General features: G+C 70.8%; 49 protein-coding genes and 2 pseudogenes (2 of these 51 running past the window's edge). 25 read left to right on the plus strand and 26 right to left on the minus strand.

Annotation, left to right across the window (positions count from 1 at the left end; genetic code table 11):
- Positions 1–129: the end of an AsnC family transcriptional regulator gene (locus ACIBK5_RS32525; protein ID WP_399025182.1), read on the plus strand. 849 nt of this gene lie to the left of the window's left edge; 129 of the gene's 978 nt are visible here — the last part of the coding sequence; the start codon falls outside the window, past its left edge; its stop codon occupies positions 127–129.
- Between the two features lie 93 nt (positions 130–222).
- On the opposite strand, the gene ACIBK5_RS32530 is transcribed toward ACIBK5_RS32525, so the two are convergent.
- From ACIBK5_RS32530 to ACIBK5_RS32550, 5 genes are all read right to left on the minus strand, one after another.
- The gene (locus ACIBK5_RS32530) at positions 223–900 is read right to left on the minus strand and encodes a response regulator (protein ID WP_399025184.1); all 678 of its coding nucleotides are present in this window, start codon (positions 898–900) and stop codon (positions 223–225) included.
- Positions 901–923: 23 nt separating this feature from the next.
- Positions 924–2,105, minus strand: a complete 1,182-nt coding sequence (locus tag ACIBK5_RS32535) for a sensor histidine kinase (protein ID WP_399025185.1) — start codon at positions 2,103–2,105, stop codon at positions 924–926.
- A 92-nt stretch (positions 2,106–2,197) separates the two neighbouring features.
- Entirely contained in the window at positions 2,198–4,390 is a 2,193-nt protein-coding gene (locus ACIBK5_RS32540) for an MMPL family transporter (RefSeq protein WP_399025188.1), read from the minus strand.
- Between the two features lie 134 nt (positions 4,391–4,524).
- Positions 4,525–5,505, minus strand: coding sequence for a LacI family DNA-binding transcriptional regulator (locus ACIBK5_RS32545; protein WP_399025190.1), 981 nt, complete (start codon positions 5,503–5,505; stop codon positions 4,525–4,527).
- A gap of 145 nt (positions 5,506–5,650) precedes the next feature.
- On the minus strand, positions 5,651–6,955 hold the full coding sequence (locus ACIBK5_RS32550; RefSeq protein ID WP_399025192.1) for an MFS transporter: 1,305 nt from the start codon (positions 6,953–6,955) through the stop codon (positions 5,651–5,653).
- A gap of 335 nt (positions 6,956–7,290) precedes the next feature.
- Between ACIBK5_RS32550 and ACIBK5_RS32555 the strand changes: the two genes are divergently transcribed.
- The 5 genes from ACIBK5_RS32555 to ACIBK5_RS32575 are packed head-to-tail and all read left to right on the plus strand — an operon-like array spanning position 7,291 to position 12,387.
- Positions 7,291–8,022, plus strand: a complete 732-nt coding sequence (locus ACIBK5_RS32555; protein WP_399025194.1) for an SDR family NAD(P)-dependent oxidoreductase — start codon at positions 7,291–7,293, stop codon at positions 8,020–8,022.
- Positions 8,019–9,587, plus strand: a complete 1,569-nt coding sequence (locus ACIBK5_RS32560; RefSeq protein WP_399025196.1) for a CoA-transferase — start codon at positions 8,019–8,021, stop codon at positions 9,585–9,587. Before ACIBK5_RS32555 ends, ACIBK5_RS32560 begins: the two co-directional genes overlap by 4 nt.
- Positions 9,588–9,605: 18 nt before the next feature.
- On the plus strand, positions 9,606–10,397 hold the full coding sequence (locus ACIBK5_RS32565; protein WP_399025198.1) for an enoyl-CoA hydratase/isomerase family protein: 792 nt from the start codon (positions 9,606–9,608) through the stop codon (positions 10,395–10,397).
- Positions 10,397–11,566: a dihydrodipicolinate synthase family protein gene (locus tag ACIBK5_RS32570; protein WP_399025200.1), complete on the plus strand. Its 1,170-nt coding sequence runs from the start codon at positions 10,397–10,399 to the stop codon at positions 11,564–11,566. The genes ACIBK5_RS32565 and ACIBK5_RS32570 overlap by 1 nt, the downstream gene beginning before the upstream one ends.
- Positions 11,563–12,387: a sugar phosphate isomerase/epimerase family protein gene (locus ACIBK5_RS32575; protein ID WP_399025202.1), complete on the plus strand. Its 825-nt coding sequence runs from the start codon at positions 11,563–11,565 to the stop codon at positions 12,385–12,387. Before ACIBK5_RS32570 ends, ACIBK5_RS32575 begins: the two co-directional genes overlap by 4 nt.
- A 20-nt stretch (positions 12,388–12,407) precedes the next feature.
- Here the strand turns inward: ACIBK5_RS32575 and ACIBK5_RS32580 are convergent, their stop codons facing one another.
- Both ACIBK5_RS32580 and ACIBK5_RS32585 read right to left on the minus strand, forming a co-directional pair.
- Entirely contained in the window at positions 12,408–12,863 is a 456-nt protein-coding gene (locus ACIBK5_RS32580; RefSeq protein ID WP_399025204.1) for a CoA transferase, read from the minus strand.
- Positions 12,845–13,084: a hypothetical protein gene (locus tag ACIBK5_RS32585; protein WP_399025206.1), complete on the minus strand. Its 240-nt coding sequence runs from the start codon at positions 13,082–13,084 to the stop codon at positions 12,845–12,847. Before ACIBK5_RS32585 ends, ACIBK5_RS32580 begins: the two co-directional genes overlap by 19 nt.
- A gap of 193 nt (positions 13,085–13,277) precedes the next feature.
- On the opposite strand from ACIBK5_RS32585, the gene ACIBK5_RS32590 reads away from it, so the two are divergent.
- Together ACIBK5_RS32590 and ACIBK5_RS32595 are read left to right on the plus strand one after the other, a co-directional pair.
- Entirely contained in the window at positions 13,278–17,975 is a 4,698-nt protein-coding gene (locus ACIBK5_RS32590; RefSeq protein WP_399025208.1) for a cation-translocating P-type ATPase, read from the plus strand.
- Positions 17,976–18,008: 33 nt separating this feature from the next.
- Positions 18,009–18,170, plus strand: a complete 162-nt coding sequence (locus tag ACIBK5_RS32595) for a hypothetical protein (protein WP_399025210.1) — start codon at positions 18,009–18,011, stop codon at positions 18,168–18,170.
- A gap of 149 nt (positions 18,171–18,319) precedes the next feature.
- Here the strand turns inward: ACIBK5_RS32595 and ACIBK5_RS32600 are convergent, their stop codons facing one another.
- Positions 18,320–19,342: an ArsR/SmtB family transcription factor gene (locus tag ACIBK5_RS32600; RefSeq protein WP_399025211.1), complete on the minus strand. Its 1,023-nt coding sequence runs from the start codon at positions 19,340–19,342 to the stop codon at positions 18,320–18,322.
- Between the two features lie 457 nt (positions 19,343–19,799).
- Here ACIBK5_RS32600 and ACIBK5_RS32605 point away from each other — a divergent pair, with 457 nt between their 5' ends.
- The gene (locus ACIBK5_RS32605) at positions 19,800–20,207 is read left to right on the plus strand and encodes a VOC family protein (protein WP_399025213.1); all 408 of its coding nucleotides are present in this window, start codon (positions 19,800–19,802) and stop codon (positions 20,205–20,207) included.
- Positions 20,208–20,664: 457 nt separating this feature from the next.
- Here ACIBK5_RS32605 and ACIBK5_RS32610 read toward each other — a convergent pair whose 3' ends face one another.
- The 6 genes from ACIBK5_RS32610 to ACIBK5_RS32635 all read right to left on the minus strand — a co-directional run bounded on the left by ACIBK5_RS32610 (position 20,665) and on the right by ACIBK5_RS32635 (position 28,439).
- Positions 20,665–23,949 carry a family 78 glycoside hydrolase catalytic domain gene (locus ACIBK5_RS32610; protein WP_399025215.1) on the minus strand — a complete coding sequence of 1,095 codons (3,285 nt, stop codon included), beginning with the start codon at positions 23,947–23,949 and terminating at the stop codon, positions 20,665–20,667.
- 201 nt (positions 23,950–24,150) lie between these two features.
- Positions 24,151–24,942 carry an SDR family oxidoreductase gene (locus ACIBK5_RS32615; RefSeq protein ID WP_399025217.1) on the minus strand — a complete coding sequence of 264 codons (792 nt, stop codon included), beginning with the start codon at positions 24,940–24,942 and terminating at the stop codon, positions 24,151–24,153.
- Positions 24,943–24,987: 45 nt separating this feature from the next.
- Positions 24,988–25,824, minus strand: coding sequence for an SDR family oxidoreductase (locus ACIBK5_RS32620; protein ID WP_399025219.1), 837 nt, complete (start codon positions 25,822–25,824; stop codon positions 24,988–24,990).
- 73 nt (positions 25,825–25,897) lie between these two features.
- Complete coding sequence (locus ACIBK5_RS32625; RefSeq protein WP_399025220.1) at positions 25,898–26,782, minus strand: aldo/keto reductase; 885 nt, start codon at positions 26,780–26,782, stop codon at positions 25,898–25,900.
- A gap of 29 nt (positions 26,783–26,811) precedes the next feature.
- Positions 26,812–27,846, minus strand: a complete 1,035-nt coding sequence (locus ACIBK5_RS32630) for a zinc-binding dehydrogenase (protein WP_399025222.1) — start codon at positions 27,844–27,846, stop codon at positions 26,812–26,814.
- 152 nt (positions 27,847–27,998) lie between these two features.
- Positions 27,999–28,439: an aldo/keto reductase gene (locus ACIBK5_RS32635; RefSeq protein ID WP_399025223.1), complete on the minus strand. Its 441-nt coding sequence runs from the start codon at positions 28,437–28,439 to the stop codon at positions 27,999–28,001.
- A gap of 266 nt (positions 28,440–28,705) precedes the next feature.
- Here ACIBK5_RS32635 and ACIBK5_RS32640 point away from each other — a divergent pair, with 266 nt between their 5' ends.
- Together ACIBK5_RS32640 and ACIBK5_RS32645 are read left to right on the plus strand one after the other, a co-directional pair.
- Complete coding sequence (locus ACIBK5_RS32640; protein ID WP_399025225.1) at positions 28,706–29,623, plus strand: helix-turn-helix transcriptional regulator; 918 nt, start codon at positions 28,706–28,708, stop codon at positions 29,621–29,623.
- A gap of 116 nt (positions 29,624–29,739) precedes the next feature.
- Positions 29,740–29,901 (plus strand): hypothetical protein, encoded by a 162-nt coding sequence (locus tag ACIBK5_RS32645; RefSeq protein WP_399025227.1) that lies wholly within the window; start codon positions 29,740–29,742, stop codon positions 29,899–29,901.
- Between the two features lie 61 nt (positions 29,902–29,962).
- On the opposite strand, the gene ACIBK5_RS32650 is transcribed toward ACIBK5_RS32645, so the two are convergent.
- Positions 29,963–30,853: a helix-turn-helix transcriptional regulator gene (locus ACIBK5_RS32650; RefSeq protein WP_399025229.1), complete on the minus strand. Its 891-nt coding sequence runs from the start codon at positions 30,851–30,853 to the stop codon at positions 29,963–29,965.
- A gap of 301 nt (positions 30,854–31,154) precedes the next feature.
- Here ACIBK5_RS32650 and ACIBK5_RS32655 point away from each other — a divergent pair, with 301 nt between their 5' ends.
- The 5 genes and pseudogenes from ACIBK5_RS32655 (at position 31,155) to ACIBK5_RS32675 (ending at position 36,587) form a co-directional block, all read left to right on the plus strand.
- Entirely contained in the window at positions 31,155–32,591 is a 1,437-nt protein-coding gene (locus ACIBK5_RS32655; RefSeq protein WP_399025311.1) for an MFS transporter, read from the plus strand.
- The gene (locus tag ACIBK5_RS32660) at positions 32,588–32,767 is read left to right on the plus strand and encodes a DUF2255 family protein (protein WP_399025231.1); all 180 of its coding nucleotides are present in this window, start codon (positions 32,588–32,590) and stop codon (positions 32,765–32,767) included. The genes ACIBK5_RS32655 and ACIBK5_RS32660 overlap by 4 nt, the downstream gene beginning before the upstream one ends.
- 59 nt (positions 32,768–32,826) lie before the next feature.
- A pseudogene (locus tag ACIBK5_RS32665) lies at positions 32,827–33,872 on the plus strand (NAD(P)-dependent alcohol dehydrogenase).
- A gap of 225 nt (positions 33,873–34,097) precedes the next feature.
- Positions 34,098–35,684 carry a Na+/H+ antiporter gene (locus ACIBK5_RS32670; protein ID WP_399025232.1) on the plus strand — a complete coding sequence of 529 codons (1,587 nt, stop codon included), beginning with the start codon at positions 34,098–34,100 and terminating at the stop codon, positions 35,682–35,684.
- Between the two features lie 387 nt (positions 35,685–36,071).
- Positions 36,072–36,587, plus strand: coding sequence for a TetR/AcrR family transcriptional regulator (locus ACIBK5_RS32675; protein WP_399025234.1), 516 nt, complete (start codon positions 36,072–36,074; stop codon positions 36,585–36,587).
- A gap of 325 nt (positions 36,588–36,912) precedes the next feature.
- Here the strand turns inward: ACIBK5_RS32675 and ACIBK5_RS32680 are convergent, their stop codons facing one another.
- Complete coding sequence (locus tag ACIBK5_RS32680) at positions 36,913–37,812, minus strand: alpha/beta hydrolase (RefSeq protein WP_399025236.1); 900 nt, start codon at positions 37,810–37,812, stop codon at positions 36,913–36,915.
- 26 nt (positions 37,813–37,838) lie between these two features.
- On the opposite strand from ACIBK5_RS32680, the gene ACIBK5_RS32685 reads away from it, so the two are divergent.
- Positions 37,839–38,048: a hypothetical protein gene (locus tag ACIBK5_RS32685; protein ID WP_399025238.1), complete on the plus strand. Its 210-nt coding sequence runs from the start codon at positions 37,839–37,841 to the stop codon at positions 38,046–38,048.
- A gap of 47 nt (positions 38,049–38,095) precedes the next feature.
- Here ACIBK5_RS32685 and ACIBK5_RS32690 read toward each other — a convergent pair whose 3' ends face one another.
- From ACIBK5_RS32690 to ACIBK5_RS32700, 3 genes are all read right to left on the minus strand, one after another.
- Entirely contained in the window at positions 38,096–38,866 is a 771-nt protein-coding gene (locus ACIBK5_RS32690) for a DeoR/GlpR family DNA-binding transcription regulator (protein WP_399025240.1), read from the minus strand.
- A gap of 195 nt (positions 38,867–39,061) precedes the next feature.
- The gene (locus tag ACIBK5_RS32695) at positions 39,062–39,781 is read right to left on the minus strand and encodes a cation transporter (RefSeq protein WP_399025242.1); all 720 of its coding nucleotides are present in this window, start codon (positions 39,779–39,781) and stop codon (positions 39,062–39,064) included.
- The gene (locus ACIBK5_RS32700; RefSeq protein ID WP_399025244.1) at positions 39,781–40,116 is read right to left on the minus strand and encodes an ArsR/SmtB family transcription factor; all 336 of its coding nucleotides are present in this window, start codon (positions 40,114–40,116) and stop codon (positions 39,781–39,783) included. Before ACIBK5_RS32700 ends, ACIBK5_RS32695 begins: the two co-directional genes overlap by 1 nt.
- Before the next feature lie 107 nt (positions 40,117–40,223).
- On the opposite strand from ACIBK5_RS32700, the gene ACIBK5_RS32705 reads away from it, so the two are divergent.
- Complete coding sequence (locus ACIBK5_RS32705; protein WP_399025246.1) at positions 40,224–40,997, plus strand: MerR family transcriptional regulator; 774 nt, start codon at positions 40,224–40,226, stop codon at positions 40,995–40,997.
- A gap of 57 nt (positions 40,998–41,054) precedes the next feature.
- Positions 41,055–41,390, plus strand: coding sequence for a YnfA family protein (locus ACIBK5_RS32710; protein ID WP_399025247.1), 336 nt, complete (start codon positions 41,055–41,057; stop codon positions 41,388–41,390).
- A gap of 188 nt (positions 41,391–41,578) precedes the next feature.
- Here ACIBK5_RS32710 and ACIBK5_RS32715 read toward each other — a convergent pair whose 3' ends face one another.
- The 6 genes and pseudogenes from ACIBK5_RS32715 to ACIBK5_RS32740 form a co-directional block, all read right to left on the minus strand.
- On the minus strand, positions 41,579–41,944 hold the full coding sequence (locus ACIBK5_RS32715) for a hypothetical protein (protein WP_399025249.1): 366 nt from the start codon (positions 41,942–41,944) through the stop codon (positions 41,579–41,581).
- 100 nt (positions 41,945–42,044) lie between these two features.
- On the minus strand, positions 42,045–44,000 hold the full coding sequence (locus ACIBK5_RS32720) for an APC family permease (RefSeq protein ID WP_399025250.1): 1,956 nt from the start codon (positions 43,998–44,000) through the stop codon (positions 42,045–42,047).
- Positions 44,001–44,347: 347 nt separating this feature from the next.
- Positions 44,348–44,410 (minus strand): annotated as a pseudogene (locus ACIBK5_RS32725) (50S ribosomal protein bL37); the annotation flags it as partial.
- A gap of 31 nt (positions 44,411–44,441) precedes the next feature.
- Complete coding sequence (locus tag ACIBK5_RS32730; protein WP_399025252.1) at positions 44,442–45,251, minus strand: SDR family NAD(P)-dependent oxidoreductase; 810 nt, start codon at positions 45,249–45,251, stop codon at positions 44,442–44,444.
- Positions 45,252–45,377: 126 nt separating this feature from the next.
- On the minus strand, positions 45,378–46,019 hold the full coding sequence (locus tag ACIBK5_RS32735; RefSeq protein ID WP_399025254.1) for a hypothetical protein: 642 nt from the start codon (positions 46,017–46,019) through the stop codon (positions 45,378–45,380).
- 64 nt (positions 46,020–46,083) lie between these two features.
- Entirely contained in the window at positions 46,084–46,800 is a 717-nt protein-coding gene (locus ACIBK5_RS32740; RefSeq protein WP_399025256.1) for a cation:proton antiporter, read from the minus strand.
- 421 nt (positions 46,801–47,221) lie between these two features.
- On the opposite strand from ACIBK5_RS32740, the gene ACIBK5_RS32745 reads away from it, so the two are divergent.
- Positions 47,222–49,786 carry an ATP-binding protein gene (locus tag ACIBK5_RS32745; protein WP_399025258.1) on the plus strand — a complete coding sequence of 855 codons (2,565 nt, stop codon included), beginning with the start codon at positions 47,222–47,224 and terminating at the stop codon, positions 49,784–49,786.
- Positions 49,786–50,565, plus strand: coding sequence for a DUF4118 domain-containing protein (locus ACIBK5_RS32750; RefSeq protein WP_399025260.1), 780 nt, complete (start codon positions 49,786–49,788; stop codon positions 50,563–50,565). Before ACIBK5_RS32745 ends, ACIBK5_RS32750 begins: the two co-directional genes overlap by 1 nt.
- Positions 50,566–50,580: 15 nt before the next feature.
- On the opposite strand, the gene ACIBK5_RS32755 is transcribed toward ACIBK5_RS32750, so the two are convergent.
- The gene (locus ACIBK5_RS32755; RefSeq protein WP_399025262.1) at positions 50,581–51,111 is read right to left on the minus strand and encodes a hypothetical protein; all 531 of its coding nucleotides are present in this window, start codon (positions 51,109–51,111) and stop codon (positions 50,581–50,583) included.
- 246 nt (positions 51,112–51,357) lie between these two features.
- Between ACIBK5_RS32755 and ACIBK5_RS32760 the strand changes: the two genes are divergently transcribed.
- The 4 genes from ACIBK5_RS32760 to kdpB all read left to right on the plus strand — a co-directional run.
- Positions 51,358–53,199, plus strand: a complete 1,842-nt coding sequence (locus ACIBK5_RS32760; protein WP_399025264.1) for an APC family permease — start codon at positions 51,358–51,360, stop codon at positions 53,197–53,199.
- A 259-nt stretch (positions 53,200–53,458) separates the two neighbouring features.
- Complete coding sequence (kdpF, locus tag ACIBK5_RS32765; protein WP_380968522.1) at positions 53,459–53,548, plus strand: K(+)-transporting ATPase subunit F; 90 nt, start codon at positions 53,459–53,461, stop codon at positions 53,546–53,548.
- 8 nt (positions 53,549–53,556) lie between these two features.
- Positions 53,557–55,221 carry a potassium-transporting ATPase subunit KdpA gene (gene kdpA / locus ACIBK5_RS32770; protein ID WP_399025267.1) on the plus strand — a complete coding sequence of 555 codons (1,665 nt, stop codon included), beginning with the start codon at positions 53,557–53,559 and terminating at the stop codon, positions 55,219–55,221.
- Positions 55,218–56,827: the 5' portion of a potassium-transporting ATPase subunit KdpB gene (gene kdpB, locus ACIBK5_RS32775; protein WP_399025268.1), read on the plus strand. It continues 514 nt past the right edge of the window; 1,610 of the gene's 2,124 nt are visible here — the first part of the coding sequence; the start codon lies at positions 55,218–55,220; the stop codon falls past the right edge of the window. Before kdpA ends, kdpB begins: the two co-directional genes overlap by 4 nt.

Raw genomic sequence — 56,827 nt, forward strand, 5'->3', positions numbered from 1 at the left:
GACCTCGACGCGCTCTACCACTTCATGAGCGACACCGTCGGCGCCCTCGCACACATCTCCACCGTCGAGGTCGCCCCCATCCTGACCGGCGTCAAGAGGACCGGCCTGGTACGCCCGGGCAGCCTCTGAGCTGTCGCAGAGAAGGGCCGTCAGACCCTCACGGTCCCGGGCCGTCGGGCGTGCCCCGGAGAGCCAAGACCGCGGCGACGGCCGGGCGGGCCCTCAAGCTTGTCGTTCTCCCGGGCGAACGAGGCCGGTCTCGTAGGCGATGACGACGAGTTGGGCGCGGTCGCGGGCGCCGAGTTTGGCCATGGCCCGGTTGGCGTGGGTCTTGACGGTGACCGGTGTGACGAAGAGCCGCTCGGCGATCTCGTCGTTGGCCAGACCGGTGCCCACCAGGGTCAGTACTTCTCGTTCCCGTGGGGTGAGCGTGGCCAGCCGCGCGGGGTCGACGAGGTCGCCGGGGGAGGGGTGGGTGAGGACGCGGGCGATGAGGCCCTTGGTCGCTGCCGGGGAGAGCAGCGCTTCGCCGGAGGCCACCAGACGTAGGGCGTCGAGCAACTGCTCCGGTTCCACCCCCTTGCCCAGGAAGCCGCTCGCCCCGGCCCGGAGGGCCTCCACGACCAGGTCGTCCTCCTCGAAGGTGGTCAGGACGAGGACCTTGACGCCGGCCATGTCCTCGTCCTGGGCGATCAGCCGGGTGGCTTCGATGCCGTCGACTTCGGGCATCCGGATGTCCATGATCACCACATCGGCGCGCTCGGTCCGGGCGAGGTGCGCCGCTTCCCGTCCGTTGGACGCCTCCGCGACGACCTCCAGGTCCGGCTGGGCGTTGATGAGCAGCCGGAAGGTGCCCCGGAGCAGGGCCTGGTCGTCGGCGAGCAGGACGCGGATGGTCATGGGCGGTCTGTCCTCACGGGGTGTCAGACGATGGTGGGGGTGAGCGAGAGCGGCAGTTCGGCGATGACCTGGAAGCCGCCCTCGGGGCGTGGCCCGGCGGTGACGGTACCGCCGATGGCGATGGCCCGCTCGCGCATACCGATCAGTCCGTGGCCGGTGCCTGCGCCCTTGGGTGTGCCGGGGCGTCCGTCGTCGGTCACGGTGACCCGGAGCGCGTGGGCGCCGTACTCGAGGACGACTTCGGTCCGGGTCGCGGAGGCGTGCTTGTGGGTGTTGGTGAGGGCTTCCTGGATGATGCGGTAGGCGGTCAGTTCGGTGGCCGGCGCCAGCGCAGCGGGATCTCCGGTCCGGGTCACGCATACAGAGAGCCCGCTCGCCTCGAACCCGCCCACGAGGTTGTCGAGATCGACCAGGCGCGGAATGGGGGCCCGGGAGCCGGGCGCGTCGTCGGGCTGGCGCAACAGGCCGACGGTGGCGCGTAGTTCATCGAGTGCGGCGCGGCTGTTGTCCTTGATGTGGGCCAGCGCCTCGTACGCCTGCTCGGGGTTGGCGCGCATGAGGTGGTGCGCCACCCCCGCCTGGGCGTTGACGAGCGTGATGTGGTGGGCGACGACATCGTGCAGATCGCGCGCGATACGCACGCGTTCCTCGGTGACCCGGCGCCGGGCCTCCACTTCCTGCATGCGCTCGGCACGCTCCACGCGGGCCCTGGCCTCCGCGAGATTCTCACGGCGACTGCGCACGGCACGGCCCAGCGCGGTGGCCGCGATCGCGAAGTCCAGCCGCAGCAGACTGGCCCCTCCCACCAGGGACTCCGTGTGGGTGGCGGCGTAGACCCCCGTGATCGCCACGGCGGCGGCCACGCCCACGGTCCACGCGGTGCGTCGGCTGCCGAGGAGGGCGAGTGTGTACAGGGCGATCAGGCTCGCCGCCGGGGTCGGCGCGATGTGCGAGGCGACGGCCATCAGTGTGAGGTCGCCCGCCAGGGTGAACAGGGCGATCCCCAGCGGCCAGCGGCTGCGGAAGGCCAGCGGCACGCACGACAGCGCCGTCCACACGACCTCGCCCCACCGGGGCTCGTGCCAGTTGGACTTGCCGACGGCGGTCGCCGCAGCGGCGATCACGAGCAGCGGCACCGCGGGCAGGGCGTCGCTGATCCGGTCATGACGGGCCAGCCACTGTCGCCACACCATGGGCAGTTCCATTCCCTCACTCTAAGCAGCCTCGAGCCGGTGGAAAGCGAGGTCACCGCCTTCCACCGGCCCGCGTGCGGTGTCGGTCCGTCGATTGCTGACGGTCAGTTGGCCAGGCCGGCGGTCTCCGGCTCCCGCACGTCGTGCCGCGGGTGCGCGGGCTCGTCGGCGGGGCCTTCCACGGACACGTTGGGCAGGGCCTTGTCCAGCCGGCGGGGCAGCCACCAGTTGCCCCGGCCGCACAGGTGCATCAGCGCGGGGACGACGACCATGCGGATCAGCAGGGCGTCCACGGCGACGGCCACCGCGAGGCTCACCCCGAACTCCGAGATGACCCGCATGCCGCCGAAGACGAAGGAGCCGAAGACACAGACCATGATGGTGGCGGCGACGGCGATCACCTTGCCCGTCTCGGCCTGCCCGACCCGGATCGCGCGCTGGTTGTCCCCGGTGTGGGTCCACTCCTCACGCATCCGGCTGACCAGGAAGACCTGGTAGTCCATGGACAGCCCGAACATGATGCCGACGACCAGGATCGGCACGAACGACTCGATCGGTCCGGCGGCCCCGAGACCGAGGAGTCCGGCGCCGAAGCCGTACTGGAAGACCACCACGATGGCGCCGAAGGCCACGCCGATGCTGAGGATGTTCAGCAGCGCGCCGACCGCCGGGATGAGCAGGCTGCGGAAGGCGATGGTCAGCAGCAGGAAGCCCAGTGCGGCGATCACCAGCACGAAGACCGGGAGCTTGCCCATCAGGACGGACGCGAAGTCGTCGTTGCTCGCGGTGACGCCACCCACGTAGACCCTCATCGACGTCCCCTGCTCCGCCTCGGGGATCACGTCGTCGCGCAGGTGGTGGATGAGGTCGGAGGTGGCCGCCGACTGCGGGGAGGTCGTCGGCACGACCTGGATCACACCGACGGTCTGGCCGTCCTTCATGGGCGCGGCGCCGGCACTGGCGACACCGTCGACCTTCTCGAGGGCGCTGACCAGCTTCGTCTCAGCGGCCTTGTCGGCGGCGGTGGGTGCCTGGACCGCGAGGACGAGCGGGCCGTTGAAGCCCGGGCCGAAGCCGTCCGCGATCATGTCGTAGGCCTGGCGGTTCGTCGAGGTGGTGGGCAGGTTGCCGTCGTCGGACGCGCCCAGGCGCAGGGAGAGCGTCGGGAACGCCAGCGCCGTCAGCACGGCCAGGGCGACCAGACCCAGGGTCTTGGGCCGGGCCTGGACACGTTCGGCCCACCGGCCCCACAGCCCGGTCCGGTCCGCGGACGGCCACGCCTGACCGGCCACTTCCCGGCGTTCCTTCTTGCTGAGGACGCGCGGGCCGATCATCGCGAGCATCGCCGGCAGCAGTGTGATGGCGGCCAGGACGGTCAGCACCACGGTGACGGCGGCGCCGATCGCCATGCCGTTGATGATGCCGACGTTCAGGGTGAGCATGCCGAGCAGCGCGACGACGACGGTGAGCCCGGCGAAGACCACGGCCCGGCCGGAGGTGTTGAGGGACTTGGCTACCGACTCGGCCACGCTCATGCCGGACATCAGGTTGCCGCGGTGCCGGTTGACGATGAACAGGGCGTAGTCGATGCCCACACCCAGCCCGATCAGCGAGCCGAGGGTGAGTGTGGTGTCGGAGAGCGTGATGACGTGGCTGAGCAGGATCACCGTCACCGCGGAGGTCCCGACGCCGACGATGGCCGTGATGATGGGCAGCGCCGCCACCCAGACCGCCCGGAAGACGAACAGCAGCACGATGAAGGCGAGCACGATGCCCATGGCGTCCGCGACCGCGTTCGGCTCCGGGTTGATGGTGAAGGCCTGCCCGTTGAGGGCGATGTGCAGGCTCCCCGACTCCGGTGCGGTGGCGAGTTCCGTCACGTGATCGATCTGGGCGTCCGAGACGTCCCGGTCGAAGGCGACCGTGGCGTAGGCCGTCCTGCCGTCCTTGCTGATCTGGCTCTTGCCGACGGGGGTGTAGGGGCTGCTCACGGAGGCGACGCCGGGGGCGTCCGCGATGTCCTTCAGCGTGCCCGTCATCTTCTGCTGGGCGGCGGGCTCGGTGACCGTGCCGCCCTTCAGCTGCCAGACGACCCGGCCGCTCTTGCCCGCCGCGCTGTTGGAAGCCTGCTGGAGCAGGGCCGTCGCCTTGGCCGAGTCGGTGTCCTGCGAGGTCGGGCTGTTGCCGAAGGCGTTGCCGGCCGCACCGACTCCGGCACCGAGAGCGAGCAGCAAGCCCACCCAGACGAGAACGACGGCGAGCCGGTGCCTGTGGCACCACCGGGCGAGAGGGGACATCGACGAGCCTTTCGAGGGACTGCCATGTGCGGGTGGGCCGACGATCACGGCCCACCCGAACGCTCGCAGTTCTCCGGCCTCTCGTCGTTGGCCGTCCGCAGACACTTTCGTCTACTGCGATCGCAGCAGACGGGTCACCGAGGGGTGGCCTGGTCGCGCTGTCGCGGCTGAGGCGGGGCGACGGAGTCGCGGATCCGGACCTCGGCGCTGATCGTCTGGAATCCCTCGGTCCGTTCCCCGGCGAGCAGGGCTTGGAGGATCTTCCAGGCCTGGGCGCCGAGTGCGCCCTGCGGGCTGTACACAGAGGTCAGCGGGGGCGCGGCGAGTCGTGCGTAGGGGATGTCGTCGAAGCCGGTGACCGAGACGTCGTCGGGCACTCGCACACCGCGCTCCCGCAGCTGGGACAGTGCGGTGAAGGCGACCAGGTCGTTGAACGCGATCAGGGCCGTGGCACCGGCCGCAAGCGCCTGGTCCACGGCCTGCCCCACCTCTTCGGCTGTGGTCCCGACCGGCACCACGGTCACCTCGGCGCCGAAGTGACGGGTCGACTCGACGGCGCGCCTGCGTTCCTGGTTCGACCACGAACTCTCGGGGCCTGCCAGATAGGCGAGCCGGCGATGCCCCAGCCGCATCAGATGGCCGGTGAGCTCCAGGGTCGCGCTGTGCGAGTCGACCGCGAGTTGCGGAGCGGGCACCGAGGGCGCGCAGCGGTTCACGATCACCACGGGGCTGAGCTGGGCGACTACCTGCATCAGGACATCCGGTGAGGAGTAGGGCGCGCACAGGATGATGCCGTCGCAGCGCTGGCGGACGGCGCGCCACACCTCGCGTTCGGAGGAGATGCCGCTGTCGCCGACGAGCAGCTGGTACCCGGCGGCCTGCGCCTCGCGTCCGATGCCCTTGAGGATGCTGGTGAAGTAGGGATTGTCCAGATCAGGGACGCTGACCCCGATCGTGCGGGTCCGCCCCTGGGCGAGGTCCTGGGCGCTGGCGTTGGGCTGGTAGCCCATCTCCTCGACCACGGCCCGGACACGCGCCGCGGACTCGGGGCGCACTGTCTTGCCCGCCAGCACGCGGGAGACGGTCGCGGGTGACACGCCGGCGGCGGTGGCCACGGCGCGGATCGTCACCGTCCCGTTCTCAGGTCCCCTGGGCCTCGCCACCTGTCAGGTTCCTTTCCCCGTACCGCGTGCCGCCCGCTGCGAACGCCGTCGCGTGGCCGTCCGCCGTCCGGCAGATGGCCACGCGGACGAGATCACCCTAACCGACCGTGATGTCACAGCCCTTGGTCTCGGGGACGATGAACGTCGACGCGAAGGAGATCGCCCCCAGGACGGCGATGTAGGCGGCCAGGGCCCAACCGCCGCCGGCCCACAGCAGCAGGGACGCGCCGAGGATGGGGGCGAGACCGCCGCCGAGGACCGCACCGATCTCCTTGGAGATGGTCAGCGCCGAGTAGCGGTGCCGGGCGCGGAACAGTTCGGGGAAGTACGCCGCCTGCACGCTGTACATGCCCCACACCCCGATCGACATGGCCAGGGTGAAGGCCAGGTACACCAACGCCGGGACGCGGGTGTCCAGGAGCCAGAAGAACGGGAAGGCGAACAGAGTGAGGAACAGGGCACACCCGCGGTAGACGACGCGCCGTCCGACGCGGTCGGACAGCCAGCCCCAGAACGGAACCGCCGCCAGCCCCACCAGAGAGGCGACGACCAGGGCCTGGGTGCTGACCGACTTGCCGAGGTCGAGGTCCGTGGCGACATAGCTCAGCGCCAGCACGCTGACCAGGTAGGAGGTGCCGTTCTCGCCGACCCGCAGACCGAGCACGGCCAGGATCCGGCCGCCCTCGCCGCGCACCGCCTCCTTGAGGGGGTTGCGGGCGACCTCGCCGGACTTCTTGACCTCTTCGAAGACCGGGCTCTCGCCGATGCCGAAGCGGATGTAGACGCCCGCGGCGACGACGACGATGCTCAGCAGGAACGGGACCCGCCAGCCCCAGGACAGCAGTGCCTCCTCGGGAAGACGCGTGATCAGCGCGAAGACTCCCGCGGCGAACAGGGTGCCGAGGATGATGCCGGCGAAGGCGAGGGAACCGATGAGGCCGCGTCGGTGCCGTGGGGCGAACTCGGTACAGATCAGGGAGGCTCCCGCCTGCTCGGCGCCGCTGCCGAAGCCCTGGAGCACCCGGAGCAGGAGCAGCAGGATGGGCGCCCAGATCCCGATCTGGCTGTAGGTGGGCAGCAGGCCGATCAGCAGCGTCGCGGCGCCCATCAGCATCACGGTGGACAGGAGCACCAGCTTCCGGCCGTAGCGGTCGCCGATGTAGCCGAAGAAGAGGCCGCCGATGGGGCGGGCGCAGAATCCGACGGCGTAGGTGCCGAGGGTGGCGAGCAGGCCGGTCTTGCTGTCCAGGCCGGGGAAGAAGAGCTGACTGAACACCAGCGCTGACGCGGTGCCGTAGATGGAGAAGTCGTACCACTCCAGGGCGCTGCCGGCGGCGCTCGCCGTGACCACACGGCGCAGTTCCTTCGGGGGCACCTCGCGTGTGGATTGCTGCGTGGACATGCCTGGCGTCGTTGTCGGCATGATGCCTCCAGGTCGGATTTGTCCATGGAAACGCCCGAAGTCCGATCTGTCTGCCACCACGACTGGTGGGGCCGGTCACTCGGCGTTCTGGGGGACGGTACGCCTCTCTGACTGAAACCGGTATCCCAAGACGCGAGATCTCTCGCCGGTGTGCTGAAGGGGCTGTGTGGCCATTTCGCGGATAGGGCGCCATAAGGGCAGCTCAGAGGCGCATTGACTCGTTCCGTAGTTGCCCTCTTGTCAGGTCCGACCCGTCCGTGCTCAACTGAAACCAGAGCTGAAACCGCTTTCAGCAATCTGGAGCTGAGATGAGAATGACCGGGAAGACCGCCGTGGTGACCGGCGGCGCTTCGGGAATCGGACGGGCCGTGGTCGAGGCGTTCCTCAGGGAGGGCGCGCGGGTCGGAGTCGTCGACCGGGACCCGCCGGCCGCCGGGCCCGGCGATCTGGACTTCACCGTCGTCGGTGACGCGGGGGCGCCGGACACCTGGCAGCAGGTCCACGACCAGGTCGCGGAGCACTGGGGCGGACTGGACGTCCTGGTCAACAACGCCGGCTACGGCATCCGCGCCTCGGTGACCGACACCTCGTGGGAGGACTGGCAGGCGATCGTGACGACCAACGTCAGCAGTGTCTTCCTCGGCTGCCGCACCGCGATCCCGCTCATGCGCAAGACGGGCGGCGGCAGCGTGGTCAACATGGCCTCCGTAGCCGGGCACATCGGCATGTCCGAGCGGGCCGCGTACTGCGCCACCAAGGCGGCGGTCGTGGGCCTGTCCAAGGCCATGGCCGTCGACCACGCCAGCGAGGGCATCCGGGTCAACTGCGTCGCGCCCGGCACGACCGACACCCCGTACTTCTCGAAGATCTCCGCGCACCTGGCCGATCCCGACGCCTACCGGGCGGATCTCGCCGCCCGGCAGCCGCTGGGGCGTCTCGGCCGGCCCGAGGAGATAGCCGCGGCGACGCTGTTCCTGGCCTCCGACGAGTCCTCGTTCGCGACCGGCTCCGTCCTGACCGTCGACGGCGGAATGAGCATCTGGTGACCACCGAACCCAGGACCCCGAACCCCGCGAGGACAGCGTCCCCGCGCCTGTGCGAGCCCGCCGAGCTGGCAGGGATGGTGCCCGACGGGGCAACCGTCGCCATCACCGGCGCCGGTGGCGGAGTGATCGAGGCGGACGCGATCTTCGCCGCGCTGGAGCGGCGCTTCCTGACCGAGGCCTTCCCCCGCGATCTGACGCTGGTGCACGCCCTCGGCGTCGGCGACCGCCAGGAGCGAGGCACCAACGCGTTCGCCCACCCCAAGATGGTGCGCCGCGTCATCGGCGGTCACTGGACCTGGTCCCCTGAGATGACCCGGCTCGCCGCTGAGGAGGAGATCGAGGCCTACGTCCTGCCCGGCGGTGTGATCAGTCTGCTGCTGCGCGAGATCGGTGCCCGCCGCCCCGGTCTGGTCACCACGACCGGCCTCGGCACCTTCGTCGACCCCCGTCAGTCCGGCGGCCGAGCCAACGCCGCCGCCGGGGACGCCCTTGTCGAACTGGTCGAGTTCGACGGCCAGGAGTACCTGCGCTACCGCCCGTTCCGCGTGGACGTCGGCATCGTCCGCGGCACCGCGGTCGACCCGAACGGCAACATCACCCTGGCCGGAGAAGCCGCTCAGCTCGACGCCTTGGCGGTCGCCCAAGCCGCAAAGGCGTCCGGCGGCATCGTGCTCGCCCAGGTGAAGGAGCGGCTGGGCACAGCACTCAACCCCCGGGAGGTGCATCTGCCGCGCTTCCTCCTCGACGCGGTCGCCGTCGTGCCCGAGCAGAAACAGACGTACCTCGGGGGCCACGACCCCGCCCTGTGCGGAGACGCGCCCGCGCCTCCGTTCCGGCCCGCTCCCACGGCCTCTCCCATCCGCCGGCTGATCGCCCGCCGAGCCGCCGCGGAGGTACGCACCGGAGACGTGATGAACCTCGGCTTCGGCATCTCCAGCGAGGTCGTCGACGTCCTGGCGGAGCAGAACAGGCTGGGCGAGGTCACCACCTGCATCGAACAGGGCCACACCGGAGGCACTCCGCTCTCGGGCGACATGTTCGGCGTGTGCAGCGGCGCGGAGATCACCGTGCCCTCGACCACCCAGTTCGACTTCTTCACCGGCGGCGTGCTGGACGCGACCTACCTCGGCATGGCCGAGGTCGACGCGACCGGGTCCGTCAACGTCAGCCGCATCGGCGGCGGCATCATCGGCCCGGGCGGCTTCATAGACATCTCGCAGTCGGCCCGGCGCGTGGTCTTCTGCGGCCAGTTCACCGCCAAGGGCACCCGCCTGACGGTGGGCGACGGTGCCCTGCACATCGAACGCGAAGGCACGGTCGGCAAGTTCGTCCGGGCTGTGGACGAGGTGACCTTCTCCGGCCCGCAGGCCCTGGCCCGCGGACAGGAGGTCCTCTACGTCACGGAACGCGCCGTCTTCCGCCTCGTACCGGAAGGTGTCGAACTGATCGAGGTCGCGCCGGGCATCTCCGTCGACCGCGATGTCCTGCCGCACATGGGCTTCACCCCCATCGTCCGCCAACCGCGGGTCATGGACCCGGCCCTGTTCACCACCCGTACCCGATAAGCCCCACAGGAGACAGCCATGGACCTGCGCAGGCAGGGACCCGTCGCCCACATCACCTTCGGCCGGCCAGAGAAACTGCACGCGATGGACGCGGCGGGCTGGACCGGCCTCGCCGCACGGCTCGGGGAAGCCGGAGCCGACCCGCAGGTCCGCGCCGTCGTCCTGCATGGCTCACCCCGCGCCTTCTGCGCGGGCAACGACATCGGCGAGTTCTTCCGGCTCACGACGCCCCAGGAAGCCCGCGACTACTTCATCGGCCTGGTGCTGCCGGCCATACGAGCCGTCGTAGAGTGCGAGGTACCGGTCATCGCCGCCGTGCGCGGCCGTGCCATCGGCGGCGGCGCCGAGATCGTCCAGGTGAGCGACCTCGCCGTCGCCGGCACCGACGCGACCTTCCGGCTGCCCGAGGCCCGGATCGGCGTCTGGCCCACGGTCTTCGCCGCCCTCGCCCCGTACACCCTCGCCCATAAACACGGCGGCCTGCTGACCCTGACCACCCGGCAACTCGACGCCGCGGCGGCGCTGCGATGCGCCCTGGTCCACGACGTCGTCGACGACGAGGACGTCGACAAGGCGGCACAGGACCTGGCGGAGACGATCGCAGAGGGCAGCCGCGACGCCATCCGCCACACCAAGAGGTTCACCACCGCACGGCTGCGCACCGACGGCATGGCGGCCGTCCACGACGCTCTCGCCGCTCTCGCCGACGACACCCTCACCGGCCCGGACGCCGCCGAAGGAACCCGGGCCTTCCGGGAGAGGCGCACCCCGTCGTTCGCCGTCGCCCCGCACAGCGTCAGGAACCAGTGATGACCCGCACCCTCTACCTGCCCGTTCCCGGCGGGGGACTCGAGCCCTACACACCCCGCGACTCATCCCGCCCCTACACACCGCCCCACACCCCCCTGACCAGCCGCGTCGCCTACGCCGCCGCCCACGTGGTCGCCGAGGCGCACACGGACAGTTCTCCCGCCGAGACCACGGGGCTGGACTGGGACCGCACCCTGGCCTTCCGGCACGAACTGTGGCGGTGGGGCTTCGGCGTCGCTGAAGCGATGGACACCGCCCAGCGCGGCATGGGCCTCGACTGGCCCACCGCCGCCGAACTCATCCGCCGCTCGGCCGCCGAGGCCCGCTCGGTCGGCGGCCGGATCGTCGCCGGGGTGAGCACCGACCAGCTCACCGCGCCCGAACCGTCCCTCGCCGCCATCACCGAGGCCTACCTGGAACAGCTCGCCGTGACCGAGGAGGCCGGCGCCACAGCGGTGGTGATGGCCAGCCGCGCCCTGGCCGCCGCGCCGCGCACCCCCGAGGACTACGTCACCGTCTACGACCGTATCCTCGGCCAGGTCTCGCAGCCCGTGGTACTCCACTGGCTCGGCGACATGTTCGACCCCCAACTGCGCGGCTACTGGGGCTCGGTGGATCTCGACGCCGCCACGGACACCGTCCTGGCAATCATCAACGCCCACGCGCCCCGGATCGACGGCATCAAGCTGTCACTGCTGGACGCCGACCGCGAACGCGCGCTGCGCCGCCGTCTCCCGGCGGGCGTACGGCTCTACACCGGCGACGACTTCAACTACAGCGAGCTCATCCTCGGCGACGCGGACAGCGGCCACAGCGACGCCCTGCTCGGCGTCTTCGCGGCGATCGCGCCCGCGGCGTCACAGGCTCTCCAGGCACTCGACAAGGGCGATGTGGACGCCTATCGGGCCTTGATGGACCCGACCGTCCCCCTCGGCCGCCACCTCTTCGAGACGCCCACCTTCCACTACAAGACCGGCGTCGTCTTCCTGGCCTGGCTCAACGGCCACCAGGACCACTTCACCATGATCAACCAGTCCCGGACCAGCCGTTCGGCCCTCCACCTCGCGCAGCTCTTCCGGCTGGCCGACGGAACCGGACTGCTGCGGGACTCCGAAGTCGCCGCGGACCGCATGCACTCCTTCCTCCATCTGCACGGAGCCACCCGATGAGCGACCTGAGCCGCTTCTCCTTCAACTCCGAGACCGCCAAGCACTGGCCTCTGCCCGACCTCATCGCCACGGCGGCACGTCGCGGTCTGGGCGGGGTGGGTCTGTGGCGGGAACCGGTCCAGGAAGCCGGCGTCGACCGGGTCGCCCAGCAGGTGCGGGACGCCGGCCTGGAGGTGACCAGCCTGTGCCGGGGCGGCTTCTTCCCCGCCGCCGACGCCGCCACCCGCAGGCAGCGCATCGAAGACAACCGCCGGGCACTCGACGAGGCCGCACGTCTCGGCGCCCAGACCCTCTGCCTGGTCTGCGGAGGCCTGCCACCCGGCAGCCGCGACCTGCCCGGAGCACGGCAGATGGTCGCCGACGCGATCGCCGAACTGGCCCCGCTCGCCGGAGAGCTGGGTGTCGTCCTGGCCATCGAGCCGATGCACCCCATGTACTGCTCCGACCGCAGCGTCATCTCCTCCCTGCGCCAGGCCCGGCTTCTCGCGGAGCGGTTCCCGGCCGAGCAGGTGGGCGTCCTCGTCGACGCCTACCACGTCTGGTGGGACCCCGACCTCTACGACGAACTCGCCCTGCTGGGGGAGCGAATCGCCGGGTTCCAGGTCTGCGACTGGACCGTCCCGCTGCCCGCAGGAGTGCTCACCGGGCGCGGCATGACGGGCGACGGCTGCATCGACCTGCGCGGGCTGAGCAGAGCGGTCGAGGACAGCGGATACCGGGGCCTCACCGAAGTGGAGATCTTCAGCTCCGACCTCTGGCAGCGGCCCGGTGCGGAGGTGTTCGACCTCGCCTGCGAGCGATACCTCGCCCATGTCGCCTAGGGACCGCCCTGCCTGATTTCTCAGGACCACCTGGGCCTGCAACGTCGCGCCCCGGCCCAGGTACGCACCGGCCCTGTCCTCCCCGAAGGATGTGACGGGGCCGGTGCCCCACCGCAGCCACGCGGGAGGCGGGCATCGCCGCGGCCGCAAGCGGCGGGCCCCGGCCTTGCCACGCCGCCCGCCTGCCCACGGAACACGCCGACCGCGGCAGCACGCCGACCGCGGCAGCACGGCGCAGCAGCCGGGCGGATCGTCACAGTCGCTCGGCGCAACGGTCCCAAGTGCCTGGTCCCACGCCCCACTCGCGCAGTACCGCCTTGCGTACCTTGCACGTCCCGGGTGCACGAACGGGCGCGAAACCGGGTCGGGTCCGAGCGGCGGACCGACTCGACCTTGATGACGTCCGCGCCGTGGTCGGCCAGGACCTTCGTGGCGCACGGGCCCGCGAGCACGCACGTCAGGTCCAGGACACGCACACCGTCCAGGGCGGGCAGGCCACGGCGTCCACGCGGCCCACGGGGGCCATCGTGCGGTGCTCGGCGAGCAGGGCCCGGTCGGCGCCGGGGCCGGGCACGGTGAGGGAGCCTCTCTCTGGAGGTGACCCGGTGCCCAGGGGCAGCGCCCTGGCCTGGGCACGCACGGCGAACTCGTGCTTCGGAAAGGTGCCCGGGAAGTCCTGGACGACCCTGAACCACATCGGGCATCCATGGCCGTCGCCACTGCCACCGGGCTCACACCCACCGACGCGTGGCACGAGGGCGAGATCCGGTGGCACGGGTGCAGGCAGAGCCGCTGCGCAGGACGGTGGCGCTGGGGCGTGCACATACTGAGGGAGTCGTGTAGTCCTGCGGGGCGCGCTTACGCCCGTGTCGGCCGATGGTGGAGGCGCCGTGATCCGGTCAGTGCTCTCCTCTGCGCTCTCCGGTGCTGCGCTGCCCGCGGCCCTGCTGCCCTCGACGGTGTCGTCCGTCTCCTCCGCCGTTCGCACTGCCGCGGCGCGGCTGACCGCCGTGCCGGTGGCGCTGCCCGTCGTCGGCCCTCTGCTGCGCCCCCGCACCCCCCGGCTGTGGCAGACCCCCGGGGGCCTGCAGATCGAGGTCCGGCACCTGGGGCGGCCCGGGCGTGCGGGCACGACGCGCGGGCTGGAGGCCGCGCTGAACCAGGTGCCAGGGGTGACCCGGGCGGAGGTGAACGGCACCCTGGGCTGCGTGTACGTCGGCTGCGGGCCGGAGACCGACCGGGATCGCGTCGCCGGTCTCGTCGCCGCTGCGGACGCCGCCGAGGAGCCGGAAGGGGAGAGTGCCCGCGGCTCCGAGGATGCCCGCCGGGCCCGCGGCTCGGTCGGCTTTCCCGGGGCGGCAGGGCCGCTGATCGGCGCGGCCGTCCGGCTCGGCGCGGATCTCATGGGGGTGGCGGTGGCGTCGGCGGGCGACGCGTTGCGGCTTCGCGGTCTGCCACCGGTGGTGCTCTCGGCGCTTCAGTGGGTGGAGTCCACGCCGCCGCTCAGCGAGGGTATCGCCCGCCGTATCGGTGAGACGGCCACGGAACGTGGCTTCGCCGCGGCGAACCTGGTGGTGACGACGCTGACGTTCCGGCCGCTGGGCGCGACGGTGGCCGCCGTCGTGGCCTGGGCCCGGTACGCGGAGGTGCAGGCCCGCCGCAGGGCCTGGGGGGACTGGTCGCGTCGGCTGGCCGCGCATGAGGGGGCCTACCGTCACGACGCGCTGCCCGGGTACGAGCGGCCCGCCCCGCTGCCGCCGGGGCCGGGCGACCGGTACGCCAAGGTGGCGGCTCCGGCGTCCCTCGCGGCGTACGGGCTGGCGGCGGTCGGCGCGCTCAGCCATGACCGGGGGCTGGCACTGCTGATCGCGGGGACACCGCGCGGCCCTCGGCTCGGCCGGGAGTCGTTCTCGTCGTCGGCCGCCCGGGCCGTCTCCGACCGCGGGGCGTTGGTACTGCGTCCGGACGCGCTGCGCCGTCTGGACCGGATCGACAGTGTGGTCCTCGACGCCCGGGTGCTCGCCGACGGCGGCTGGACGGTCGAGGGCGTGGCGCGCCTGACGCCGCCCGGCACACCCGGGCCGGACGGAGGCGGCCCGGAAGGCTTTGAGGGTCTTCCGGAGGACGGCCCGGACGAAGACGAACTGCACGCGAGGATCCACGAGTTGATCGAGCCGGGGGGACCGGCCACGTGGCGGACCGGGCGCGGCGAAGACCCGCCCCGCACGCGGCGGCAGGGAGGCTGGGAACTGCGGCCGTTCAGCGTCGCGGACACCGAGCCGGCCGCCACCCGCGACGGCTCCTCGGAGAGATCCGCAGGCCGCGCCGTCGTACCCGCGGAAACGGCCGCGGTGGCGCGGCAGTGGGGCGAGGAGGGTGCGCAGGTGGTCCTCGTGTTGCGGGAGGGCAGGCCGGTGGCTGTGGCTTCCCTGGTGCCGCAACTGCACCCGCTCGCCCGCCACTTGGTGCGCGCGGCGCAGGAGTGCGGCCAGGTGCTGCTCGTGGGCGGCCCGCCTGGGCTGCACCGCCGGTTCGGGCTTGCCGAGGCGACGCCCACCGGGCATCGGCGCACGGCCGCCCTGGTCCGCTCGCTCCAGACGCAGGGGCATGGAGTCGCGGTCGTCTCGGCGCGGACGAGGCGCGCCCTGGACCGCGCGGATCTGGGCATCGGAGTGGTCTCCACTCCCAGGCACATGCCGTGGGACGCCGATGTCACCGCCCCGCCCGATGTCGTCCACCTGCTGCTGACCGCACTGCCTGAGGCCCGGCGGATCAGCCGGCTGTGCTCCCGGCTGGAGGCCGGCGGCGCTGCGGCGGGATCGGCCCTGGCGCTGCTGGTGCCCCGCCCGCGGGCCTGGGCGCGGGCCCGCCTGGTGACCGACGCCGTGACCATCGCCGGGATCGCGGCAGGTTTCTGGGCCGGGTGGCGGTTGCACGGACGTCCGGTCCCGGCCGCCGCCGAGCGGACGCCCTGGCACGCCATGACGGTACGTCAGGTGATGGCCCGGCTGGGGACGTCCTCCAGGGGGCTGGAGGAGTCCGAGTCCGTTCGGCGCCGGCAACTCGCGCGCCATGACCGGCGCGAGGGGGCCCTCCCCCTGGTCGGCCGTGTCGCGGAGGAGCTGGCCAATCCGCTCACCCCCATCCTCGCGGTCGGCGGCGGCGTCTCGGCGGCGCTCGGCTCCGTGCTGGACGCCGTGCTGATCGGCGGGGTGCTCGGCGTGGACGCGCTCGTCGGCGGCGTCCAGCAACAGAAGGCCGACCAGGAGGCGGAACGGCTGGTCGAGGCCACCTCCGCGCGGGTGCGGGTACGCCGGCCCGAACGGGAGGAGGCGACCTGGTCGGCCGGCGAGCACCTGGTGCGCGGCGATGTGATCGAACTGCGGGCCGGGGACGCGGTTCCGGCCGACTGCCGGGTGGTGCGGGCGCAGGGCCTGGAGGCGGACGAGTCCAGCCTGACCGGTGAGTCGCTGCCGGTCGTGAAGAGCGCCGCGCCGACGGCGGCCCGAACGGTCGCGGACCGGACCTCCATGCTCTACCAGGGCACCACGGTGGCGGCCGGCGAGGCGCTGGCCGTGGTCGTCGCCACGGGGACGGCCACCGAGGCCGGCAGCGCGGCCGAGGCGGCCCCGGAGGGCGGGCCGCCGGAGAGCGGCGTGGAACGGCGGTTGAAGGCTCTGGGCCGGTGGTTTCTGCCGTTGTCCGTGGCCGCGGGTGTCGTCCTGTTCGCCGTCGACCTGCTGCGCCGGCGGCCGCTGGGCGCCGCCCTGGGGGCCGCGGTCAGCCTGTGTGTCGCGGCCGTGCCCGAGGGGCTGCCGTTCATCGCCACGGTCGCGGAGCTGGCAGCCGCCCGTCGGCTGTCGACTCGCGACACCCTGGTCCGCAGCGCCTCCACCATCGAGGCGCTGGGCCGCACCGACGTGCTGTGCTTCGACAAGACGGGCACGCTCACCGAGGGCCGGATCAGCCTGCAACAGGTGTCCGACGGCCTCGAGCGCCGATCGCTCGACCAGCTCACCCCGCGGCTGCGCCGGGTCGTCGCCACGGCGGCCCTGGCCGTACCGTCCGGCCCGGCCGCCGCCCTGACCCACCCCACCGACCGGGCCATCGCCGCCGGAGCCGAGAAGGCCGGCGTCGTACCGGAGGCGGCGGACGGCTGGGAACGTCTGACCGAGGTGCCGTTCGAACCAGGGCGCGGCTACCACGCGGTCCTCGGCCGGATCGACGGACGCCGCCGGCTGGTCGTCAAGGGGGCTCCGGAGGTCGTCCTGGCCCGCTGCGTTCGAGTCCGGCAGAACGACGACACCGCGCCCTTCACGGAGGAACTGCGGGAGGCGATCGACCGTGACATCGACTGGCACGCCCGGCGCGGTCTGCGCGTGCTGGCGGTGGCCGAACGCGACGGCACGGGCCCCGGCGAGACTCACGCCTCTCCGGGCGCCACCGATGCCGAGGCGTCCCTCGACGACGGTGACGTGGAACGGCTGTGCCTGCTGGGGCTGGTCGGCCTGGCGGACCCCGTCCGGCCCACCGCCGCGGAGAGCGTGAAACGGCTGTCCCGGGCCGGGGTGCGCATCGTCATGCTCACCGGGGACCATCCCAGCACCGCCGCCTCCATCGCTCGGGAGCTGCTGCCCGAGCAGGAGCCGCGGCTGATGACCGGCGCGGAACTGGACGCCTTGGACGGTGCCGCGCTCGCCCGGACACTGCCGGACATCACGGTGTTCGCCCGGGTCACTCCGGCGCACAAGGTCCGGATCGTCACCGCCCTGCGCGCGGCCGGGCGCATCGTCGCCGTCACCGGCGACGGCGCCAACGACGCGCCCGCCATCCGCATCGCCGACGTCGGCATCGCCCTCGGCTCCCGGGCGACCCCCGCGGCCCGCACCGCCGCCGACGTAGTCGTCACCGACGACCGCATCGAGACCATCGTCGACGCCTTCGTCGAGGGCCGGGCCATGTGGGCCTCGGTCCGCAAGGCGCTGGGCATCCTGCTGGGCGGCAACCTGGGCGAAATCGCCTTCGTCCTGGCGACCACCCTGCTCACCGGACGCAGTGCGCTCAACGCACGCCAGCTGCTGCTGGTCAATCTGCTCACCGACATGCTGCCCGCCATGGCCATCGCCGCACGGCCACCCGCCGACCACGCCGACCGGCTGCTCGCGGAGGGCCCCGAAGCGTCGCTCGGCAAGGCCCTGACCCGCCACCTCCAGCTGCGCGCCACCGTCACCGCGGCCGCCGCCACCGTCGCCTGGGTCCTGGCCCGGGCGACCGGCACCCGGGGGCACGCCGACACCGTCGCCCTGGTCGCCGTGGTGTCCTCCCAGCTGCTCCAGACGCTGCAGGACGCGGGCCGCGATCCGGTGGTCTTCTGGGCCGCTGCGGGGTCCCTGGTGGTGCTCGGCGTAGTGGTGACCGTTCCCGGCCTCAGCCACTTCTTCGGCAACCGGCCCCTGGGCCCCGCGGGCTGGACGATCGCGCTGGCTTCGGCGGCGGGGTCGGTCCTGGTGCCCGCCGTGGTGCGGCGCGCGGTCGGCGCGCCGGTGAAAGTTCACCCGCAGGACACTCGTGTGCAGCCTCTCGGATGACATCGGACCGGACAAAGGAACCGTTCCAGCATCATGCACACAGCTCACGAAAGGCGGCTCACCGTGCCGCACATCTTCACCACGATCCTGACCCAGGTGGCAGTCGCCCTGATCGAAGCCGCCCTGGTACGGCTGATCATGCAGCTCTGGAAGACATTCGCCGCGAGCGGGCGCCAGGCGACGACTTACGCCTGACCGGAAACATCGTCTGAACACCTCGCACTATGGGCTGTATGCAGCCTTGGGTGGTCTATGGGCGCCTACTCGCGGCACCCCTGCTTCTTCCGGCCCCTCGGCCGTGAGCGCCCGCCTGCCTCTGTCGTCCAGAATCCCCGTCATGCCGCTCATGAGTTCGGCAGATCGGAAGATGGGTGGGCCGGCGGGGCGGGGCGCAGGATGGTTCGAGCCCGAGCGGTGTGGCGGTAGTGGACCTGCCGACCGTCGCGTTTGCGTTGGACGAGGTCGGCGGCCAGGAGACGCGAGAGGTGGAAGGAGACCGTTGCCGGTGCGAGGTGGTGCAGCGTGGCCAACGCCGTGGTGGTACGCGGTTCGGCCAGACTGTGCAGGATCGCCAGCCGAGTAGCGCCGAGCACCGGGGCGACATGCGGGACGATGTGGTCTGAGGCGGCGACCGGGATCGCGAGTTGGGCTTCTCCGGGACGAAGAGGTGCGTGCAGGCCCACCCGGTCCAGGAAGAGGCTGGGGATGAGCGTGACAGGGTGCTCGCCGCCTACCTCCCCGTCGAAGTCGGACGTGACTCTCAGGGCACCTTCCTGCCAGAGCAGGGAGGAGTGCAGGGCCGCGAGGGCGCTGCCCAGCCCTTCACGAGCCGCCACCGCGCCGTGTCGTTCGACGAATCCCTCGAAGCCCGCGGTGATCTGCGACCAGTGCGGCGCGATCGCCTTCGACCACAGCCAGTGCAGCTCGCACGCGAGCCGCTCCCTGAGTTTGCCTTCGCCGACCTCGATGTGGGGCCGCACCTGTTCGTCAACGGGTGCGAGCTGCCCGTCCCGCAACCATGGGCAGCGGCTGCTGCGTGCCTTTCCTCCGGTGAGGAAGGCGGTGAACTGGGTACCTACCGTGCCCGCCGGCGTCGTGGCTACCGCATGTAACTGGTCCTCGACAGCCGGCAGGAAGGTACCGGGTGCCGGAGTGAGGAGTTCCGGCAAGTAGGTGGTGTATCCGCGCGCGATGGCCGCGAGGGTCGGCAGATGACCTGAAGACAGCAGCGCCCGGATATGACGGTGCCTGCGCGATGCCTTCGGCGCCTCGGAGGCGGCGACCAGGGCGGCGGCCAGCTCCCCCACAGGTGAAATGGCCCAGCGCAGACCGGCCAGCCGCTGGGCGGGCATGTGCAGGTCGATCACGGATCCCCCCTCCTCCGCATAACTCCGTTGCGCGGTCACGTCGCAGGTCGGTATTCGAACCTGATCGAATCGACGCCTGAGACAAAGTCTCGGTTCCTAGGCTCCAGGGACCGTAGGCGGTGCGCGTGGCGCGTGCCCTACCTCTGACCAGCAGCCTCGCCCGCCGATCGTCGCACCGAACACGAAGGAGGATTGCATGCCCCTCTTGGCCATGGTGACCGTACTGGGCGTCCAGTCCGCTCATGCGGCGGAGGTGGAGAACTCCGTGTCTCTGGCAAGAGCGGCCGCGGCCTGTCAGATCGGCGACGGGCACACCGATTTCAAGGTACGAACATAAGTCTGCGCAACAGCCCCGGCGGCACCGTCATCGGACGAGTCCCGCCTGGCGGTCTCGCGAATTCAAGCAGCGCACTGCCCCGTTCACTCAGCAACGCTTCCAAAGGAAGGGCACAACTCCGTGCACCAGCAGATGATCTTCGTGAACCTCGCCGCTCATGACCTCGACGCATCGAAGAAGTTCTTCACCGCGCTGGGGTTCAACGCCGACGACCGGTTCAGCGACGACACGACGGCCGCCATTCCTCTCAGCGACACCATCAACGTCATGCTGCACACGCACCAGAAGTACGCCGAGTTCACGAAGAAGCAGATCGTGGATTCGAAGACGTCGAGCGAGGTGCTCCTCGCACTGAGCGCCCCCAGCCGTGAGGAGGTCGACGAACTGGTCGACAAGGCGATTGCCGCGGGAGGCTCACCGACCGGTGAGCCTCAGGATCACGGCTTCATGTACGGCCGTGCCTTTGACGACCTCGACGGGCACACCTGGGAGGTCATGTGGATGGACCCGACGGCAACGCAGGGATGAACGAGTCACTCCGATGAAAGCACGGCTCCGATCACCGGTCTCTGATCAGAGGCTGCCGCGCTGTACGGAGTCGTACTGCTGACTCGGTCGTTGAGGGGCGGGCCAGGGGGACGGCCCGACCACACCACGCTCGACGATGCCCGGGGATCGCGCCGAACCCGACGCGGTCGCCGGGGGTTGCGGTCGTGGGGTGGCGATCGTTCCGGTGGCGTGCTGCCAGCGGGCGCGGACGGCGGCGATGCCGGCGAGGGCCCCGGCGGGCGCCGACGACGAGTCGGAACGGGGTGCTCGCCGAGTCGCCGGCGAACGCTTCGATGCACCGACCGGTGAGCTCGGCGGTGGCCAGGAGGGAACGCCGCAGGGCGCGCTCGCCGCAGTGCGCCACGGAACCGGCCGGTCCGGCCGGCAGACGGAGGACCTCGAAGCCGCGTGCGCCGGGTACCTGCCCCGGTCAGTCTCAGCGGGATCCTGACTCGACGCCGAAGTCGTAGGTGCCCGACCCCACTCGGAACACGGCAGCCCCGTTCTCCATACGGAGGAAGCGGACTCCCTCGGCCCGGTCGGCCGGTCGGCTGCCCTCGGTCACCGCCCGGGGGGTATCGGCCGGCACATGGACCTCCGCGACCGTGTTGACCGGCACCGTCACCTTCAGGTCGAAGGCGCCGTTGCGGTTGGTCCAGCGCGACGACAGCGGGCCGTGGACGGTCTGGAGGCTTCCGGAACCCCTGGTCAGGTTTCCGCCGGGCACCGGCGCGATCCGGGAGCGCTTGTACCCGGGCTCGATGGGGGAGAGGCCGCCGATGTTCTGGAACATCCAGTCGCCCACGGCGCCGTAGGCGTAGTGGTTGAAGGAGTTCATGTCGACGGGGCCGAATTCGCCGTCGGGCATGATCGAGTTCCAGCGCTCCCACATGGTGGTGCCGCCTTTGGCGATCTCGTAGCCCCAGGACGGGTAGTCCTGGTGGAGCAGCATCTTGTACGCGAGGTCGTCCCGGCCGATCCTGCTCAGCGCGGGCAGCAGCAGCGGCGTTCCGATGAAGCCGGTCCGCAGGTGGTGGTCGGTCAGGGCCAGCTTGGCCACGAACTTCTCGCCCACCTTGCCGACGAGTGCCGGGTCCGCGACGAGGTCCATGCCGAGGGCCATCGCGTATCCGGTCTGGGAGTTGCCCTTCACGGTGCCGTCAGCCGCGACGTAGGCCTCGGTGAAGGCGTGGCGGATATCGGCGGAGAGCTGGTGATAGTCGGACGCCGCAGACTCGTCGCCCAGGGCGTCGGCCACCTCCGCCATCATGCGGGCGTTCTCGGCGTAGTAGGCGGTGCCCAGGACGCCCTGCTCGGTGGGGTCGTCCAGATGCAGCCAGTCGTTGGTGAAGAACGTCGTGCGGCCGGGCTCCAGGAGGTCCGCTCCGGCACTCTCGCGCACGAACTGGAAGAACTTCCGCATGGCGGGGTAGTTGTCGCGCAGGATGCGGGTGTCGCCGTAGGAGCGCCACACGTGGTACGGCACGGTGATCATCACGTCGGACCAGCCGACGCCGCTCTCGGCGAACTGGCCCTGGGGGGTCGGTACGACCGCCGGGAGGTCGCCGTTGGCGTGCTGGGAGGCGCGCACGTCCGCCATCCAGTGGGAGAGGAACGCCCGGGTGTCCACGAGGTAGTTGGCCGTGGGCGCGAACAGGCTGATGTCGCCGGTCCAGCCCATGCGCTCGTCGCGGGCCGGGGTGTCGGTGGGGATGGAGAGGAAGTTGCCGCGCTGGCTCCAGGAGATGTTGCTGACGAGCTGGTCGAGCATGCTGTCGGAGGTCTTCAGGGTGCCGGTGGACGGGAGGTCCGAGCCCCAGACGACGCCCTCGACGTCGGTGAGCGCGGGAGGTGAGTCCACGCCGGTGATCTCGATGTAGCGGAACCCGTGCTGGGTGAAGGTGGGTTCGTAGGTGACCGTTCCGGAGTCGGCGAAGACGTAGCGGTCGGTGACCTTGGCGCTGCGGAAGTTGTCGGTGTAGAGGGTGCCGTCCTTGTTGAGCACCTCGGCGTAGCGGATCCTGGCGGTCCGGCCGGGGGAGCCGGTCAGGGTCAGCCGGGACACGCCGACCATGTTCTGGCCGAGGTCGTACACGTAGGTTCCGGCGGTGGGCTCGGTCATCTTCCGGGCCTTGAGCACCTGGGTCTCGCGCACCGGCTCGTCGCTCTGCGGGACCAGGCGGGCGGTGCGCGACTCCACCCGCGCGGCCGGTTCCCAGCGGGCGTCATCGAACCCGGCGCGGCTCCAGCCCGACGGCTTCAGACGGGCGTCGTACGTCTCGCCGTCCTGCAGGTCGGCCTTCACGTAGGGCCCCTCAGCCGCCTTCCACGAACCGTCCGTGGCGATCCACTGCACGGATCCGTCGGTGTAGGTGACGCGCATCTTCGCCACGAGCGCCGGGGCGTTGCCGTACTGGCGGCTCCAGCCGATCCCGACCTTGCCGGCCCACCAGCCGTTCGCCAGGGATGCGCCGATCGCGTTGTCGCCGCTCCTGAGCAGCTTCGTCACGTCGTAGGTCTGGGACTGGATGCGCTGGTGGTAGTCGGTCCAGCCGGGGGCGAGCACCTGGTCGCCGACCGGCCTGCCGTTGATCTCCAGCTCGTAGACGCCGAGCGCGGAGGCGTAGACCCGTGCGGAGGCGACCTTCTTGCCGGGCTCGGTCCCGAAGTCCTTGCGGAGCAGTGGCATCGGCCGCACGTCGGGCCCGTACAGGGCGTCCGTGGTGCCCGAGACGGCGAGGGCGGAGTCGGCGATGTCACCGCCGGAGAAGGGGTTCCGGCCCGAGGCGAAGTCGGTGTCGAGCAGAGTACTGCCGTCGGCTCCGGTCACGACGGCGTCGTAGACCGTTCCGCGTTCGCCGCAGCAGGCGTGGGTGCGGAAACCGATGAAGCCCTTCGTGAACGTGGAGTCCCTGAAGGTGCTGACGACCTTGCCGTCGAGGGTCGTCCTGATCATGTCGCCCGCCACGTCGTAGCGCACGGTGTGCCGGTCGGCGAGGAGGGAGGCCTTGGTGAAGCCGTGGGGTGCGAGATCCACTTCCTGGACCACGCTGTACGTTCCCTTGACCTGCTTGTGCAGTCTCAGCGTCGGGCTCGCGCCGGTGACGCTGAACTGCCACATGTAGCCGTTGCTCGCGTCGGCAGCACGCAGGAGCATGCCGAAGGCGGCGCTGTCGAGCTTGAACCGGACCGTCGCGGCGTAGTCGGTCCACTTGTCCAGCTCACTCGGGGCCTCGGCGCGCGTGATCCACTGGGCGCCGTCCCAGTCGCCGGCGTTCAGCAGGCCGGTCTCGAAGTACGCGCTCGTACTCCACCTGCTCACGGCTCCCCTGTCGTCCCAGGCCCGGACGCGCCAGTAGTAGCGGGTGGCCGACTTCAGATCCTGACCGCCGTACTCGATGTCGACCTGGCGGTCGGACCGCACCTTGCCTGACGACCACACGTCGGCGGCACCTGGTCTGCGTCCGACCTGGATCTCATAGGCCTGCTGGGTCGTCGCCCGGCGGGGCGAGGCCAACTGCCAGCCGAACACCGGGGCTTCGCCGCCGATGCCCACGGGGTTCGTCCGGCCGTTCGTGCTCAGCCCTCGTACGGCGAGAGGCCCGCCCGCAGCGGACACCGCCGGCGACTGGGGGGTCGGCAGGACGGACGCGCTGCCGAGCACCGCAAGCACGACGAAGCCTCTGAGGAGGCCGAGCATGACGGGTCGTCTGAGGAGCATGGCCTCTCCGTCTTTTGAATCGATTCAATCGAGCAGGTCGCGGGGACATTAGCCGTGTGACGTGAGACACGTCAATATCTGTGTCAGCAGGATCGTCGAAGTCGACTCAGCGGAGGGGGGTCGGTCTCTCACGCTTTCCGACCCGGCTCAGGGTGTCTCGGCATCGGCGCCGGTCGTCGTGGGAGACATGCGTGGGGACCGTCAGGTGCGACCGAGCGCCCGGACGGCTTCGAGGTCGTCCCGCACCCGCTGCGGTTCCCGGTCGAGTGGCATGTTGGCCTCGTCGCGGGCCGCGTCCAGCGCCCCGGGCCTGTCCTGGTCCAGCGCGGCGAACAGCGGGCCCAGATCGCTCGGGGCGGCGCCGTGCTCCGCGACCAGTTCGAAGGTCCGGCCGGCGGCCTCCGGAGTCGTGAGGGCATGGACCAGCACCTGGGCGATCTGGGCGCGGGCGATGACGCCGTCTGCGGGGCTGCTGGAGCGCCTCCTGTCGCCCTGGAGGAAGACCAGGCGGTGCTCGTCGGGCCCGTTCATGTCGAACCAGCCCGGCCGCACGATCGTGTAAGGCAGCCCACTGGCGCGGACGACGCGCTCCGATCGGCGCTTCCAGTCGAGCAGGTGGTCGTACGCGCTGCCGCGGCCGGTGACGCCGATGGAGGTCATCAGGGCGATGCGAGGTGTCTGCCCGTCCAGTGCCGCCAGTACGTTGCGGACCCCGGCGTAGTCGACCCTCTCGGGCGAGGACCGGGCACCGCCGAAGGATCCGAGGGTCAGCACGATGGCGTCGACACCGGCCACGGCCATGTGGAGCGATTCGGGCCGGGTGACGTCCGCGACGACCGGTTCGGCCTCGTCGGGCAGTTGCCGTCTCGCCTTGGCGGCGTCGCGGACCAAGGCGCGGGTGGCGTGACCGCCGGCGATCGACTCGGCCACGACGAGCCGTCCGATACTGCCCGTCGCGCCGACCACCAGGACGTTCATGGGTGTGGGTGTCATCGATTCCTCCATCAATTGTGCGGCGTGAGTCCGGTTGGAGGCCGGTCAGGTGACGGTCAGTTCCCCGGTGCGCAGGGCCGCGGTGACTCCCCCGTCCATCAGCAGGTCGGCGCCCGTGATGAAGCCGGCCTGGCGGCCGAGGAGGAACGCGGCCGCGGCGGCGACCTCGTCGGGTGTGCCGAAGCGGCCCGCCGCCGACACCTTGCGCACCTGCTCGAACCACTCCCGGCGCGGCCCGGACAACTCGTCCTGGGCCAGGGGCGTGATGATGACACCCGGGCTCAGGGCGTTGACGCGGCCACCGCGCTTGCCCCACGCCGCGGCGGCGGTCTGCACCCGCAGCGAGTTGGCGCGCTTGGACAGTGCGTAGGCGTGGACGGTGGAGCCAACCGAGTCGGGCTGGAGGAAGGGGAGTTCGAGCAGCTGCGAGGTCTCGGTGGTGGCCAGCGCGTGCTCGGTCTCCGGGGCGTAGGGGCTCTCCCGGTGACCGGCCATGCTGGCGATCACCACGCCGGCGCCGCCGGGAGCGATGACGCGGGCGAAGGCGTCCAGGACCAGCGCGGTCCCCACGAGGTCGACGTGCAGGATCCGCTCGATGCTCGCCTGGGTGGGAGAAACGCCGGCGGTGTGTACCACCTGAGTCACCGGGCCCAGCTCCGCTGCCGCGTCGGCCAGCGACTCGACGGCGTCGCGGTCGGAGACGTCGGTGATCCGGGTCGTCACGTCGTACCCCTCGCCGCGCAGCCGTTCGGCGGCGGCAGCGGCCGCTTGTTCGCTGTGGTCGGCGAGCAGCACGGTGCGGCCGGCGCCGATGTGGCGGGCGATCGCGAGGCCGATGCTGCCGGAACCGATGACGACTGCTTCGTTCGGGCTCTGGTTCATTGCTCCCACTCGTGTATCCGCGAATCTGCGACTGTCGGGGGATGTCGGGGGACGCTGTGGCACCCCCGGTTGTTCAGCGGCGGCCGAACGAGTCCAGTCGGACGGTCTCCGGATCGGGCCCGCTGCGCAGTCCGGTGTCGAGGGCGTCGATGGTGGCGACCTCGCCGGGGGTCAGGGAGAAGCCGAAGACGTCGAAGTTCTCCTCGATGCGGTGGGGCCTGACCGACTTGGGGATCGCGCACACGCCGTGCTCGATGTGCCAGCGCAGGACGACCTGGGCGGGCGTCTTGCCGTACTTCGCGGCGAGTTCGGTGACGGCCGGCTCCTCCAGCGCACTCCTGCCGCCGTTCGGGGCATGCGGCCAGTAGCGGGTGATGCCGCCGATCGGGGACCAGGACTGGGTGATGATGCCCAGCTCGTCGTGCGCTTCGCGGAGTTCGCGCTGGATGAAGTAGGGGTGCAGTTCGACCTGGTTGACCCCCGGGACGACATCGGCCCGGTCCAGCAGGGCGCGCAGTTGCCCGGGGGTGTGGTTCGAGACGCCGATCGCCCGGACCCGGCCGTCGGCCAGCAGCTTCTCGGCGGCCTTGTAGGCACCCACCCACTCCTCGGTGTCGAGGGCGGCCGGCTGGTGCAGCAGATACAGGTCGAGCTGGTCGAGGCCGAGGTTCGCGACGCTGGTGTCGAAGGCGCGCTGGGCGGAGTCGTAGCCGTAGTCGCTCAGCCACAGCTTGGTGGTGACGAAGAGTTCGCCGCGGTCGAGACCGGAGCGGCGGATGCCCTCGCCGACCTCCTTCTCGTTGCGGTAGGCCGCGGCGGTGTCGATGAGGCGGTAGCCGTCGCGCAGCGCGGTCTCCACCGCCGGGACGGTCTCCTCGGGGGTGCTCTGGTAGACGCCCAGGCCGAGGGCGGGCATCTCGACGCCGTTGTTGAGCTTCAGCAAGGGGGTTGTGCTCATGTGGGGTTCCTCGGGTGTGCGGGGGTGGGTCAGGGCTGGATGAGGACCTTCAGCGCGGTGCGGTCGGCCATGGCGCGGTAGCCGTCCGGGATGCCGTCCGTGCCGACGGTGTGGGTGAAGACCCGGCCCGGTTCGAGCGTGCCGTCGAGGATGTCGGGGAGGAGTTCCTCGATGTAGGCGCGGGCGGGGGCGGCTCCGCCGGTGACGGTGATGTTGCCCATCATCGCGTCGAAGCCCAGCGGGACGGAGGCGTACTGGGCGACACCGAGGCGGCTGACGACGCCACCGTGGCGGACGATCCCGAGCGCCGTGTCCATGGTCTGCTCGGCGCCGACGGCCTCGACGACCGCGTGGATGCCGTCACCGCCGGTCAGTTCCCGCACGCGCTCGACGCCTTCCTCACCGCGTTCGGCGACGACGTCGGTGGCACCGAACGCGCGGCCGAGGTCGGTACGGTCCTGGTGCCGGCCCATGAGGATGATCTGCTCCGCCCCGAGCCGCTTCGCTGCCATGACGGCGCACAGGCCGACCGCGCCGTCACCGATCACCGTGACGGACTTGCCGGGGCTGACCCGTGAGGTGACCACGCCGTGGTGGCCGGTGCAGTACACGTCGGACAGGGTGAGCAGGGAGGGCAGCAGCGCGGAGTCCTCGGCGACGGGCAGCTTGACCAGTGTGCCGTCGGCCTGCGGGACGCGGACCGCCTCGCCCTGGCCGCCGTCGACGCCGTCCGGGCCCCACTGCCCGCCGTTGCGGCAGGAGGTGTGCAGGCCCTCGTGGCAGAAGTCGCAGATGTTGTCCGACCAGACGAAGGGGGCGACCACCAGGTCGCCGCGCTCGAGTCCCGCCACCGCGGAGCCGATGTCCTCGACCACGCCGAGGAACTCGTGGCCCATGCGCCTGCCCTGGTCCGATGCCTCCATCTGGGCGTACGGCCACAGATCGCTGCCGCAGACGCAGGAGCGGACGACGCGGACCACGGCGTCGGTCGAGTTCTGGATCCTGGGGTCGGGGACGTTCTCCACACGGACGTCACCGGCGCCGTACATCACGGCTGCGCGCATGAGATCTCTCCTTTTCCACTGGCGAGTTGGGGGCGAGGCGGTGTGTCGACGGCACTTCAGCAGCCGTCGTTCCGAGGGTTCAGAAGTAGCGACCGCCCTGAGGGGCCGGGAGTGCGTCCAGCTCGGCGAGGTCGGCCGGGGACAGCACGATGTCAGCCGCACCGGCGTTGTCCAACAGATACTTCGGGGTCTTGGTGCCGGGAATGGGCACGACGTGCAGGACCTCCTCCGACCAGTCCCGGGTCCACAGCGACAGCTCCGACTGGACGGCTGTGATCGGGGCTGCCGTTCGGCGTCGCACGGGGCGAGCCGACCGAGCCCTGGTGGACCATGCCGACCTTGGTGGCCAGTACCGCACGCTCGCGACGGCCGCCGGCCAGGGCGCGGCCGACCAGCTCCTCGTTGGTGCGGGGCCCGTAAACGTCCGCGGTGTCGAGGAACGTCATCCCCACATCGAGTGCCCGGTGGATCACGGCGAGGGAGGTGTCCTCGTCCCGCCGGGTGCCCATGTCGTAGCCGTACGACATGCCCATGCAGCCCAGGCCGACGACTCCGACCTCCGGTCCCTTGCTGCCGAGCGTGGTGGTGCGCATACGTGTGCCTCCGGGTGTTCGGGGTTCAGCGGGTGCTGTCCGGTGCGGCGCCGTGCCAGTGCTCCTCGCCCGGAGGGGGGGTAGACCGTGTCGCCGTGGTGCGCCTCGATGACCGTGCCGTCGCGGCTGATCTTCAGCTGCTCCCAGCCTGATGGCCCGCGGCGTCAGGTGGCAGGCCGCGCTGTGCCGGGGAGTGACGTTCCGGGGTGTGACAGGGCCCCCCAGAGCCCTCCCGCACAGGTCAGGGCGCCCGCAGACTGAACGGTATGAGGAATGAGCAACAGAGCGGCACCGAGCTGGGACGCTTCCTGCGTGCCCGCCGGGCCCGGGTGACGCCCGAGGACGTCGGCTTGGCAGCCGGCTCCGGGGTGCGGCGCACACCCGGGCTGCGCCGCGAGGAACTGGCCACCCTGGCCGGTATCAGCATCGACTACTACACCCGGCTGGAGCGGGGCAAGGAGACCCGACCCAGCCCGTCCGTGGTGGACGCGCTGGCCAACACCCTGAGGCTGGGGGAGGAGGAGCACGAGCACCTGCGCAGCCTCGCGACCCTCGCCGCACGTTCGGCGCCGGAACCGCCGGCCGCGCCCAGCCGCACCGTACGGCCCGGTGTGAAGCTCCTGCTGGAGAACCTGCGCCCCCTCCCGGCCTACGTCGTCAGCCGCAGCAACGACATCCTCGCCGCCAACCCCGCAGGTCTGCGGCTCCTGGCCGGCATCGAGGAATGGCCGGCCAAACAGCGCAACATCGCCCGCTACGTCTTCCTGCACCCCGCCGCCCGTGACCTGTTCGGCGAGGACTGGACCATCCAGGTCCGCGGCTGCGTCGCGCGCCTGCGCGCCCTGGCCGGTACAGACCCGGACGCTCCCGACCTGACCCAGCTCGTAGGCGAACTGCTGCTGAAGAGCCCGGACTTCGCGCGCATGTGGGAGCGGTACGACGTCAGGGCTCGCGCGCAGGGCCGCAAGACCTTCCACCACCCCGAGGTCGGTGAGCTCGTCCTCGGATACCAGTCCCTGCTCCTGGAAGGCACTCCGGGCCACCGGATGGTCGCCTACCACGCCGAGCCCGCCACCCCCGAGCACGATGCCGTGGCACTGCTGGACATGCTCGGCCAGGAGCCCTCCACCGCCGCCGCGCGGCACGACGGTTCGGCGGATGCCCCGTCCGCGCCGTCGGCCTGACATCCGGGCCGCGCCGCGCAGGAATCGGGACGCGTGGAGCCACCTCACCGTGCGGTGCCCGGCGTGGGCGGCTCACCGTCCTCCGCGCTCCACAAGCCGAGCAACCGGAGCGCGTCGTGCGACGGTGTGCCGGGCATGTCTGCCGTGCCGGCGAGCTCGAAGAGATGCGCGCGCTGTTCTCCGCCCAGTCGCAGTGCCTGCGCGATGCGCGCCAGGACCGGGACGGACGACGCATGCGTGCGGCCCTGCTCGACGCGGTCGGTAGTGGCGGGCGCTGACGCCCGGCTCGCACAGAACGCCGCACAGCGCCCACACGGCGTGGGACCGGCCGGCTCCTGGTCACCCCTCCGCGGTGCGTTCGATCGTCTGGTCGGCGCCCGACATGTCGAGGAGGACGAGCTTGTCGTGGTCGGGGGTGCCGGGTTCGGCGTAGTAGGCGACGAACCGATGGCCCGGGGAGCCCTCCAGCTGCATGGACTGGTAGCCGGGGGTGAGGTCGCCGACCTCGGGGTGGTGGAAGGTCTTGCTGCCGTGGGTGTGCCACCGCAGGTCGTAGCCGTCCCACAGCGAGGCGAACTCCGGGCTCTTCTTCAGCAGTTCGTCGACCAGCTCGACCAGGTCGGGCGCTTCGGGCTCGATTCCGGCCAGGGCGCGCATACGTCCGACGACCGCGCGGATCTGCTCGTCCCAGTCGTCGAACAGAGTCTGGGCCGCGGGGTGGAGGAAGACGTAGCGCACCACGTTGCGCTTCGTCTCCGGCCAGTCCTCCATTCCGGGGAACAGCCTCAGGCCGCTCGCGTTGCACGCGAGGATGTCCATGGTCCGGCTGATCACGTACGCCGGGAAGGGGCGCAGGCTCTCCAGCAGCAGCACGGTTCCGGGTGGCACGGTCCTGGTCGGTGTGACCGGCTCCACCGGGGTGCTGCCCGCGGCACAGGCGACCAGCTCGCGCAGATGCTCGTGCTCGGCCGGGTGCAGACGCAGGGCTTGGGCGAGGGCATCGACCACTGACGGGCTCGGGTTGTGCTCCTTACCGCGCTCCAGTCGAACGTAGTAGTCGACGCTGACCCCGGCGAGGGTGGCCAGCTCCTCGCGGCGCAACCCGGGAGTGCGGCGTAGCCCGGGACCCGTCGGCAGCCCGGCCTCTTCCGGAGTGACCTTGACGCGGCGGGCCCGCAGGAAGGTGCCGAGTTCGGTGCCGCCGGTGCCGTTCTGCCGCTCACGTGCCATGAGCTCAGTGTGGCAGCTGGGTGCTGATGAGGCCATGAGCAGGGCGGGAGCCGCGTGGGGGGCCCTGTCACACCCCCGAACGGCGCTCCCCGGCACAACGCGGCCTGCCACCTCTCGCGCCGCGCACGCAGGCTGTACTCCGGGTGGCAGCGCGGCACGGCGGCACAGCCGCGGCGCACGTGTTCGAAGCACCCCGACCCCTTTCACGGACACCGCAGAGGAGCCCTCAGTGTCACCGTCCCTTGCCTCCGCCCAGCGATCCGGCGCCGAGGCCGTGCCCAAGCGATCCGGCGCCGAGGCCGTGCCCAAGCGATCCGGCGCCGAGGCCGTGCCCAAGGGGGCCGGCCCGGCGCTGGCGGCCGCGGTACTGGGCTTCTTCGTGATGACGCTGGACACCCTGATCGTCAACGTCGCTCTGCCCGAGATCGGCGACGCCTTCGCGGCCGGGATGACGGGACTCCAGTGGGTGGTGGACGGCTACACCCTGATGTTCGCCGCGCTGCTGCTGTCCGCCGGGTCCATCACCGACCGGGTCGGCGCCCGCCAGGCGTTCGGGGCGGGCCTGGTGGTCTTCGTCGCCGCCTCGGCCGCCTGCGGCTTCGCACCGAACCTGGCCGTCCTCGTCCTCGCACGACTGGTGCAGGGCATGGGCGCCGCAGTGATCGTGCCCGCCTCGCTGGCCCTGATCCGGGAGGCGTACCCGGACCGGACCCGCCGCGCCCGGGCGATCTCCGTCTGGGCGATGGGCGGCTCGGTGGGCGCCGCGGCCGGCCCGGTGGCGGGCGGCGTGCTGAGCCTCGTCGACTGGCGGATGATCTTCTTCGTGAACGTGCCGGTCGGGCTGCTGGCGCTGTTCCTGCTGACCCGGACGCGCCGCTCGCCTCGCCGGCCGGGCACCGGGTTCGACTGGCTCGGGCAGCTCGCCGCGGTCGCGGCGATGGGAGGCCTGACCTTCGCGGCCATCGAGGCCGGTGTGGCCGGCTTCGGCGCGCCCCCGGTGATCGTCGCCTTCGGTGTGGCGGTGGTCGGAGGCGCCCTCTTCCTGGCGGCGCAGGCCCGGGGGAAGAGCCCGATGGTGCCGATGCCGCTGCTGCGAGCCCGCACGATGCTCATCTCGTCGAGCGTGGGATTCGCCCTCAACATCGGCTTCTACGGCATGGTCTTCCTGCTCAGTCTCTACCTGCAGCAGACTCGGGGCCTGTCGCCGCTGGCCACGGGCATGGCGTTCCTGCCGATGACCCTGCTGACCGCGTGCGTCAGTCCGACCACCGCATGGTTCGCCGCCAGGTTCGGCGCCCGGATGCCGGTCATCACCGGTCAGCTCGTCATGGCCTTCGGCCTTGTGATCCTCGCCCTCGCCCCCGCGACCGCGCCCACCTGGCTGCTCGTCGTGCTGATGATCCCGGTCGGTGCCGGCGGCTCCCTCGCCGTCCCGGCGGTGACGGCGCTGTTGCTGGACCGTGTCCCGGGCGAACGGGCCGGAACCGCCAGTGGTGTCCTCAACGCCTCCCGTCAGGTCGGTGGCGCCCTCGCTGTCGCCGTCTTCGGTGCCCTGGTCGCCCAGCACGGGAGCTTCTTCCACGGCCTGCGTACCAGCCTGCTGAGCGCCGCCGCCCTCGTGCTGGCGACTGCCGCGACCAGCCTTCTGCTCAGGCCCGCCCCCACCTCGGCGACGGCCGCGCCCGCACCCACCACATCCGCTTCCGCGACCGCCTTGGAGAAGGAAACACAGCCATGACCACCGCGACGATCCGGTCGAACGGCGAACTCGAGATCGACGACGCCGACGAGATCAACGACGCCGTCGACGCGGCCTACCGCGCCAAGTACGGCCACTACGCGGCCTACATCATCCAGGCCGTCACAAGCCCCGAGGCGAGTTCCACCACGATGCGGCTCGTGCCTCGGTCCTGAAGAACAGGCCTGGGCAACCAGGCCCGAGCAAGCAAGCAACCCCCACCTCTGGAGAGAACGTGCTCACCGTCAACGCGTACGCCGCCACGTCCGCGACCGAACCGCTCACCCCCACGACCGTCGAGCGCCGTGACGTCGGCCCGCACGACGTACTCATAGAGATCAAGTACGCCGGCATCTGTCACTCCGACATCCACTACGCCCGCAGCGACTGGGGCCCGTCCACCTACCCGGTCGTCCCCGGCCACGAGATCTCCGGGATCGTCACCGAGGTCGGCTCCGAGGTCACCGAGTACGCCGCCGGTGACCGGTGGGTGTCGGATGCATGGTCAACTCCTGCCGCGAGTGCGAGCCGTGCCGGAAGGGCGAGGAACAGTACTGCCTGAAGGGGCACACCCTCACCTACGGCGCCATCGACGAGGACGGGACCCTCACTCAGGGCGGCTACTCCACGCACGTCGTCGTCAACGACGACTTCGTGGTCCGTATCCCCGAGGGCATCGCCCTGGACGAGGCCGCGCCGCTGCTGTGCGCCGGCGTCACCACCTTCTCGCCTCTGCACCGCTTCGGCGCCGGCCCCGGCAAGAAGGTCGCGGTCGTGGGCTTGGGCGGCCTCGGGCACATGGCCGTCAAGATCGCCCACGCGATGGGTGCCGAGGTCACCGTCCTGTCGCAGTCGCTGAAGAAGAGGGACGACGGCCTGCGCCTGGGCGCCGACCACTACCACGCCACCAGCGACCCCGCGACGTTCGAGCAGTTGGCGGGCACCTTCGACCTGATCGTCAACACGGTCAGTGCCAAGATCGACCTGGACGCCTACCTCGGCCTGCTGGCCGTGAACGGCACCCTGGTCAACGTCGGCGCCCCCGCAGAGCCGCTTTCGCTGAACGTGTTCTCGCTGCTCATGCAGGGCCGTTCCTTCGCTGGTTCGCTGATCGGCGGCATTCGCGAGACGCAGGAGATGCTCGACTTCTGCGGCGAACACGGACTGGGTTCCGAGGTGGAGGTCATCCCGGCGGAGAAGATCAACGAGGCGTACGAGCGAGTCCTCGCCTCGGACGTGCGGTACCGCTTCGTGATCGACGCGTCGACGCTGGCTCGATGACGCAGGTGGCGAAGGAACCCTAGTGCGTGAAGCCGGGCTGGAGACGCGCTCGCGGACGCGGAGGTCCACGTCGCGCAGTGCTCATCCCTGGTGCCATCGTGCCCGGCCATCACCGCAAGGCCCCGGCCGTGCTCGCCGACGCACTGTGGAGCCTGCACCAGGACCGGCGCGGTTTCCATCACTTCGCCGACGACCTCGATTCCTGACACCTTCGGGAGAAACAACGTGATCGGTCTCGAACTCGTCGTCGTCCTGGGCGTCGCCATCCTGCTGGGCGAGCGCGTCGGACACCGCCTGCGGGTCGCGCCGCCCGTGCTGTTGCTCGTCATGGGCGCGCTGCTGGGATTCGTCCCCGCCCTGCGGGAGGTCCAACTGCCGCCCGAGGCCGTCCTGCTGCTCTTTCTGCCGGCACTGCTGTACTGGGAGAGCGTGACCACCTCGCTGCGCGAGATCCGACGGGATCTGCGCGGCATCGTGTTGCTGAGCACCGCACTGGTGATCGGAACGGCCGGGGCGGTCGCCGCGGTCGCGCACGGTCTGGGGCTGGGCTGGGGACCGGCCTGGGTCCTGGGCGCGGCCGTCGCCCCGACGGACGCCACCGCGGTCGGGGTGCTCGCGAGGGCGCTGCCGCGGCGGAACGTGACGCTGCTGCGTGCCGAGAGCCTGATCAACGACGGCACGGCGCTGGTCCTCTACGGCCTCGCCGTCGGCATCACAGTCGGTGAGGAGCACTTCACCGTCCCTCACGTCAGCCGGCTTTTCCTGGTCTCCTACCTGGGCGGCGCCGCCGCGGGGCTGCTGACCGCCTGGCTGGCGATCCGGGCCCGGGGGCTCCTCGGCGATCCCCGGCTGGGCAACGTCGCGACCATCCTCACTCCCTTCACCGCGTTCCTCCTGGCCGAACTCGTCCATGCTTCCGGAGTGCTGGCGGTGGTGATCGCCGGGCTCGTCATGAGCCAGGCGGGCCCGCGCATGGTGCGGGCCGAGACACGTCGTCAGGCCGAGGAGTTCTGGTCTCTGGCGACCTTCCTGCTCAACGGCTCCCTGTTCGTCCTGGTGGGCCTGGAAGCCCAGTCGGCCGCGCGAGATCTGAACGGCACCGACCTGACCTCCGCCGTGATCGCCGTCGCAGCGGTCTCGGCGGTGGTCGTCGGCACCCGCTTCGCCTTCCTCTTCACCGTCCCCTACCTGATCCGCCTGCTCGACCGCCGCCCACAGCAGCGGCTGCGCCGCATGACCTACCGGCATCGGGTGGTCAGCGCCATGTCCGGGTTCCGCGGCGCCGTGTCCCTGGCTGTCGCCCTGTCGGTGCCGACGGCACTGGACTCCGGCGCACCGTTCCCGGACCGCGACACGATCGTGTTCGTCACCTCCGGCGTCATCGTGACCACACTGGTGGTGCAGGGTCTCCTGCTTCCGGCCGTGGTGCGCTGGGCCCGCCTGCCCCGGGACACCTCGGTGGAGGAGGAGCGGTTCCTCGCCGAGACGACGGCGACCGAGGAGGCTCTCAAGAGCCTCCACGACGTCGCGGCCGAATTCGGTACCGATCCCGAAGTCGTGGAACGCATGCGGCAGGAGTACGAAACGCACCTACAGGTGCTGCGTGCCGGCGGTGACGAGGCCGACGACGAGCAGGTGCTCCGACACGACCGGCACTACACGGCCATCCGCCTGGCCCTGCTGGCCCGCAAACGCGCCGCCGTGCTCCGCCTGCGGGACGAGCGGGAGATCGACGACACCGTGCTGCGGCACGTACAGCGGCAGCTCGACCTAGAAGAGGTACGACTGTCCCGCAGAGGGGCGACGGAGTGACCAGGCTTCACGCACGCCCTCCGGTCTGAGCCTGGGCCTGCCCGCCGGGCGTGTCCGCCGCTTGACGAAGACGGCCACATAAGGGGCATGGGGAGTTCCTTCTAGCTGTCATAGACCCGGCCGCCTCAGGGCCAGGGCGAAGGAGCATCCAGTACAGGTGATCCGTTTAGTAACGGGTGGCTCGCCCTCGTTCGTCGACGTGCGGCGCGTCGCGCAGGGTGTGTCGCCCGAGTGCGGCGAGGGTTAGGCTTGCATATTCGGAACGAATGATCCGGATGCTCGAAGTAGCAACCTCATGGGGCGCATGGTCCCCAGAACAACAGGAGTCTTGCTGTGCCTGAGACCCCACGGCCGCTGCGGGCGGACGCTCAGCGCAACCGTGCCCGCGTGCTGGAGGCGGCGGAGATCGTTCTGGCCAAGGACGGGATGGCCGCGTCGATGAGGGAGATCGCACGGCATGCGGGCGTAGGGCTTGCCACCATCTACCGTCAGTTCCCCACCAAGGAGGCGCTGCACGAAGCGATCGTGGTGGAACGCGTACTCAGGCTCCTGGAAGAGGCGCGAGCCGCGGCAGAAGCGCCCGATCCGGGCGAGGCCTTCTTCGCGTTCTTCACCCTTGCCGTGGCAGAGTCCACGGGTGAGAAGGCGCTCGTCGACTCGCTGTGGCAGGCCGGTGTGGACATCAAGGCCAGCACCGCTTCCATGTACCGCGAACTCGAGGATGCCACCGAGGCCTTGCTGGTCCGCGCCCAGGCGGCGGAGGCCGTGCGAGCGGACGTGCGCATGCCGGAGGTGCTGGCGCTCATCACAGCCACCTGCCTCGCGGCAGATCGCCAGCAGTGGGACGAGGCGCTGCGCACGCGCACGCTGTCGATCGTCTTCGACGGCCTCCGCGGGCGCTGAACCAGCGGGTAGAGAGGGCCGACGCAGTAGGCAGGAGTGCTGCCGTGGGCAGGGCGAATCCTTGAGCAGCCGTCAGCGCCGGCCGGTGCAGGAGCGGCTGAACTTCTGACCACTCTTGACCAATCGCCGGGCCGAGCTCAGGCGGTCGCGCTCGTAGGCGCGCAGGACGCCGATGCCGTCCTTGCCGCGCACTCCGGCGGCGGTCAGTCGGCCGAGGGCCTCGGCGTCCTCTCGACCTGCTTCGCACTCCGTGGTGCACGGTGACTTCGGGCTCGGCGTGGGTCGCTTCCAGCGGCCGGGCGCGGACCGTCGCGGGGGAGTGGGGTCAGCTCTGAAGGTGGATGCCGTAGAAGTCGACGAGCTTGTCGACGACCTGAGGGATGAACTCGTCCCTGTAGTAGAGGTCCATGTGCGAGGCACCTTCGATGTCGTACAGCTCGGCCGGGTCACCGGCACGTGCGACGGCGTCCTCACTGAAGTGGCGCGTGTCGGCCTCGGTGCCGGCGACCATCAGCAGCGGACGCGGGGCGATCCATTCCATGTTCCGGAAGGGAGTGAAATGGGCGAACACGTCGAACCGGATCAGTCCCCAACCGGTCGAGCGGGGGTGACGGCCGAGCGGGCCGCGGTAGTAGTCGTAGCTCTCACCGAACATGCTGCGTGCGGGAAAGGCGTCCGCGTCGGCCTTGGTCGGCGGCAGCTGGTTCCCCGCGAACGCGCCTTCGCCTCGGGCCTCGACATTGCGCAGGACACCCGCCTGGTCCAGCAGCGCGTCCCGGGTCGCCGGGTCGGCGAGGAGTTCGCCGGCCGGGTCCACCGCGCTGACCGTGGCCACGGCTTTGATACGGCGGTCGGTCTGCGCGGCGTAGGACAGGTAGCTGCCGCCCGCGCAGATGCCCAGTGCACCGACGCGTTCGTGATCGATGTCGCTGCGGCTCGCCAGGTAGGAGACCGCGGCCCGGATGTCCTCCGCGCGCTGGAAGGGGTCCTCGAGGCTGCGCGGCTCCCCCTCGCTCTCACCCTGGTAGGCGGCGTCGAAGGCGAGGGCGGCATAGCCGTTGCGGGACAGCTCCTCGGCGTACCGGGCTGCGGTCTGCTCCTTCACGCCGCCGGCGGGGTGGACGACTACCACCCCGGGCAGGCGGCGGCCGTCGTAGTCGTCCGGTACGTACAGGACGCCGGCGATCGCCAGGTTGTTGCTGCGGAACGTCACAGGGGCCTTCATGGGGATTCCTCGGGGTGCGCGTGGCCATGGCGCTCGACGCCAAAGCGGAACGATTGATCCGCTTAGACGATACGGAACACCTGATCCGGTTGTCAATCGCGATCGCTCTGCGCCGCGCCACAGGCACGCTCTGGCGTTCGGTCCTCTCGCTCTACGCCGCCGAGGCCGGGTGGGCCGTCCTTGACGCAAGCCTGACTCGCTCTGCGCTGGTCGAGGCGACGATGAGGCGTTCCTAAGGCTTGCTCGTTGTCTCATCGTTCATCGGCGGTACGAGCCTTCTGTGTTAACCGCCGACTGCGTCCGGAGCTGCCGGAATCACCCTCACGCCGGCCTCACGCAGGGCTCTACAGCTCGCGTCGTCTTCCGACGCGTTGGTGATGACCGCATCCAGGTCTTCCGGATCACAGATCTTCACCATGCCGGTTCCCGGGAACTTGCTCTTGTCGGCCAGGAGGACCACCTTGTCGCTGGCGGCAATCATGGCGCGCCTGGCGGGCACCTCGGCCACGGTGGTGTCCATGACCTGGCCTCCAGGTCGAAGGCCGCAAGCCCCCATGAACAGCCAGTCCGCATGGACTTGCCGGAGGTTGTCCTCGGCCATGAAGCCGTCCAGCATGCGTGATTCACGGATGACCATGCCCCCGAGCAACATCAGGTCGATGTTCTCGTCATCGATGAGCTCGTCGTAGACCGCGAGGTTGTTGGTGATCACAGTGAGTCGGCGGCCATGCAGCTGAAGCGCCAGCCGGTGCACCGTCGTTCCGCTGTCGAGAATGACCGACTGGCCGTCCTCGACCATCGTGGCCGCCTGGGCGGCAATCGCGTCCTTCTCTCTCACCTGAACCGTGGCGGCCTCGTCGAAGGGCGGCTGATCCTCCTCGACGACCGCTCCGCCATGCACCCGGGTGAGAAATCCGTCCCCCTCCAGTTTCAGGAGGTCTCGACGGATGGTCGCCGCACTGGCATCAAGCTGCTCGGCGAGGTCGGTCACGGACGCCGTGCCGCCCGAGCGCAGGGCCTGCAGGATGAGTTGGTGTCGTCGTTCAGCCAGCACGCAACCGGACACTACACGCCGGCAGCCAGCGCAACCTGCCGACTTCCAGCCGCAGTTGACGCCTACTCGTGCGGCCGCAGCAGCGGGCTCGAACGGTTTGAAGGCGACCGGGAAGAGAGGGCAGGGACTTGAGGCGTACAGAGTGTGAGTCCATGGCTCCGGCCCGGTCGCCGCGGACTGCCCGCTCCACCGCTGTCAGCAGGAGTTGCAGCCGCACGCATCCGGCTCGATCGTGTTCGCACCGGTGCCGCCCGGCGCGGTGTGTGCCGGCGCGGTGGTGTTCGGTGCGCAGCAGCCTCTGCCCTGCCATGCGTCACGGCCCTCCTTGACGGCGATGGCGGCGATGACCAGGGCGGCGATCGGGTCGGCCCAGGACCAGCCGAGGGCGGCGTTGAGGACCAGGCCCACCAGCAGGACCGCCGAGAGGTAGGTGCACAGCAGGGTCTGCTTGGAGTCCGCCACCGCGGAGGCGGAGCCGAGCTCGCGTCCTGCCCTGCGCTGGGCGGCGGACAGGAAAGGCATCACGGCCAGGGACAGGGCTGCGAGCACGATGCCGGGGACGGACCCTTCGGCCTCGCCGGTGCCTGTCAGGGCCCACACGGACTCGAAACCGACGTAGGCGGCCAGGGCGAAGAAGGAGACCGCGATGATCCGCAGCGTGGTCTTCTCCCGCGCCTCGCGCACCGCGTGCTCGGAGGCGGAGAACTGCCAGGCGACCGCCGCGGCGGAGGAGACCTCGATGATCGAGTCCAGGCCGAAGCCGATCAGTGCGGTGGAGGAGGCGAGGGTGCCGGCCGTGATCGCGACAATGGCCTCGATCACGTTGTAGGTGATGGTCGCGGCGACCAGGAGTCGTATCCGCCGGGCCAGGTGGTCGCGGCGGGCGGGTGACGGGCCGAGGGATGTCGCGGTCATCAGCAGCAGTCCTTGGACTCGGCGTCCGCGCAGGTACGGTCGGTCTCGACGGCGAGCACGGCCGTACGCAGGTCGTCCAGCGCATGCCCCAGCCGCTCGTCCGCCAGCTCGTATCGGGTCCGGCGCCCGACGGGGACGGCCACGACCAGGCCGCAGTCCCGCAGGCATGCCAGATGGTTCGACAGCCGAGTACGCGAGATGTCCAGCAGGTCGGCCAGTGCGGCCGGATGGGCCGGCTCCTTGCGCAGGGCCAGCAGGATGCGGCAGCGGATCGGGTCGGCCAGCGCCCGGCCGAAGCGGGTCAGGGCGTCGAGGTCGGTGGCGAGACTCAGCATGAGCAGGACGGTACAGCAGATCCTGAATTCAGGAAATCGTGAATAGCGGGAGGGCTGGCGGAGCGGACTTGACCTTCGAGCCAGGTCGAAGGTTTACGGTCGGTGGTATGAGCACGATGCGCATCTCCCAGCTGGCCGAGCGCACCGGCGTACCCGCCACCACCCTGCGCTTCTATGAGGACGCGGGACTGCTACCCGCGGGGCGGAGTCCGGCCGGCTACCGCATGTACGGCGAGGACGCCGTCGAGCGGCTGGCGTTCATCGGAGCGGCGAAGCATCTCGGGCTGCCGCTGGAGGAGATCGCCGACCTGCTCGCCGTGTGGGAGTCCGGTAGCTGCAAAGAGGTCAAGGGCGACCTCGCACCCCGGATCGTCGCCCGCCTGGGCGCTGCCCAGCGGCGCATCGCCGAGCTCTCGGCCTTCGCGGTCTCGCTGCGTGCGGCGCTGGAACACCTGGACGCCCTACCCGACCGCGACCAGCAGTGCGACCCCGATTGCGCGTTCCTCGGCCTGACCCGGCCCACCCCAGTAGTGGAGTTGACCCTCGAACCCGGTCGTGAGGCAGCAGGGCAGGGGAGCCAGAGGTGGCGGAGCGAGCCGGTGGCCTGCTCCCTGGACGGCAACGCGATGGCCGAGCGTGCCGAGGCGTGGCGCGCCGCCCTCCGCGGTGCCGTACGGACGCTCATCCCTGACGGGGCGCGGCTCACCCTGCCCGCCGACCGGGCGGCCACCGTTGCCGGGCTCGCCGCGGACGAGCAAAGGTGCTGCCCGTTCTTCGACTTCCGTCTCCACCTCGACGGAGGCGCCCTTCACCTGGAGATCCGTGCCCCGGCTGACGCGGCGGGCCTGCTCACCGAGTTGTTCGGCCCGGCAGCCGCCTGAGCTCCACACCCGTGATCGCACCCCGTCCCCGCCCTTCGCCAGAAAGACCGTCTCACCGTGCTCGTAGCCCGCTCCGTCGCGCTGTTCGCCGTCGCCGCCCTCTTCGAGATCGGAGGCGCCTGGCTCGTGTGGCAGGGCATCCGTGAGCACAAGGGGTGGATCTGGATCGGCGCCGGCGTCATCGCCCTCGGCCTGTACGGGGTCGTCGCCACCTTCCAGAGCGACGACGACTTCGGCCGGATTCTCGCCGCCTACGGAGGCATCTTCGTCGCCGGGTCGATCGCCTGGGGCATGATCGCCGACGGCTACCGCCCCGACCGCTTCGATGTCCTCGGCGCACTCGTCTGCCTCGCCGGGATGGCGGTCATCATGTACGCACCCCGTGGACACTGACTGGCCGGCTCCGTCGCCCTGTCGATCGCCCCCAGACGCGAACTGGCCTGGCAGCACGACGTTCAACAGGCGGACCTGTGACCGTACTTACGACGCGACGAGTCCGCCCCCCACCGCCACCGCCGTCTCCGATATCGGAGCTGCCACCCACGGCCCCGACTTCGGCGGCCTCAGCCGGAGGTCGGAGGTCACTCGGCGGTGAGTTCGCCGAGCTGCTCGGCGGCGGTCGTGTTGCCGTGCGCGGCGAGGCGTCGTAGCTCGTCCAGGTTGTCCTGCTCGGTGGCGAGTTCGATCAGCTGGTCGGCGGCGGTGGCATTGCCGCCGTCCGAAAGACGGCGCAGTTCACCGAGGTCGCCCTTCTCTGCCGCGAGTTGGATGAGTTCGTCGGTCGCGGTGGGGTTGCCCGCATCTGCGAGGCGGCGCAGTTCGCTCATGTCGCCGAGCTCGACGGCGAGGTCGATCAGCTCCTCCACCGCGCCGGGGTCCCCGCGCTCGGCGCGGTCACGCAGGGCGGCCAGGGTCGCCTGGGCGGTCGTCGGGTCGGGCTGTGCCATCGGATTGACCTTCCGTCGGTGTGACTGTCTGCCGGGTGTGGGCCGGGAGACGGGCCCTGGACGCCCACCCGCTCGCCCCGGGCGCCTGCGACTGCCCGTCTCAGCCCACATGCACCCTCGGCCGTCGCTTCCTGCCGGGTTCCGCCACACGCAGGACCTCGCGGGTGACCGGGGCGACCTCCCCTTGGCCGAAGAGGAAGAAGCGCAGGAAGTTGGCGAAGGGGTTGCCCTCGGTCCACTCGAAGTAGATGTGCGGGGTGCGCCCCGTGGTGTCGCGGACGTGGAGCAGCAGGGCCGCGAGCGAGTTGGGGACGGAGGAGGACTCCAGGGTGAGGACGCGATAGCGGTTGTGCAGGACCTCGCCGCGCACGGTCAGGCCCGCCTCGAACTCCGAGGGGTCCGTGACCGTCACCTCGACGAAGACGAAGTCCTCCTGTTCCGTGAGGTCGTTGTCCTTGCGGATCTGCTCGATCTTGTCGCGGTACTCGGCCTTGTCCCGGCGGTCGGGCTCGTTGGCGATGAACCGGATCTTGCGGCTGGCCATGTCCCGGACGAATCGTTCCGCCATGGTGTCGAGGGTCACGCTGGTGACGCGGAGCTCGAAGGCGCGCATCAGCCGGGACAGAAGGGAGATGAGGATGATGCCGGCGATGAAGCAGGCGCCGATCTTCACGCCGTCCGGCCGCTCGATGACGTTCACGACCGTCGTGTAGAGGAACACCGCGGAGATGACCCCGAAGGCGATGGTCCAGTTCCGCTGACCGGCCTTGCGGGCCGCGATGGTCACGGCGATCGCCGCGGAGCTGATGAGCACGAGCACGCCGGTGGCGTACGCGCCGCCCTGCGCGTCGACATCGGCGTCGAAGATCCAGGTGACCAGGAACCCGACCAGGGTGAAGACGATGACCATGGGACGCACCGCGCGTGCCCAGTGGGGAGCCATGCCATAACGCGGGAGGTAGCGCGGCATGAGGTTGAGCAGGCCCGCCATGGCCGAGGCGCCGGCGAACCACAGGATGGCGATCGTCGAGATGTCGTAGACGGTGCCGAACGCGTTGCCGAGATAGTCGTGTGCCAGGTAGGCGAGAGCGCGGCCGTTGGCGTCGCCGCCCGCCTCGAACTCCTTCTCCGGGATGAGGAGCGTGGTGATGAAGCTGGTGCTGATCAGGAAGGTGCTCATGATGACCGCGGCGGCGGTGAGCAGCTTCTTCGTGTCCCGGATGCGGCCCTTGGGGTTCTCCTCCGTGTCGCCGGCGTCGCCCTTCACATGGGGCATGACGGCCACGCCGGTCTCGAAGCCGGAGAGACCGAGTGCGAGCTTGGGGAAGACGATCAGGGCCACGCCGATCATGACGAAGACGTTGCCGTGCTCGGCGGTCAGCGCGCTCGTCCAGTCGGTGACCACATGGCCCTCGGTGAGGACGTGCCACAGGCCGACGACGACGATCACGACGTTGAGGGCGAGGTAGACGGCGACGAGGGCCACGGCGACACCGATCGCCTCCAGGAAGCCCTTGAGGAACACCGCGCCCAGCAGGGCCACCAGGACGAGGGTGATCAGCACCTGCTTGTCGTGCAGCGCGTCGGTCAGCTGGGGGTTCTCCACCAGGTGGGTGGAGGCGTCCGCGGCGGAGAGGGTGATGGTGATCAGGAAGTCGGTGGCGGCGAAGCCCAGCAGGGTGAGGACGAAGAGCTTGCCCTTCCAGAAGGTCAGCAGTCGTTCCAGCATCGCGATCGAGCCCTGGCCGTGCGGGCTCTCCTCGGCCACCCGGCGGTAGACGGGGAGGGCGCCGGCCAGGGTGACGATGACGAGCACGATCGTCGCGACGGGGGACAGGAGCCCGGCGGCCAGAGCGGCGATGCCGGGCTGGTATCCGAGGGTGGAGAAGTAGTCGACGCCGGTCAGGCACATCACCCGCCACCAGCGCTGCCCCTGGTGCGGGGGTTCCGGCTCGGCGTGCGGCCCCGTGTGACCACGGCCCTTGCCCATGTCGGACAGGCCCTCCAGCATCCACGTCCGCAGGCGGCTCGGCGGCGGGTGCTCGGTGGTGGCCATCGGCGTGCGCTCCCGGAATTGCGGCTCGGCGTGGGCTCGTGGCCATCACGCGGACGGCCGTACCAGCGTAAGCAGAGCGTGACGCCAGGGCCCAGGGATGAGCGGCTCGGTGGCGTCAAGCTTCCGTTAAGACCGGCAGCGGGAAGCGGGCGAACCACCCGGACAAGGGCACGTCCTGCGCTTGGCCGGGGATTGGGCCGTACGGAGGACGTGCGCCGGTGCCGCACCAGTGGACACGCAGCGCCATGTCTCGTGGCCGCCGTCGAGGAGTCCGGACGGTGAACGTCGGGGGCTCAGGGCGGACACGGCGGCGGATTTCGATCACTGATGTCTCTGGGTGGAGTGGCCTTGCTGCCGTGGTTGGCCTTCTTCTTCCGGCGGTCCTTCTTCTTGCGGGATCGCTTCGACATCGGCGTCAACGCCTCTCCTCGGGAACGACGTTCAAGCGGTACGGCCGACGAGCAGGTCGGCCAGCTTGTTGAGACGCCTGACCGTGCGGTCCTCGGTCGCGGCCGGGGCGGGGGCGACCCGCGCGTCGCGTTCGTAGTAGGCGCCGTTGATGATCTCGACCGCCGGGTCGCACAGCCGGACCACGTGGGCGGCGCCCACGGCGGAGGTGGCACCCTCATGCCCGTAGAGCGGCAGCAGAGGGGTGTCGCAGACGCCGGGGTGTACGGAGACCGCGGTGACCCGGGGGTCTGCCGCGAACACCGTCAGGGCCAGCTGGGACTGGGCGTAGGCGGCGAGCCGGGAGTAACGGCGGGCGCGGTTCGGATCGGCCCATTGGATGGAGGCCGTGCGGTGCAGCGACGACGACACATTGACCACACGGCCTCCCGGCTCGCTGGTGAGGGCGGGCTCCAGCAGGCAGGTCAGGAGATAGTGCGCGAGGAAGTTGACCTGGAAGGCGATCTCGTTGCCGTCGGCGGTGATGGTGTGCCGCTCGGGCGCGGCCATGCCCGCGTTGTTGACGAGCGCGTCCAGGTGCGGGTGCTCGTCGACGACCTTGCCGGCGAGTGCCTCGACCTCGTCGAGGTGGGTGAAGTCCGCGCCGTACGCGCGCAGTTGTGGGGCGTCGATACCGGCGGTCGCCGCGAGGCGGTCGGCGGCCGCGAGGGCCTCCTCGGCGGTACGACCGTGCAACAGCACGGTGGCACCTCGCTCGACGAGCTGCCGGGCGGTCTCGTAACCGATGCCGGAGGTGGCGCCGGTGACCAGGACAGTGCGGGAAGAAAGGGTGGACTCGGGCATGTTTCCATCCGGGTTGAGGGCACGCCGCACGACCTCCGGGAGCGGAGGGCGTGCGGTCGTCAGGGAAGGGTGAGGCGAGGGGCGCCGGTCGGGTGTCACGGCGCCCCTCGGGTCACGGAGAGCGCGTCAGCGGGAGGCGGGCGCTTCCGGGCAGCGCCACCCACGACTCGGCTGCCGAGCCGGACTCGGCGGCCGGTCGAAGAGGAGCCAGGCGCTGTTCACGTACTCCATGGAAGCCGTACCGCACGGCCGGGGCAAGACGGATGCCGCTTCCCTGACGGGCCTCTGACGTGCCTTTACGACTCCTTGACGGTGCCGGCCCTGCCACCGGTCGGATACCCGGCCGCGCATAGTGAAAGGACCCCTAAGCGCCCGCCAGCCGCGCTCCTCCAGGTCGAGGGTTCGCTGGAGGCGCCGGCGGGTGGTGTCGCTGATCGTGTGGTCGTCGTAGAGGCGTTGCAGTTCCCTGGACTCGACGGTGATCAGGTCGCGGCGCGGTTGGCGGTAGGTCAGGCCGGCCGACTCGGCCGGGGGCGTGGTTCCGCTGTCGTCGGTGAGGCGGTCGCGCGCGTCGTCGAGACGGGCGGTGAGGCCGCGGCGGAGCCGGTCGAGGAGGACGTCGGGGTCGGCCTCCAGCTCCGAGAGCTCATCGAGGCGCCGCAGACCCGCGTCGGCCAGGCGGCAGCGGGCCGAGGCTTCCTCGCGTTCGGTGTCGTCGGGCTCCAGGACGATGCCGGAACGCCGCACGACCCCCGCGTGCCCGCCCACGTCAGCACCATCGGCACCACACCCCGCCTCCCCGCCCACGTCAGCACCATCGGCACCCGCCGGTTCAGCCGCTGGACGCCGCCTCGCGCTGCACCACGGCCGACAGCGGCACCAGCCAGAGCAGCCGCACGGCGACCAGGGTGCCGGCCACGGCGAGGGCGTACAGCGGCCAGGCGCGGTCGGCGTCGGACAGCGCCCGCACCTGACCCGGCAGCGCCAGGCCGATGAGCGAGAAGACCGCGCTCTCCAGGAGGAACACCACGGTGCCGTAGACCGCGTGCGGTTGGAGCGGTATGGGGGCGTTGGTGAGCCGGTCGCCCCGCCCGCCGAGCACCACCCCGGCGACCACGACTGCGGTGACGCCCGAGGTGTGGGCGGCCTCCGCGAGCACGTACGCGGCGTACGGGGTCACCAGGGCGATTACCGTCTCCAGAACGGCCGTCTCCAGAACGGGGTCCTCGGTGCGGCGGCGGATGAGGGCCACGACCCCGGCGACGGCGGCACCGACGGCCTTCCCGCCACCTGCGAGCACGACGAACTCGCCGCCCGCCGCGCCCCAGCCGGACGCCGCGGTGGCCACGGCCACGCTCACCGCGACGTGGAAGAGGACCAGCGACGTGGCGTCGTTGAACAGGCTCTCCGCCTGTACCAGGACCTGCACCTTGGGTGGCAGCGCGAGCCGTCTTCCCAGCGCGGTGACCGCCACCGGATCGGTGCTGGCCAGGACCGCGCCGAGCACGAACGCCAGCTGCCACGACAGCGGCGTCACCAGCGACGCCACCCAGCCTGACGCGAATCTCCTGGGCACCCGGCAGCAGCGCCACGACGAGGCCTGCCACGACCAGCAGGGACGGTGCGGGAATGCGCCACCGGCGGGCGAAGGTCGCCACGACCGTGGCCAGGACGACCAGTGCCAGAACCGTCCCTACGCCGCGCATGCCGTCCCCCTGGGGCTTAGGGGTCTTTCACTATGAGCGGACCCCTTGGCAGGAGCCGCCGTGGCTCCCCGCCGACCAGACTTCCCGGCACACCACCCTCGCCCTATCCGGACCAGGGACGTCAAGACGGTGTCAAAGTCCCCGGCGAGGGCGCCAAGAAAGCGCTAACAGCCGCCCCGCTCCGTCCTCGTAGGCGCTTCCGTAGGGAGAAACCAACCCTCCTCCCGGGGGAGTTGAACCAGTGAGCGGAGCGCGTCGGCGGCGATGAGTGACGTACGGTCCGGACGGCTGAAGGTCTACCTGGGGGCGGCCCCGGGCGTGGGCAAGACCTACCGGATGCTCGACGAGGGACGCCGGCGTGCCGCCCGGGGGGCGGACGTGGTGGTGGCGTTCGCCGAGTGCCACGGCCGGCGGCACACCGAGGCGATGCTCGACGGCCTGGAAGTCGTCCCTCGGGCTCGCTGTGTCCACCGTGGCGCGGAGTTCGAGGAGCTGGACCTCGCCGCGGTGCTGGAGCGCCGGCCTCAGGTGGCGATCGTCGACGAGTTCGCCCACAGCAACGTCTCCGGCGAGGGCCGCAACCCCAAGCGGTGGCAGGACATCGAGGCGCTGCTCGCCGCAGGCATCGACGTCGTCACGGCGCTGAACGTCCAGCACCTGGCCTCCCTCAACGACGTCGTCGAGAAGATCACGCACGTTCCGCAGCACGAGACGGTGCCCGACGAGGTCGTGCGGCGGGCCCACCAGATCGAGCTGGTGGACATGCCCCCGGAGGGGCTGCGGCGTCGTATGGCGCACGGCAACATCTACGAGCCCGAGAAGGTCGACGCCGCCCTCGCCAACTACTTCCGGCCCGGCAACCTCACCGCGCTGCGGCAGCTGGCTCTGCTGTGGACGGCCGACCGGGTCGACGAGGCCCTCAACAGCTATCGGGCCGAGCATGCGATCGGTGGCGTGTGGGAGACCCGGGAGCGGGTCGTCGTCGCGCTGACCGGTGGGCCGGAGGGGGACACGCTGGTACGGCGGGCCGCGCGGATCGCCGCCCGGTCGGCCGGTGGCGATCTGCTCGCCGTGCACGTGGCCCGCAGCGACGGCCTCGCCGCCGGTGTCTCGCACGCCTCGCTGGCCCGGCAGCGACGCCTGGTGGAGGACCTCGGCGGCAGCTACCACTCCGTCGTCGGTGACGACATCGCCACCGCCCTGGTGGACTTCGCCCGGGCCGGGAACGCCACCCAGCTGGTACTTGGCACCAGCCGCAGAGGGCGGCTTGAGCGGTTCCTGACCGGGCCCGGCACGGGGGAGACGGTGACCGCGCTGTCCGGCGACATCGACGTCCACCGGGTCACCCACGAACGGGCCGGGCGGGGCACGCTGCTGCCGTCCCGGCGGCGCACCCTGTCCAGGGCCCGGCGGATCGCGGGGCCGGTGACCGGACTCGTCCTCCCGGTGCTGCTGACCGCCGCTCTCGCGCAGTTGCGCGGGACGCTGAACCTGACCAGTGAGGCCCTGCTGTTCCTGCTCACGGTGGTCGGTGTGGCCTGCATCGGCGGGGTCGTGTCGGCGCTGATCGCGTCGCTGACGGCGTCCCTGCTGCTGAACTACTGGTTCGTCCCGCCCATCGGCTCGTTCACGCTGGAGGACCCGAACGCGGTGCTCGCCCTCGGCGTGTTCGCCGTGGTGGCGGCCACCGTGGCCGCCGTCGTCGACCGCTCTCTGCGCCTGTCCCGCCGCTCGGCCCGCGCGACCGCCGAGGCGGAGACCATGTCGTCGCTGGCCGGCAGCATCGTGCGCGGCGGCGCCACCATCCCGGCCCTGCTGGAGCGGACTCGCGAGACCTTCGGCATGGACTCGGCGGAACTCGTCGATGTGCTGCCCGATGCCGAGGGGGTCACCGCGGTGCCCGCCGGGCCCGGCGCGTACCTGGCGCTGCGCGGGCGGACCCTGTCCTCCTCCGAGCGGCGCGTGCTGGCCGCGTTCGCCGCGCATGTCGGGTCGGCCGTGGAGCGGGCGCGGCTGGCCGAGGCGGCGGCCGAGGTGGAGCCCGTGAAGGCCGCCGACCGGATGCGCACGGCGCTGCTCCGGGCCGTCGGCCACGATCTGCGCACCCCGCTCGCCGCCGGATGGGCCGCCGTGACCTCGCTGCGCAGCCGGGACGTGGAGTTCTCATCGGACGACCGCGACGAACTCCTGGCCACCGCCGACGAGTCGATGGCCAAGCTGAGCCGCCTGGTGGAGAACCTCCTCGACCTCAGCCGGCTGGAGGCCGGGGCCCTCACGCTGAACCTGCGGGCCACCACCTTGGAGGAGGTACTCCCGATGGCGCTGGCGGACGTGCCTGGGGCCGAGGCGCGATACGCGGAGGAGATCCCGGCGGTGCTCGCCGATCCGCCGCTGCTGGAGCGGGTCGTGGCCAACCTCGTCGGCAACGCCGCCCGGCACACACCGCCCGGACAGCCGGTACTCGTCACCGCCAGTGCCCTGGCAGGCCGGGTCGAACTGCGGGTCGTGGACCGCGGCCCCGGCCTCCCGCCGACGGGCCGGGACCGCGTCTTCGAGCCGTTCCAGCGACTAGGCGACACCGACAACTCCACCGGCCTCGGCCTGGGGCTCGCCCTGGCCAGGGGCCTGACCGAGGCGATGAACGGCACCCTCACCCCCGAGGACACCCCGGGCGGCGGCCTGACCATGGTCGTGTCCCTGCCCTTCGCCGAGCAGGCGGGGGTGGCATCAGGGGCGGGCGCCCGGCCGAGCGGAGGAGCCTCACCCACGACCGCTGATGCAGAGGAAGCACCGCACCCCCGTGGTGCGCGGAGTTCAGGAGGTACCTGATGACCACCCGGACAGGCACCTGGAGGGTGCCGCACCGTGACGCCGGGACCCGCGTCACATCATGGCCGCCCCGTGACCTTCTCGCCCCGGTGGCGGGGCTGCTCGCCCCCTTCCTGGTGGCGCTCGTGCTGGTCCCGGTCCGCACGGGGCTCTCGCACACCAACGCCGCACTGATCCTCGTCGTGGCCGTCGTCGCGGTGGCCGCACTGGGCAGCCGTACGGCGGGCGTGGTGGCCGCGCTGTCGGCGGCGGCCTGGTTCGACTTCTTCCTGACACGGCCGTACCAGAACTTCAGCATCAACGCGACGGAGGATATCGAGACGGCCGTGCTGCTGCTGGTCGTCGGCGTGCTGGTGTCCCAGCTCGCCGCCCGCGCCCGGCGCCTGAAGGTCATCACGGTCACCGACGCGGCCCACCTGTCGCGGATCCACCGGACGGCGGGTCTCGCCCAATCGGCCAACTCGGCGGACACCGTGGTCGACCACGTCCGGGGTGAACTCGTCGAGCTGCTCGGACTGCGCGCCTGCCGCTTCGAGTACGGGACGCTGCTGGGGCGGCCACCACGCCTGGTCGAGGACGGGAACGTGACCGGCGGGCGCGGCTGGGCGCAGGACGACATCGAGCTGCGGGCGTACGGCAACGGCCGCTACCTCGGCCGGTTCCTGCTCACGCCGGGCCCTGGCCCGGTACCACCGCTCCAGGCCCGGCTCGTCGCGGTGACGCTGGCCGACCAGACGGGCGCGGCACTGGACACGGCGGGGCCTGTCGGGCGGGGGTGACGGCGGGGCGCCACCTCACTCCAGACCAGAGGCGCTGAAGACGGCGCGGGCGGTCTCACCGTCGATCCGCCGGGAGAGGCGGCGCACCGCGGTCGCTCCGCAGAGCAGCGTGCCGTGGGCCATCGACTTGCGCGCGCCCTCCTCCACAAGCATCCACAACCGCGGGTTCCGCAGGAGGACGTCGGGGTCGATCTCCACCCGGCCGCCGGCCGAGTCCCGCAGCACGAGCCGTTGCGAGACACCCCCAAGGCAGCGGACCGACACCAGCAGTTCGGTATGGACACGGTGCTCGCGCAGCAGGCCACGTGACGCCAGCCAGCCGCTGCCTGCGGAGACCCGGGCGGGATACAGCACGACGAAGAGCAGGAGCCCCAAGGCGAGCCACAGCGCGCTCCGACCGGGCGTGAGGCTGTCGGAGCCCCAGTCCATGAGCAGCAGCAGGGCGAGCAGCACGCCCGTGCAGCTGACCGAGTCCCGTACATCCCGCGCCCAGCGGAGATCGTGCGCGGGGCGTCGCCGTTCGAGCTGTTCGTTGCGGGGTGACATGGCGGCGACCTTAGGGAGCGGGGAGGCGGAACACCGCACCTTTGACGGGACCCTGATGGGACGCTGACGGACCCTGCCGCCCGGCTCACACCGCCCGTCAAGGCCTCGTCAAATTCGGACCGTTCAGCGCGAAGAAACCGCAAGGACCGGTCGGCCTTGGCCGGAATCGGACCCACCCTGAGTGCACCTCGCGCGCGTCGGATCACTCGACCTTCGCGCGGCCGAACCACGAAGGAGCACGCACCGATGTCCGTCCTGACGGTCCAGCCGGGCGCCACCCCGGCCGGCGAAGAGCCCCCCGATACCGGCGAACGCCACCGGCTGACGGCCGTAACGGGCCTCGCGGCCCTGTCCCTGGACGCGATGGCGTCGGTGGCCTACGGCCCCGAGGCGATCGTCCTCGTGCTGGCCGCCGCAGGGGCACACGGCCTTGGATTCACCCTCCCGGTGACACTCGCCATCGCCGGTCTGCTGGCCGTACTGGTCGCCTCGTACCGACAGGTCATCGCGGCCTTCCCGGACGGCGGCGGCTCGTACGCGGTCGCCAAGACCCATCTGGGAGCGCGCACCAGCCTGGTGGCGGCCGCCTCGCTGGTCCTGGACTACGTCCTGAACGTGGCCGTCGCGGTCACGGCGGGCGTGGCGGCGCTGACCAGCGCCTTCCCGGCCCTGTACGGCGACAGGCTGGTCCTCTGCCTGGTGGTGCTGGCGCTGATCACGGCGGTGAACCTGCGCGGCATCGTGGAGTCGGCGAAGGTGTTCATCGTGCCGACCGTCGTCTTCGTCGGCTCCATCGTCGTACTGATCGCGGTCGGGCTGTTCCGGTCCGGGCCGGTGAGCACCGCCACCGCCGCCGGGCACGCCTCGGCCCTGGCCGACAACGCGACCACCGTGGGCGCGCTGCTCCTGCTGAAGGCGTTCGCCTCCGGCTGCTCCGCGCTCACCGGCGTCGAGGCCATCGCCAACGCCGTCCCGTCCTTCCGCCTCCCGCGCGTCAAGCGCGCCCAGCGCGCGGAAGTCGCCCTGGGTGCCGTCCTCGGCGTGATGCTGATCGGCCTGTCGGTGCTGATCTCCCGCTTCCACCTCCAGCCGGTCGAGGGCGTCACCGTCCTCGCCCAGCTCGCGGACGCCTCCTTCGGCCACAACTGGGCTTTCTACGTCAACCAGTTCGCGACGATGATCTTGCTGGCCCTGTCCGCGAACACCTCCTTCGGCGGCCTCCCGGTCCTGCTGAAGCTGCTGGCCCGGGACAACTACCTGCCCCACGTGTTCGCCCTGAAGGCCGACCGCCAGGTGCACCGGCACGGCGTACTGGCCCTGGCCGTCGTCTCGGCGGCGCTGCTGGTGTTCTCCGGCGGTGACACCAACACCCTGGTGCCGCTGTTCGCGATCGGGGTGTTCGTCGGGTTCACCATCGCGCAGGTGGGGATGGTCCGGCACTGGCGACTGGAGCGGGGGAGGGGATGGCGGGGCAAGGCCCTGCTCAACGGCCTCGGCGGGCTGCTGACGGGTGTCTCGGCCGTCGTCGTCACCGCGACCAAGTTCGAGGAGGGCGCCTGGCTGGTCGTGGTGGCGTTGCCGCTGCTCGTGGCGGCGTTCGTCGCCGTGAACCGTGCCTACACCCGCATCGGCGACAGGCTGGCCCTGGGCCGTATCCCCGAGACACCGCACCGCGACCGCTCGCTGGTGATCGTGCCCGTCTCGTCCCTCTCCCGTCTGACATCCGAGGCACTGACCGCGGCGGCCTCCCTGGGTGACGAGGTGCGCGCGGTCACCGTCTGCTACCCGGATCCCGAGGACCGGGCCCAGACGCACGCGCTGGAGCGTTCCTGGGCGGAATGGGACCCCGGGGTGCCGCTGGTCGGGCTGGCGAGCGAGCGCCGCAGCCTGGGCCGCCCCATCGCCGCCTACGTCCGTGAGGTGACCGCTGCGGAGCCGGCCACCCGGGTCACCGTCCTGATCCCGGAGACGGAGCCCGAGCGGCTCTGGCAGCGGCTGCTGCAGAACCAGCGGGGCGCGGTCGTCGCCCACGCCGTGCGGCGTGAGACGGACGCGGTGATCTGCCGGCTGCGCTTCCGGCTGCTGTGAGGGTGACTCTCCGTACGGCGGCGGCCGGCGTCCCCGACGGTCGGGACCGGGGGCGTCAAGGTCCCGTCAAAGCTGTCGGTGCCGCCGTAAGAGAGCCGTCAACGGACGACCGGATCCGGCCACAGACGCGCTTTCCTCGATACGTCCGTAGTTCCCGAACCTCACTCCAGGAGTTCGCGATGGCCGATCTGGCCTTCGTCTTCGTCACGATCGCGGGTTTCGCGTTGGTGGCTCTCGTCGCCAAGGGGGTGACGAAGCTGTGACCCTCGAGAACATCGTCGGCCTGGTCGTGGCCGTCGCCCTGCTGGGCTATCTCGTCCTCGCCCTGATCTTCCCGGAGAGGTTCTGAGAGCAGACATGGGTCCCGTACTCGCCGGCGTGCTCCAGCTGCTGGCCCTCATAGCGGCGCTCGCGCTCGCCTACGTCCCCCTCGGCAACTACATGGCCAAGGTCTACTCCTCCGGCAAGCACTGGCGGGTCGAGAAGTGGATCTACAAGGGCATCGGTGCCAACCCCGACACCGAGATGCGCTGGCCCGCCTATCTGCGCGGTGTCCTCGCCTTCTCCGTCGCCGGTGTGCTGTTCCTGTACCTGCTGCAGCGGCTCCAGGGCGTGCTGCCCGGCTCGCTGGGCTTCTCCGCGATCGACGCGGACCAGGCGTTCAACACGGCCGTGTCGTTCGTGACCAACACCAACTGGCAGTCGTACTACGGCGAACAGGCCATGGGCCACGTCGTGCAGACCGCCGGTCTGGCCGTGCAGAACTTCGTCTCGGCGGCCGTCGGCATCGCGGTGGCCGTGGCACTGGTGCGCGGCTTCGCCCGATCCCGCACCGGTGAGCTGGGCAACTTCTGGGCCGACCTGGTGCGTGGTGTCGTACGCATCCTGGTCCCGCTCGCCGCGGTCGCCGCGGTCGTACTGGTCGCCTGTGGTGTGATCCAGAACTTCTCCGGGATCCACGAGGTCGGCCAGTTCATGGGGGGCCAGCAGCAGTGGAACGGCGGCGCGGTGGCCTCGCAGGAGGCCATCAAGGAGCTGGGCACCAACGGTGGCGGCTACTTCAACGCCAACTCCGCCCACCCCTTCGAGAACCCGACGCCCTTCTCGAACCTGTTCGAGATCTTCCTGATCCTGGTGATCCCGTTCGCGCTGACCCGCACGTTCGGTGTCATGGTCGGCTCGGTGAAGCAGGGCTACGCGATCCTCGCCACGATGGGCACCATCTGGCTGGGCTTCGTCGCCCTGATGATGTGGACCGAGTTCGCCCACCACGGCCCGGCGCTCCAGGCCGCGGGCGGGGCGTACGAGGGCAAGGAGGTCCGCTTCGGCGTCGGAGCGTCCTCGATCTTCGCGGTGTCGACCACGCTCACCTCGACCGGTGCGGTGGACTCCTTCCACTCGTCCTTCACCGGGCTGGGAGGCGGTATCACCATGCTGGGCATGATGCTGGGCGAGATCGCGCCCGGCGGTGTGGGCTCAGGCCTCTACGGCATGCTGATCATGGCGGTCATCGCGGTGTTCATCGCCGGCCTGATGGTCGGCCGGACACCCGAGTACCTGGGCAAGAAGATCGGCACCCGCGAGATCAAGCTGGCCGCCTGCTACATCCTGGTCACCCCAGCCCTCGTCCTGGTGTTCACGGCGGCGGCGATGGCCCTGCCGACCCCCGCGAACTCGATGACCAACACCGGCGCGCACGGATTCTCCGAGATCCTCTACGCCTACACGTCCGCCTCCAACAACAACGGCTCGGCGTTCGCCGGTCTGAACGCGGACACACAGTGGTTCAACAGCACGCTGGGCATCGCGATGCTGCTCGGCCGGTTCGTGCCGATGGTGTTCGTGCTGGCGCTGGCCGGTTCGCTCGCCGAGCAGAAGCCGGTGCCGGTCACGGCGGGCACGCTGCGCACCGAAAAGCCCCTGTTCACCGGGCTGCTGGTGGGAGCGATCCTCATCATCACCGGTCTGACGTACTTCCCGGCCCTCGCACTGGGCCCGCTCGCCGAAGGGCTGGCGTCATGACCACCGACGTAAAGAAGCAGGACCCCATGTCCACTCCCACTCTCGCGCCCCACCAGGACGCACCCACCGGGCACAAGCCCTCCGAGGGCCGCGTCGGGGCCGGCCTCTTCGACCCGAAGCAACTGGTCAAGTCGCTGCCGGACGCCTTCCGCAAGCTGGACCCGCGGGTGATGATCAAGTCGCCCGTGATGTTCGTGGTCCTCGTCGGGTCGGTGCTGACCACCCTCTTCTCCCTGAAGGACCCGGGCGACTGGTTCGGATGGACGATCAGCGTCTGGCTGTGGCTGACCGTGATCTTCGCCAACCTGGCGGAGGCCGTCGCCGAGGGCCGGGGCAAGGCGCAGGCCGACACCCTGCGCAAGGCCAAGACCGACACGGTGGCCCGCCGACTGGTGGGTGACCGCGAGGAGCAGGTGCCCGGCACCGAACTCAAGGTCGGCGACCTGGTCGTCTGCGAGGCCGGGGACGTCATCCCCGGCGACGGTGACGTCGTCGAAGGCGTGGCCTCGGTCGACGAGTCGGCGATCACCGGCGAGTCGGCCCCGGTCATCCGCGAGTCCGGCGGAGACCGCTCGGCGGTCACCGGCGGTACGAAGGTCCTCTCCGACCGGATCGTCATCCGCATCACCACCAAGCCGGGCGAGACCTTCATCGACCGGATGATCAACCTGGTCGAGGGTGCCGCCCGGCAGAAGACGCCCAACGAGATCGCGCTGAACATCCTGCTGGCCTCGCTGACGATCGTCTTCCTGCTCGCGGTGGCCACGCTGCCGCCGTTCGCCGACTACGCGGGCACGCACCTGACGATGGTCGTGCTGGTGGCGCTGCTGGTCTGCCTGATCCCGACCACGATCGGAGCCCTGCTCTCCGCGATCGGCATCGCGGGCATGGACCGGCTGGTGCAGCGCAACGTCCTGGCGATGTCCGGCCGCGCGGTCGAGGCCGCCGGTGACGTCTCCACGCTGCTGCTCGACAAGACCGGCACCATCACCCTCGGCAACCGGCAGGCCGCCGAGTTCGTACCGGTGGCGGGCGTCGGCGAGGCCGAACTCGCTGACGCGGCACAGCTGTCGTCGCTGGCGGACGAGACACCCGAGGGCCGCTCCATCGTCGTCCTCGCGAAGGAGAAGTACGGCCTGCGCGAGCGCCACCAGGGCGAGCTGGTCGGAGCCGAGTGGATCGCCTTCACCGCGCAGACCCGGATGTCCGGCGTGGACGTCGACGGCCGCAAGATCCGCAAGGGCGCCTCCGGTTCGGTCATCGCCTGGGTCCAGGAACAGGGCGGCACGGTCGCGGACGATGCCGACACGATCTCCAACCGGATCTCCGAGGCCGGCGGCACCCCGCTACTCGTGGCCGTGGAGGACGACCGCGGCGCCCGGATCCTCGGCGTGATCCACCTCAAGGACGTAGTCAAGGACGGCATGCGGGAGCGGTTCGAGGAGCTGCGCCGCATGGGCATCAAGACCGTCATGATCACGGGCGACAACCCGCTCACCGCGAAGGCGATCGCCGAGGAGGCGGGCGTCGACGACTTTCTCGCCGAGGCCACGCCCGAGGACAAGATGGCCCTCATCAAGCGCGAGCAGGCCGGCGGCAAGCTGGT

This window comes from Streptomyces sp. NPDC050546 (genome assembly GCF_044457425.1).
Classification (GTDB): domain Bacteria; phylum Actinomycetota; class Actinomycetes; order Streptomycetales; family Streptomycetaceae; genus Streptomyces.

What these genes read in the sequence shown, in the direction of transcription:
- ACIBK5_RS32530 (WP_399025184.1), bottom strand. Translation starts at nt 900, where the DNA reads ATGACCATCCGCGTCCTGCTCGCCGACGACCAGGCCCTGCTCCGGGGC.
- ACIBK5_RS32535 (WP_399025185.1), bottom strand. Translation starts at nt 2,105, where the DNA reads ATGGAACTGCCCATGGTGTGGCGACAGTGGCTGGCCCGTCATGACCGG.
- ACIBK5_RS32540 (WP_399025188.1), bottom strand. Translation starts at nt 4,390, where the DNA reads ATGTCCCCTCTCGCCCGGTGGTGCCACAGGCACCGGCTCGCCGTCGTT.
- ACIBK5_RS32550 (WP_399025192.1), bottom strand. Translation starts at nt 6,955, where the DNA reads ATGTCCACGCAGCAATCCACACGCGAGGTGCCCCCGAAGGAACTGCGC.
- ACIBK5_RS32555 (WP_399025194.1), top strand. Translation starts at nt 7,291, where the DNA reads ATGACCGGGAAGACCGCCGTGGTGACCGGCGGCGCTTCGGGAATCGGA.
- ACIBK5_RS32565 (WP_399025198.1), top strand. Translation starts at nt 9,606, where the DNA reads ATGGACCTGCGCAGGCAGGGACCCGTCGCCCACATCACCTTCGGCCGG.
- ACIBK5_RS32570 (WP_399025200.1), top strand. Translation starts at nt 10,397, where the DNA reads ATGACCCGCACCCTCTACCTGCCCGTTCCCGGCGGGGGACTCGAGCCC.
- ACIBK5_RS32575 (WP_399025202.1), top strand. Translation starts at nt 11,563, where the DNA reads ATGAGCGACCTGAGCCGCTTCTCCTTCAACTCCGAGACCGCCAAGCAC.
- ACIBK5_RS32585 (WP_399025206.1), bottom strand. Translation starts at nt 13,084, where the DNA reads ATGTGGTTCAGGGTCGTCCAGGACTTCCCGGGCACCTTTCCGAAGCAC.
- ACIBK5_RS32595 (WP_399025210.1), top strand. Translation starts at nt 18,009, where the DNA reads ATGCACACAGCTCACGAAAGGCGGCTCACCGTGCCGCACATCTTCACC.
- ACIBK5_RS32610 (WP_399025215.1), bottom strand. Translation starts at nt 23,949, where the DNA reads ATGCTCCTCAGACGACCCGTCATGCTCGGCCTCCTCAGAGGCTTCGTC.
- ACIBK5_RS32615 (WP_399025217.1), bottom strand. Translation starts at nt 24,942, where the DNA reads ATGACACCCACACCCATGAACGTCCTGGTGGTCGGCGCGACGGGCAGT.
- ACIBK5_RS32620 (WP_399025219.1), bottom strand. Translation starts at nt 25,824, where the DNA reads ATGAACCAGAGCCCGAACGAAGCAGTCGTCATCGGTTCCGGCAGCATC.
- ACIBK5_RS32625 (WP_399025220.1), bottom strand. Translation starts at nt 26,782, where the DNA reads ATGAGCACAACCCCCTTGCTGAAGCTCAACAACGGCGTCGAGATGCCC.
- ACIBK5_RS32630 (WP_399025222.1), bottom strand. Translation starts at nt 27,846, where the DNA reads ATGCGCGCAGCCGTGATGTACGGCGCCGGTGACGTCCGTGTGGAGAAC.
- ACIBK5_RS32635 (WP_399025223.1), bottom strand. Translation starts at nt 28,439, where the DNA reads ATGCGCACCACCACGCTCGGCAGCAAGGGACCGGAGGTCGGAGTCGTC.
- ACIBK5_RS32640 (WP_399025225.1), top strand. Translation starts at nt 28,706, where the DNA reads ATGAGGAATGAGCAACAGAGCGGCACCGAGCTGGGACGCTTCCTGCGT.
- ACIBK5_RS32650 (WP_399025229.1), bottom strand. Translation starts at nt 30,853, where the DNA reads ATGGCACGTGAGCGGCAGAACGGCACCGGCGGCACCGAACTCGGCACC.
- ACIBK5_RS32660 (WP_399025231.1), top strand. Translation starts at nt 32,588, where the DNA reads ATGACCACCGCGACGATCCGGTCGAACGGCGAACTCGAGATCGACGAC.
- ACIBK5_RS32680 (WP_399025236.1), bottom strand. Translation starts at nt 37,812, where the DNA reads ATGAAGGCCCCTGTGACGTTCCGCAGCAACAACCTGGCGATCGCCGGC.
- ACIBK5_RS32685 (WP_399025238.1), top strand. Translation starts at nt 37,839, where the DNA reads ATGGCGCTCGACGCCAAAGCGGAACGATTGATCCGCTTAGACGATACG.
- ACIBK5_RS32695 (WP_399025242.1), bottom strand. Translation starts at nt 39,781, where the DNA reads ATGACCGCGACATCCCTCGGCCCGTCACCCGCCCGCCGCGACCACCTG.
- ACIBK5_RS32700 (WP_399025244.1), bottom strand. Translation starts at nt 40,116, where the DNA reads ATGCTGAGTCTCGCCACCGACCTCGACGCCCTGACCCGCTTCGGCCGG.
- ACIBK5_RS32705 (WP_399025246.1), top strand. Translation starts at nt 40,224, where the DNA reads ATGAGCACGATGCGCATCTCCCAGCTGGCCGAGCGCACCGGCGTACCC.
- ACIBK5_RS32715 (WP_399025249.1), bottom strand. Translation starts at nt 41,944, where the DNA reads ATGGCACAGCCCGACCCGACGACCGCCCAGGCGACCCTGGCCGCCCTG.
- ACIBK5_RS32720 (WP_399025250.1), bottom strand. Translation starts at nt 44,000, where the DNA reads ATGGCCACCACCGAGCACCCGCCGCCGAGCCGCCTGCGGACGTGGATG.
- ACIBK5_RS32730 (WP_399025252.1), bottom strand. Translation starts at nt 45,251, where the DNA reads ATGCCCGAGTCCACCCTTTCTTCCCGCACTGTCCTGGTCACCGGCGCC.
- ACIBK5_RS32745 (WP_399025258.1), top strand. Translation starts at nt 47,222, where the DNA reads ATGAGTGACGTACGGTCCGGACGGCTGAAGGTCTACCTGGGGGCGGCC.
- ACIBK5_RS32750 (WP_399025260.1), top strand. Translation starts at nt 49,786, where the DNA reads ATGACCACCCGGACAGGCACCTGGAGGGTGCCGCACCGTGACGCCGGG.
- ACIBK5_RS32755 (WP_399025262.1), bottom strand. Translation starts at nt 51,111, where the DNA reads ATGTCACCCCGCAACGAACAGCTCGAACGGCGACGCCCCGCGCACGAT.
- ACIBK5_RS32760 (WP_399025264.1), top strand. Translation starts at nt 51,358, where the DNA reads ATGTCCGTCCTGACGGTCCAGCCGGGCGCCACCCCGGCCGGCGAAGAG.
- kdpA (WP_399025267.1), top strand. Translation starts at nt 53,557, where the DNA reads ATGGGTCCCGTACTCGCCGGCGTGCTCCAGCTGCTGGCCCTCATAGCG.